We start from the raw sequence: 56706 nt of genomic DNA, 5'->3' as shown, positions 1-56706 counted from the left end.
CGTCGTACGGGACGGGCCCGGCGGCGGTGTCGAGCTGCCGCGCGGCGGGACGCAGTCCGGTCACCCCGAGACCGAGCCGCAGCTCGACGGAGAGCGCCTCGAAGTCGATGTCGAAGGCCGAACTCTCCGCCGTGCCCAGCAGGACCGCCTTGGAGAGCGGGGGCCGGTCGTAGGGCGGGTGCGGTTCGGCGCCGATCAGCGTGACCGGGCCGCCGTACCCCTTCTCGCGCAGGGCCACGGCGGTCTGCACCCCCGCCATCCCGGCGCCGACGACGACCACATGCGGCTGTTCCGTCTGTCTCTGCTGCTCGCTCACCCGGTCACCTTAAACAGCTGACGAGCCGTCAGGAGGGCTGGTCCTTCGCGCTGCCGGGTCCGTGCCCGCGAACGGGCCGCGCCGGATGCTCTCTTACCGCGCGGAGGGCCGGGCGTTAGGCTGGCCGACGACACTACCTCGCGGGAGTCCGGACGCACCGGGCTGAGAGGGAGGCTGAGGCGGCCTCCGACCGTACGAACCTGATCCGGGTCATGCCGGCGAAGGGAGGGGCTGGACGCCCATGCAGTCGTCTCATGAGGAATCCGGTACGAGCGGTTCCGACGTCCTCGTCATCGGGGGCGGGATCATCGGCCTGGTCACGGCCTGGCGGGCGGCGCAGCGCGGGCTGCGTACCGCCGTCGCCGACCCCGATCCCGGCGGCGGGGCCGCGCGGGTCGCGGCGGGCATGCTCGCCGCCGTCACCGAACTCCACCACGGCGAGCAGCTGCTGCTCGGTCTCAACCTCGCCTCCGCCGAGCGCTGGCCCGGCTTCGCCGCCGAGCTGGAGGCGGCGAGCGGCCAGGACACCGGCTACCGCGCCTGCGGCACCCTGGCCGTCGCGCTCGACGCCGACGACCGCGCCCAGCTGCGCGAGCTCCACACCCTCCAGCGCCGCTCGGGACTCACCTCCGAGTGGCTCACCGGCCGCGAGTGCCGGCGCCTTGAGCCGATGCTCGCGCCGGGCGTGCGCGGCGGGCTGCGGGTGGACGGCGACCACCAGACCGATCCCCGCCGGCTGGCCGCGGCCCTGCTGACGGCCTGCGAACGGGCCGGAGTGGTCTTCCACCGCGCCTGGGCCGACCGGCTCACCGTCGTACGGGACCGGGCCACCGGCGCCGTCCTGAGCGACGGCCGCGCGCCGGCCGCGGACCAGGTGGTGCTGGCGGCCGGCAGCCTCAGCGGCCGGCTCGCCGGGGTACCGGACGCCGTGCTGCCGCCGGTGCGGCCGGTCAAGGGCCAGGTCCTGCGGCTGACGGTGCCCCGTGCGTACGCGCCGTTCCTGTCCCGGACGGTACGGGCCGTGGTGCGCGGCAGCCAGGTGTATCTGGTGCCCCGCGAGAACGGCGAGCTGGTCGTCGGCGCCACCAGCGAGGAGCTCGGCTGGGACACCACGGTCACCGCCGGCGGGGTGTACGAGCTGCTGCGGGACGCGCACGAACTGGTCCCGGGCATCACCGAACTGCCCCTCACCGAGACCCGCGCCGGGCTGCGCCCCGGAACGCCGGACAACGCGCCCCTGCTCGGGCCCACGGCGCTGCCGGGTCTGCATCTGGCCACCGGCCACCACCGCAACGGGGTGCTGCTCACGCCCGTCACCGGCGACGTGATGGCCGCCGTGCTGACCACCGGCGAGCTTCCGGAAGAGGCCCGCCCCTTCACCCCCGCGCGCTTCGCCCCCGCCGCGTCCGTACGTCAGGAGCAGCCCGCATGACCCGTACGCACCCCGACGTCGTGCGCATCTCCGTAAACGGCGAGCCGCGCGAGCTGGCGGCGGCCACGACACTCGACATCCTCGTCGCGGCCCTCACCCCCGCCCCCTCGGGCGTCGCCGCGGCCGTCAACGAGACGGTGATCCCCCGTACCCGCTGGTCCCGCACCCTGCTCGGGGACGGCGACCGGGTGGAAGTCCTGACCGCGGTCCAGGGAGGCTGAGCACCCATGGCCGACGACCGGCTCACCATCGGCTCCAGCTCGTTCGGCTCCCGGCTGATCATGGGGACGGGCGGGGCGCCCAGCCTCGACGTCCTGGAACGGTCCCTGATCGCCTCGGGCACCGAACTCACCACGGTCGCCATGCGGCGCCTGGACCCGACGGTCCAGGGCTCCGTCCTGTCCGTGCTCGGCTCCCTGGGCATCCGGGCCCTGCCCAACACCGCCGGATGCTTCACCGCCGGCGAGGCGGTCCTCACCGCCCGTCTCGCGCGCGAGGCGCTCGGCACGGACTGGATCAAGCTGGAGGTGGTCGCGGACGAGCGCACGCTGCTGCCCGACCCGATCGAGCTGCTCGACGCCGCCGAGACCCTGGTCGACGACGGCTTCACGGTCCTGCCGTACACCAACGACGACCCGGTGCTCGCCAGGAAGCTGGAGGACGTGGGCTGCGCCGCGATCATGCCGCTGGGCTCGCCGATCGGCTCCGGCCTGGGCATCCGCAATCCGCACAACTTCCAGCTGATCGTGGAGCACGCGCGCGTGCCGGTGATCCTGGACGCGGGGGCGGGCACCGCCTCGGACGCGGCGCTCGCCATGGAGCTGGGGTGCGCGGCGGTGATGCTCGCCTCGGCGGTGACGCGCGCGCAGGAGCCGGTGCTGATGGCCGAGGCGATGCGGCACGGGGTGGCGGCGGGCCGGCTGGCGTACCGGGCGGGCCGCATCCCGCGCCGCCACTTCGCGACGGCGTCGTCCCCCACCGAGGGGGTGGCGACGCTGGACCCGGAGCGGCCCGCGTTCGCCTGACCCACGCGCCCCCGCACAGCACCGCCACGCCCCGGGAAGCGTCACAGGTCGGCTGCAGTAGCGTGCCCGGTTCGAACCGGGGCTTCGGGAGTGTCCGTGCCGGCTCGTAGACTCATCTGCGTGGATACGACCCTTCAGGACCCCATCGTCGGGCAGGTGCTCGACGGCCGCTACCGCGTCGATGCGCGCATCGCCGTCGGCGGCATGGCCACGGTCTACCGGGCCGTCGACACCCGGCTGGACCGGGTGCTGGCCCTGAAGGTGATGCACCCCGCGCTGGCCGCCGACGTCACCTTCGTGGAGCGCTTCATCCGCGAGGCTAAATCGGTGGCCCGGCTGTCGCATCCCAATGTGGTCGCGGTCTTCGACCAGGGCGCGCAGGGCGCGTACGTCTACCTGGCGATGGAGTACGTCGCGGGCTGCACGCTGCGTGATGTCCTGCGCGAGCGTGGCGCTCTGCAGCCGCGGGCGGCTCTGGACATCCTGGAGCCCGTGCTCGCCGCGCTGGGCGCCGCCCACCGCGCGGGGTTCGTCCACCGGGACATGAAGCCCGAGAATGTGCTGATAGGGGACGACGGACGGGTCAAGGTCGCCGACTTCGGGCTCGTACGGGCCGTGGGCGATGTCACCAACACCAGCGGGACCGTCCTCGGCACGGTCTCGTATCTCGCACCGGAGCAGATCGAGTACGGCACGTCCGACACCCGGGTCGATGTGTACGCCTGCGGGGTCGTGCTCCACGAAATGCTGACCGGCGCCAAGGCGCACGGAGGCGACACCCCCGCCCAGGTCCTCTACCGCCATCTCAACGAGGACGTTCCCGCGCCGTCGGCCGCCGTTCCCGGCCTCGCCGTCGCGCTGGACGAGCTGGTCGCGACGGCCACCGCGCGCAACCCCGACATCCGTCCCGACGACGCGGTGGCACTGCTCGCCCTCACCCGTGAGGTCCGCGCGGCGCTCAGTGACGCGCAGCTGGACGCCGTACCGCCGCAGGCGAAAGCCGAGGACGGTGCGGACAGCCGTACGACAGTGATCCCGCGCGCCCTCCCCGCCGAGGGGCCGGCGGACCGGGGGCGGGACGAGTCGCCGGTCCACCGCACCAGCCGGCTGGAGATGGCGCCTCCGGACCGGCCGAGCGGTCCGCCGCGCGCGACGGACCACCGAAGGGCCGTCCCTCGCCGGGGCATGGTCGCCATGATCGTCGCCGTGCTGCTGGTCCTCGGGGTGGGGACGGGCGTCTGGTACATCAATTCCGGCCAGTTCACCCGCGTCCCCTCGCTGCTCGGCCAGAGCCAGCGGGAGGCCGAGAAGCGCCTCGACGACGCGGGCCTCGACGCGAAGGTCAGCAAGGATTTCAGTGACACCTTCCAGCGCGGCACGGTCATGCGCAGCGATCCCGAGCCACGGGCGCGCGTCCGCGGCGGCGGTCCTGTGACCATCGTCATCTCGCGCGGCCCGGAGATCGTCCAGGTCCCGGACCTGGCGGGCACATCCCTCACCGAGGCCAGACGGTTGCTGAAGAAGGCCGGTCTGGCCGGCGGGGCCGTCAGCAGGTCCTTCGACGACGACATCGAACAGGGCGCCGTGATCAGCTCGGATCCGGCGGCCGGGGCCGACGCACGGCCCGACTCGGGGGTCGCGCTCGTGGTGAGCAAGGGCAGCCCCGTCGATGTCGAGGACATGACGGGCGAGAGCGTCGATGACGCCACCGCCGCGCTCGAAGACGCGGGGCTCAAGGTCAAGATCGCTTCCGAGCGGGTGAACTCGCCGGTGGAGGCGGGCTCCGTCGCCAAGCAGTCGGTGGCCGAGGGCTCCCAGCTGGCCCGTGGCGACACGGTCACCCTGACGGTGTCCAAGGGCCCGCGGATGATCTCCGTCCCCGATGTCACGGGGCAGACGATCGGCGAGGCCAGGAACCGGCTGGAAAAGGCGGGCTTCGCGGTCGAGGTCGACCGCAGCTTCCCCTTCCTGAACGACACGGTGGCCGAGCAGTCCGTCGAGGGCGGCGCCGCCGCCCCCGAGGGCAGCACGATCACCATCAAGACCAAGGGACTCTAGGAGCTATGCGCAACCCTGTCGGCGGCCATGTACCCGTGGCCGGCGGCCTCGCCACGACCGGCCTCGCCTACGCCCGTGAGCTGGGCGCCGAGACCGTCCAGGTCTTCGTCGCCAATCCGCGTGGCTGGGCGACGCCGACCGGGAATCCGGCGCAGGACGAACAGTTCCGCGCGGAGTGCGCGGCCGGCGGGATCCCGGTGTATGTGCACGCCCCGTATCTGATCAACTTCGGCTCGCACACCGAGGCGACGGCGGAGAAGTCGGTGGATTCCCTGCGGCACAGTCTGCGCCGGGGCCGGGAGATCGGCGCGCGGGGCGTGGTCGTGCACACCGGCTCGGCAACCGGCGGCCGCCCCCGCGAGGTGGCGCTCGCCCAGGTACGGGAGCGGATGCTGCCGCTCCTCGACGAGCTGACCCATGACGACGACCCGTTCCTGCTGCTGGAGTCGACCGCGGGGCAGGGCTTCTCGCTCTGCTCCAGGACCTGGGACTTCGGCCCGTACTTCGAGGCGCTCGACTCCCACCCCAAGCTGGGCATCTGCCTGGACACCTGCCACATCTTCGCGGCCGGGCACGATCTCACCGGACCGCACGGCATGCGGCAGACGCTGGATCTGCTGGTGGACACGGTCGGCGAGGGCCGGCTCAAACTGATCCACGCCAATGACTCCAAGGACGTGGCGGGCGCGCACAAGGACCGTCACGAGAACATCGGCGCGGGAGAGATAGGCGAGGAGCCGTTCCGTGAGCTGTTCAGGCATCCGGCGACCGAGAACGTCCCCCTGGTGATCGAGACCCCGGGCGGCAAGGAGGGGCACGCGGCGGACGTGGAGCGGCTGAAGAAGCTGCGCGACGGCTGACCGCCGGGTCCTGTTGCCGGGAGGAGCGTCAGAACTCGGGGCCGTCCCCAGGGAGCTCCTGGTAGGAGTAGCGCTGCTCGGTCCACGGGTCGCCGACGTTGTGGTAGCCGCGCTCCTCCCAGAAGCCGCGGCGGTCGGCGGTCATGTACTCCACGCCCCGGACCCACTTGGGCCCCTTCCACGCGTACAGCTGCGGGACAACGAGCCGTACCGGAAAGCCGTGCTCGGCGGTGAGCAGCTCACCGTCCTTGTGGGTGGCGAAAATCGTACGGTCCGAGACGAAGTCGGCGAGCCGCAGATTGGAGCTGAAGCCGTACTCGGCCCAGACCATCACATGCGTGACACCGGGTGCGGGCGGCGCGAGGCCGAGGACCGTACGGGCGGGCACGCCGCCCCATTCGGCACCCACCATGCTGAACTTCGTCACGCAGTGGAGATCGGCGACGACCGTGGAGAACGGGAGCGCCGAGAACTCCTCGTGGTTCCAGCAGTGCTTGTCACCGTCCGCGGTGGCGCCGAAGACACGGAATTCCCAGCGGTCCGGCTTGAACTTGGGTACGGGTCCGTAATGAGTGACCGGCCAGCCGCGCTGCAGGCGCTGCCCCGGTGGTAGCTCGGACAGTTCCGGCTCTTGATATTCCCGGCTCTCCGGCTGACCCATGCCTTCCATGGTGACAGACCAGGAGGGGTGGTCCTGACCAGGTATGAACTAATTCAGGCAAGCCATACTAAGCATGCACTTACTGGACGGTCTCTGATCACGGTGCGAGGATGCGCGCATTCCGCCTCCCGTCACGCCTGGAAGGAGCCTCAGCGATGCAGGGCGACCCCGAGGTCCTCGAATTCCTCAATGAGCAGCTGACCGCCGAACTGACCGCGATCAATCAGTACTTTCTGCACGCGAAGATGCAGGAGAACTTCGGCTGGACGAAGCTCGCCAAATACACCCGGGCCGAGTCGTTCGACGAGATGAAGCACGCCGAGCTGCTCACGGACCGGATTCTCTTCCTGGACGGCCTGCCGAACTACCAGCGGCTCTTCCATGTACGGGTCGGCCAGACCGTCACCGAGATGTTCCAGGCCGACCGAGAGGTCGAGGTGGAGGCGATCGATCGCCTCAAGCGCGGGATCGAGGTCATGCGGGCCAAGGGCGACCACACGTCCAAGGGCATCTTCGAATCGATCCTGGCGGACGAGGAGCACCACATCGACTATCTCGACACCCAGCTGGAGCTGGTGGCGAAGCTCGGCGAGCCGCTCTACATCGCCCAGCTGATCGAGCAGCCGGACAGCTAGGCCGGACAGACGGCCAGGTTTCACAGACAGCCGGGCCGAACAGGCAGCCAGGCAGGACAGGCAGCCCGGACAGGACCTAAGCGGCTTCGCCCAGGCCGAGCCGGGTCGCCGGGGTCCGGTCCGGATCCGGCGCCGCCGCGAGGGCGGGCCCGCGCTGGTCGAGCAGCTCACGGCGCGGGCAGGCGCCCCGCCCGAGGATCGACTGGATCTGGCGTACGCACGAGCCGCAGTCGGTGCCGGCCTTGCTGGCCGACGCGATCTGGCGAGGGGTGCACGCACCCGCTGCCGCGTGTTCCTTGACCTGCGTCTCGGTGATACCGAAGCACGAGCAGACGTACACGCGGTTCACCTCCCGGCGGGGTCGTTGGTTCAGGCCGCTCCGACCGCGTCGGTGAGGCAAACCTAACCTTACCCGCCGTCCGGGAGGCGCAAAAGCCCGGGAAAGGACAATGGGGCGCGGATCACATGGATCCGCGCCCCGTCGTCGTCCGCCGGGGAACCGGCTCCTACTGGTCGCGGTACATCTCGGCGACCAGGAACGCCAGGTCAAGCGACTGGCTGCGGTTGAGCCGCGGGTCGCAGGCCGTCTCGTAGCGCTGGTGCAGATCGTCGACGAAGATCTCGTCGCCGCCGCCCACGCACTCGGTGACATCGTCGCCGGTCAGCTCGACATGGATACCGCCCGGGTGGGTGCCGAGGCCCTTGTGGACCTCGAAGAAGCCCTTGACCTCGTCGAGCACGTCGTCGAAGCGGCGGGTCTTGTGGCCGGAGGCCGCCTCGAAGGTGTTGCCGTGCATCGGGTCCGTCACCCAGGCCACCGTGGCACCGGAGGCCGTGACCTTCTCGACCAGCTCGGGAAGCTTGTCCCTGACCTTGTCGGCGCCCATCCGGACGATGAAGGTCAGCCGGCCGGGCTCACGGTCGGGGTCCAGCCGGTCGATGTAGGACAGCGCCTCGTCGACCGTCGTCGTCGGGCCGAGCTTGATGCCGATCGGGTTGTTGATCTGCGAGGCGAACTCGATGTGCGCGCCGTCCAGCTGACGGGTGCGCTCACCGATCCAGACCATGTGGCCGGAGACGTCGTACAGCTTGCCGGTACGGGAGTCGACCCGGGTCAGCGCCGACTCGTAGGCCAGCAGCAGCGCCTCGTGCGAGGAGTAGAACTCGACCGTGCGGAACTCCGCCGGGTCGGTTCCCGCGGCCTTCATGAAGTTCAGCGCGTTGTCGATCTCGCGCGCGAGCTGCTCGTAGCGCTGCCCGGACGGGGACGACTTCACGAAGTCCTGGTTCCAGGCGTGTACTTGGCGCAGATCGGCGTAGCCGCCCGTGGTGAAGGCGCGGACCAGATTGAGCGTCGCGGCGGACGCGTGGTACATCCGCTTGAGCCGCTCGGGGTCCGGGATCCGGTCCTTCTCCTTGAAGGCGAAGCCGTTGACCGAGTCGCCCCGGTACGTCGGCAGGGTCACGCCGTCGCGGGTCTCGGTCCCCTTGGAGCGCGGCTTCGAGTACTGCCCGGCGATCCGGCCGACCTTCACGACGGGCACGGAGGCCGCGTAGGTGAGGACGGCGCCCATCTGGAGGAGGGTCTTGAGCTTGTTGCGGATGTGGTCCGCGGAGACGCCGTCGAAGGCCTCGGCGCAGTCGCCGCCCTGCAGGAGGAACGCCTCGCCCTTGGCGACGGCCGCCATCCGGGCGCGCAGCTGATCGCACTCGCCCGCGAACACGAGCGGCGGATACGACTCCAGCTCGGCCACGACCTCACGCAGGGCTGCCTGGTCCGGATACTCCGGCTGCTGGGCAGCGGGAAGATCGTGCCAGGACGGCACAGGGGTCGCGGGGTTCTGAGCGTTCACTGTCACGCGCTCCAGATTACGTGGTCGCGGGCCGTGCCATCGGCAACTCTCACAGTGTGGAACGCGGCGACCTCGCGCGGTGTGGAACGCGGCGACCTCGCGGCGGGTGCGCTATCGTGCGCCTCATGTTCGCGCATTCGAATCAGACCTGGTGGTGGACCGCTCGTCCGGCGGCCCACTGATTCACGCGCGCACCACGAATCGCCAAGGCCGCCCGAGGGGCGGCCTTCCGTGTTTTCCGGGTTCGGGGTTCGGACCGGGAAGCGGGCCGTTCCTCCCACCCGGAAGGAACACCGCAGATGTCCCACGCCCCTGACCTGTCTCTTAATGCTCTGATCGGCAGACTCCTGGACGACGGCTGCCCGCCGTTCGCACTGCTGCGTCGGCGCACGCCCGGCCGGGACCACGACACCGTGGAGCTGCTGATCGGATCCGTGCACGAGGCGGACCGGCTCGCCGACCTGCCCGACGGAGCCAGGACCTCGCTCGCCCTGGTGCCGTTCCGGCAGATCCGGGAGCGCGGTTTCGACGTACGGGACGACGGGACGCCGCTCTCCGTGCTGGTCGCGGACGAGACGTACGAACTGCCGCTCGGCGAGCTGCTCCACGCCCTGCCCGGCCACGAGGTGCGGGTCGAGGACGGGGCCTTCGACATCGACGACGAGCGGTACGCGGAGATCGTGCGGCGGGTCATCGAGGACGAGATCGGCCGGGGCGAGGGCGCGAACTTCGTCATCCGGCGGACCTTCGAGGGCCGCGTCCCCGGCTTCGGCAGGGCCGACGCGCTCGCGCTCTTCCGGCGGCTGCTGGCCGGCGAGCGCGGCGCGTACTGGACCTTCGTCGTGCACACCGGGGAGCGCACCCTCGTCGGGGCCAGCCCCGAGGTGCATGTCCGGATGAGCGGCGGGACCGTCGTGATGAACCCGATCAGCGGGACCTTCCGCTACCCGCCCGAGGGGCCGAGCCCGGAGGGGCTGCTCGCTTTCCTGGGCGACCGCAAGGAGACCGAGGAGCTCTCCATGGTCGTCGACGAGGAGCTGAAGATGATGTGCACCGTCGGTGACCGCGGCGGGGTGGTGATCGGCCCCCGGCTCAAGGAGATGGCGCATCTCGCGCACACCGAGTACGAGCTGCGCGGCCGCTCCTCACTGGATGTGCGCGAGGTGCTCAAGGAGACGATGTTCGCGGCGACGGTCACCGGCTCTCCCGTGCAGAACGCCTGCCGCGTCATCGAACGCCATGAGGCCGGCGGGCGCGGCTACTACGCGGGCGCGCTCGCGCTCATCGGGCGGGACGCCGGCGGGGCGCAGACCCTCGACTCCCCCATTCTGATCCGTACCGCCGACATCGACCGCGACGGCGGGCTGCGGGTGCCGGTCGGAGCCACGCTCGTACGCCACTCGGACCCGGCGGGCGAGGTCGCCGAGACCCATGCCAAGGCGGCGGGGGTGCTGGCGGCGCTGGGGGTACGTCCCGGGCGGCCGCGCGAGGAGTCCGTACGGCCCCGGCTCGCCGACGACCCGAGGGTGCGGGCCGCGCTGGACGCCAGGCGCGCGGACCTCTCGCCGTTCTGGCTGAAGATGCGGACCGGTCCCGCGACCCTCACCGGGCACGCGCTGGTCGTCGACGGCGAGGACACCTTCACCGCGATGCTCGCCCATGTGCTGCGGTCCTCGGGGCTGGAGGTGACGGTACGGCGCTACGACGAGCCGGGGCTGCGCGGCGCGGTTCTCGCGCACGAGGGTCCTGTGGTGCTGGGGCCGGGCCCCGGCGACCCGGCGGACGCCGCCGACCCCAAGATGCGACTGCTGCGCGCGCTCGCCGCCGAGCTGATCCGCGGCCGGCGTCACGGTCTGCTGGGTGTCTGTCTCGGCCATGAGCTGATCGCGGCGGAACTGGGCCTGGAGACCGTACGCAAGCAGGTCCCGTACCAGGGCGCGCAGACCACGATCAGTCTCTTCGGACGGGAGGAGACGGTCGGCTTCTACAACAGCTTCACCGCGCGCTGCGACGACGCGGCGGCGTCGGAACTGGCGGCGCGCGGGGTGGAGGTGAGCCGCGACGGGGAGAGCGGGGAGGTGCACGCGGTGCGGGGGCCGGGGTTCGCGTCGGTGCAGTTCCACCCGGAGTCGGTGCTGACGCTGAACGGTCCGGAGATCGTGGCGGACCTGCTGGCGGCCGCGGTGCGCCTGCCGGCGGGGTGAGTGGTGGTGCGGGTGCCGGGGGTTCCGGAGGTGTGTGTCCGGACTGCATGATTTACGGCGCGTGCGGGTGCGTTGCCGGGTGCGGCTTGGTGTGCGCCACAAATCACGCTCTACGTCCGGACACACACCTCCTGCACCCCCGACCCCCTCCCGCCGGTGGCCCACCAGCCCGCTCGGCCCCGCCTGGGGGGAAGTGGGGACGCGCGCGCCCGTGGTACGGAGGGCCGCTGCCTCCGTGTAACGACCGCCCGCCTCCACGACCGCCGGCGAGTGAGCCGAAGGGCGCGCCGCTGTCGAAAGGGAGAACGCGCACAGGTTCGTGAGGAACGAGCGAACCGAGCCCTAAAAACATCAGCCGAAGAAGACGCCTGCTTCTTGGTACAGCTCCGGCTGGACCGTTTTTAGCTGGGCCGTCGCCTCGGAGATCGGTACGCGCACGATGTCCGTGCCGCGCAGGGCGACCATCTTGCCGTAGTCCCCGTCGCGGACCGCCTCGATCGCGTGGAGTCCGAAGCGGGTGGCCAGCCATCGGTCGAAGGCGCTCGGGGTGCCGCCCCGTTGCACATGGCCGAGCACGGTGGTCCTGGCCTCCTTGCCCGTACGCCTCTCGATCTCCTTGGCCAGCCACTCGCCGACGCCCGACAGCCGGACGTGTCCGAAGGAGTCCAGCGTGCCGTCCTTGAGGACGACGTCGCCGTCCTTGGGCATCGCGCCCTCCGCGACGACGACGATCGGGGCGTACGACGCCTTGAAGCGCGAGGTCACCCAGGCACAGACCTGGTCGACGTCGAAGCGCTGCTCGGGGATCAGGATGACGTTGGCGCCGCCGGCCAGGCCGGAGTGCAGGGCGATCCAGCCCGCGTGACGCCCCATCACCTCGCAGACCAGGACGCGCATATGGGATTCGGCGGTGGTGTGCAGCCGGTCGATCGCCTCCGTGGCGATCCCGACCGCGGTGTCGAAGCCGAAGGTGTAGTCGGTCGCGGAGAGGTCGTTGTCGATGGTCTTGGGGACTCCGACGCAGGGGATGCCGTACTCGGCCGAAAGCCGGCCGGCCACGCCGAGGGTGTCCTCGCCGCCGATCACGATGAGCGCGTCGACGCTGTGCGCGGCGAGGGTCTCCTTGATCCGGCGGACGCCGTCCTCCACCTTGAGGGGATTGGTGCGTGAGGAACCGAGGATGGTGCCGCCGCGCGGCAGGATGCCGCGCACCGCGGGGATGTCGAGCCGCACGGTGTCGCCGTCCAGCGGTCCGCGCCAGCCGTCCCGGAATCCGATGAAGGTGTAGCCGTACTCCTGAACGCCCTTGCGGACGATGGCGCGGATGACCGCGTTGAGCCCTGGGCAGTCGCCGCCCCCGGTCAGTACTCCGACTCGCATGGAAAACACTTCCCTTCGCCGCCGGTGGGGTACCCGCGCCACGAAAAAGTGACTCAGGTCACTCCGGCATGGTGCGCAGGAGGAATTGCGTTGCACCAGAGGGCGGTTGGAGGTGGTTCCGGGACGGAGGACGGCCGGCTACGCCTCAGGCGTCGTCGAGACCGCGCTCGATGGCGTAGCGCACCAGCTCGACGCGGTTGTGCAGTTGCAGCTTGCCGAGGGTGTTCTGCACGTGGTTCTGCACGGTGCGGTGCGAGATGACCAGGCGCTCGGCGATCTGCTTGTACGAGAGCCCCTTGGCGACCAGCCGCAGCACCTCGGTCTCCCGCTCGGTCAGCTGCGGGGCCTTGGGCTCGTCGGAGGCGGCGGGCGCCGGTTCCGAGGCCAGCCTGCGGTACTCCCCGAGCACCAGGCCCGCGAGGCCGGGAGTGAAGACCGGATCGCCGAGGGCGGTGCGGCGCACGGCGTCGATCAGCTCTTCCGTACTGGCCGACTTGAGCAGATAACCGGTGGCGCCCGACTTCACCGCCTCCAGGACATCGGCATGCTCCCCGCTGGCGGAGAGCACCAGGACGCGCAGTCCGGGATGGGAGCCGACGAGCTCCTTGCAGACCTGAACCCCGGGCATACCGGGCAGATTGAGGTCGAGCACGAGCACCCGCGGTGTGGTGGCCTTCGCGCGCCGCACCGCCTGCGGACCATCCCCGGCGGTCGCGACCACCTCGAAACCGGCCGCGTCCAGATCACGGGCGACGGCGTCCCGCCACATCGGGTGGTCGTCCACCACCATCACCCTGACCGGCTGTCCCGTCTCCGCCGCGCCCCGCTCGCTCATCGCTCCGCCTTCCCCCGTCCCCGTGGAACCTTCAATTCGACCTCGGTGCCCTGTCCCGGCACCGAGATCAGCTCGGCCGTGCCGCCCAAGTCCCTGAGCCGGCCGCGGATCGAGAGGGCGACGCCGAGGCGCCCCTCCCCCTCCGCCTGGGCGAGCCGTCCTTCCGGAATGCCCGGACCGTCGTCTCTGACCGTCACGATCACTTCGTCCGGCCAGTCCTCGACCAGGATCCAGGCGCGGGCGTCGGTACCCGCGTGTCTGCTGACATTGTCCAGGGCGGCACTGACAGCCGCCGCCAACTCCCTGGCCGCCGCGGGTTCCAGCAGCACCGGGGCGCCGGGCTCGGCGAAGGTGACCTTCGAGCCGGTGTACGGCGCGAGCAGCGAGCGCAGGTCGCACGGCGCCGGGTCCTCGTACGGCTCGGCGGCGCGGACCGACGAGCCGTACGCGGCGTCCTCCGAGGCGCGGGTGGTGGGCACCAGTCCGCTGGAGACCAGGGTCCGCAGGGCGATCTCCTGCTCCCCCGCCATCCGGCCGAGCTCCTCGGCCTCGCCGCCCAGGGCCGTACCGCGCCGCTGCACCATCGCCAGCACCTGGAGCACGCTGTCATGGATGTCACGGGCCAGCCGCTCGCGCTCCCGGGTCGCGGCCTCGATCTCCAGGGCGCGGGCCAGGGTGCGTTCGGAGGCGCGGGCGACCTCGACGACGTAACCGATGGCGATGGAGGCGACCCAGACGAGCAGCACATTGTGGAGCGTGTCCCGGCTGGGGTGGGCGCGCTCGATGAGATTGGCGACCGCGACGAAGGACGAGGCCACGCAGGCCCAGCGCCAGCCGCCCTTGATCGCGAAGGCGAGGACCGAGCCCGCGGTCCATATCGACGGCAGGGTGGGGCCGTCGATCTGCTGGGCCTGCGCGTCGGCCAGCGGTGTGAGCAGGATGCCGGTGAGGGCGACGGTGAGATCGGCGGCGAGGAAGCGCTTGGTGCAGCTCGCGGCGTTCGCCACTTTGGGGAGCGTGGCGAGGGTCCAGACGGCGAGGAACGCGAGGAACGCGGCGGCGACCCAAGGGCGTTCGAACCTCTGGCGCTCGAAGACGAACAACAGGACGGCGTAGACCATCGTCAGTGGCCGGTAGGCGCTCAGCGCCCGCCACAACGGCTGCTCCACCGACATACTCGGCCCCCCACCTCTTTTTTTAGGGCTCGGTTCGCCTCCGGGGCGCTTTAAGCCCCTGTCGACAGTCGACCGTGCTCGGCCCCTCGTACCTCGGGGCCTGTGCGCGCTCTCCTTTTCGACAGCGGCGCGCCCCTTCGGCTCACTCGCCCCTTTTTTGACGGCTCGGTTCGCCTCCGGGGCGCTTTAAGCCCCTGTCGACGGTCGATCGTGCTCGGCCCCTCGTACCTCGGGGCCTGTGCGCGTTCTCCCTTTCGACAGCGGCGCGCCCCTTCGGCTCACTCGCCCGTCGTCGTCCCTGCTGCCTTTGCCGCGTCGGCCAGTTGGCGCTTGGCCGCCGTTGCGTAGATGTCCACGTACTCCTGGCCGGACAGCTTCATGATCTCGTACATGACCTCGTCGGTCACCGACCGGAGGATGAAGCGTTCGCCCTCCATGCCCTGGTAGCGGCTGAAGTCCAGCGGCTTGCCGATCCTGATCCCCGGGCGCATCAGCTTGGGGACCACCTTGCCGGGCGGCTGGATCTTCTCCGTGTCGATCATGGCGACCGGGATGACCGGCGCTCCGGAGGCGAGGGCCACGCGTGCCAGGCCGCCCGGCTTGCCCCGGTAGAGGCGGCCGTCTGGTGAGCGGGTGCCCTCGGGGTAGATACCGAAGAGTTCACCGTTCTCCAGGACCTTTATCCCGCTCTGGATCGCCGCCTCGCCCGCGCCGCGTGCGCCGGAGCGGTCCACCGGCAGCTGTCCGACGCCCTTGAAGAAGGCCGCGGTCAACTTGCCCTTCACCCCGGGTGAGGTGAAGTACTCGGCCTTGGCGATGAAGGTGACCTTGCGGTCGAGCACGGCCGGGAGGAAGAACGAGTCGGAGAACGACAGATGGTTGCTCGCCAGGATCGCCGGCCCCTCGGCGGGAATGTTCTCGATGCCCTCCACCCAGGGCCTGAAGGCAAGCTTCAAGGACCCCCCGATGGAGAACTTCATTGCGCCGTAGATCAACTCGAATGCCTCCTGTGTGCTGTCCGACAGACCTTAACGCGTGGGCGGCTCGCGCTGTCCTGCATGGGGGGCCTGACGGATCTGGTCGGTGTCGGTCCGGTCGCGTACGGTGAAGTACATATTCCGAGCCTCACGAACAGGAGACCCTGGTGCCGGTCCTTCCTGGAGCCGAGCCGTACCGCCACGAGGGCGGCGAGGTCGGCGTCCTTCTCTGTCACGGATTCACCGGCTCTCCGCAGTCGCTGCGCCCCTGGGCCGAGTATCTGGCCGAGCGCGGGCTGACCGTGTCCCTGCCGCTGCTCCCCGGTCACGGGACGCGCTGGCAGGACATGCAGCTCACCGGCTGGCAGGACTGGTACGCGGAAGTGGACCGGGAGCTGCGGGAGCTGCTGGAGAAGTGCGGCCAGGTCTTCGTGCTCGGGCTCTCGATGGGCGGGGCGCTGGCGCTGCGGCTCGCCGAGAAGCACGGGACGGCGGTCAGCGGGGTCGTCGTGGTGAACCCGGGAATGAAGGTGCACGGCCTGGCGGCGTACGCCCTTCCCGTCGTCCGCCATCTGATCCCGTCGACCGGCGGACTGACGAACGACATCGCCAAGGAGGGCAGCGAGGAGCTCGGTTACGACCGGGTGCCGCTGCACGCCGCTCACTCCCTGCGTCAGTTCTTCCGGCTGGTGGACGCGGCGCTGCCCCAGGTCACCCAGCCGTTGCTGCTGCTGCACAGCCCGCAGGACCATGTGGTGCCGCCGGCCGACTCGGCCCGGATCCTGGGCCGGGTCTCGTCGCGGGATGTCCGGGAAGTCCTGCTGGAACAGAGCTACCACGTGGCGACGTTGGACCATGACGCGGAGCGGATTTTCGAGGAGAGTCACGCGTTCATCGGCCGCCTCGCTCCGAGTGTCGGGAAGAAGGGGAGCACGACCGGTGGCTGAGCATGACGCGGACCGCGAGCCGCAGCCGATCGACGAGGACGCCGCCTGGGCGGCGATCGTCGCCGCGTACGGGGACGAGCCGGCGGACCCGCCGGGCGCCAAGCCGTTCAAGTCGGTGGACGATCTGGCCCTGCTGGAGAGCGAACGGAACAAGACGGAGCCCGACCAGGACCCGGCGGGCCCGGAGACGGACTCCGAGGAGACGAAGCCCGCGCTGGGCGGCTCGGTCGTCTTCGCGCCGGGTGTCCGGGGTCCGCGCGACTACGAGGTGCCCGAGGAGCGGGAGGAGGACTTCGACGACGGCGACGAGGGGCATTTCGTCCCGCCGGAGCCGCCGCCGCTGCCGGAGTCCGATGTGACCTCCCGGTTCGCCTGGCTCGCGGTGATCGGCGGCCCGGTGCTGATGCTGGTCGCCGTCCTGCTGCGGTGGGACATGACGTGGTGGCTGACCACGGTCTGTATCGGCGGCTTCCTGGGCGGCTTCGCCACCCTGGTGGCGCGGATGCAGCACGGCGACGAGGAGGACGACGACCCGGGCCGCGGCGCGGTCGTCTGAGGCTCAGGACGCGGGGACACGGAGGGCGGCCAGCACCGGAAGGTGATCCGTGGCCGCCCTCAGGTCGTCCTCGCTGAGGCCCGGCAGTCCCCGCGGCACCCCGCAGCCGAGGACCTCGACTCCCTCGGTGGCGAAGATCGCGTCAATGCGCTGCTGCGGGTTCCCGGGCGTCGAGGTGTACTCGCCGCCCCACGGCCGGGCCGCCCAGCAGTCCTGGAGCTCCCCCGCCAGCCGCCGGAAACTGCGGCCGGTGGGACGGTCGTTGAGGTCACCGGCCGCGATGGCGTGCGGTACGTCCATGGCTTTCAGTCGGTCGAGCACCATGCCCGCCTGCGCGTACCGCTCGTCGCTCCGCAGGCTCAGATGACAGCTGAGCAGTCCGATCCTGGCCCGCCCGATCCGTACCACCGCCGTCGCGAAGCCGCGCCGGTGCAGGCCGGGGGTGAGCGGCAGCAGGATGTCCTCGGTCCGCTCGACGGTGGTGCGCAGCGAGCAGAGCAGCAGCGGACCGGACGCGGTGGCGCCGCCGCTGAGCACTACGAGGCCGGTGCGGGCGGCCAGCCGGGCCGCGTGCTTGCGCCAGCGGAAGAACCGCGGTGCCTCCTGGACGAAGACCAGATCGGGCGCGCAGGCCAGGATCACCCGGGCCAGCGCCGCACGGTCGTCGCGCATCGAGCGGATGTTGTAACTGAGCACCCGGATCACGGCCGAACCGTCCGGCTCGGTACGGGAGTCGGGCAGCGGGGTCATCGCCATGCCCACAAGATAGCGGGCGGCACACGGCCCGAGCGATGGCACCGGCACCGGACATGGCTGTGCCCGCCGTACCCCCACGCGGGGTCCGGCGGGCACAGTCGTGGTGAATCAGCCCTGCCTGGCCAGGTCCGCCGCTCCCACCAGCCCTGCCTCGCCGCCCAGTTGGGCCGCCAGAACCTGGGCGTGCGGGCGCCACTCGCCGCCGATCAGCCAGCGTCTGAAGGACTTGCGGATCGGGTCGAGGACCAGCTCGCCCTCGTCCGAGACGCCGCCGCCGACGATGAACGCGGACGGGTCGAAGAGCGAGGCCAGGTCGGCGAGACCGGCCCCCGCCCAACGGGCCAGCTCGCGGAACGAGTCGATGGCCACCGGGTCGCCGGCGCGGGCCGCCGCGCTGATGTGCCGGCCCTCGATGCCGTCCGGGGTGCCGTCGCCGAGACCGAGCAGGACCCCGGCGTTCTCCGGTGTGGCGTTGGCGCGTTGGCGCGCGTACCGGACGAGGGCACGCCCGGACGCGTACTGCTCCCAGCAGCCCTGGCTGCCGCAGCCGCACAGCAGACCGTCGGGAACGACCCGGATGTGCCCGAACTCGGCGGCCACACCGAAGCGTCCGCGGCGCAGCTTGTTGCCGATGATGATGCCGCCGCCGAGCCCCGTGCCGAGCGTGATGCAGATGACGTCTTCGTGGCCCTGCCCGGCCCCGAACCTGTACTCGCCCCAGGCGGCGGCGTTGGCGTCGTTCTCCACGACGACCGGCAGGCCGACCCGCTGCTCGACCTTGTCCTTGAGCGGTTCGTGCCGCCAGTTGATGTTCGGCGCGAAGAGGACGGTGGCGCGCTTGTCGTCGACGTAGCCGGCGGCGCCGATGCCGACGGCCTCGATCTGATGCCCTTCGCCGGCGCCGGCGACCGCGGCGCAGATCGCGTCCACGATGCCTTCGGCGGTCGGCGGGGTGGGTACCTTGTGCGTCTCCAGGATGGTGCCCTCTTCGTCGACCACGCCGGCCGCGATCTTCGTGCCGCCGATGTCGACGCCGATGGTGAGTCCCATGTGTCCCTCAGTTTTCGGTCGAGCCCCGCTAGGGCCAACCGTACCCGAGGGCGGGCGCGCGGCTGTCAGTCCAGGTCGATGTGACCGCCCGGACCAGGTCCTTCGTCCCTGGGGTCCGTGGGGTCTTCCGACTTCTTCGTCTCGTGTGCGGCGTCCGGTCCCGCCGACGGCGCGGTCGTGGACGGCGGGGCCGCGGAGTCCTGGGTCCAGCGGTTCTCCTGGCCCTCGACGGCGGAGCGGTACGCGGCGAGCAGTTCGTTCCCCGCGGCCGCGAGATGGTCGAAGACTCCGGGGTTGCGCTCGATCACGGGCTCGACGGCGGCCTTGGCCTGGCTGATGAACTGCTGTACGGCGCCCTGGGTGGCCATGCCGAACAGCGGGCCCTGCAGTGAGGAGACCTTGTCGGCGACGGCGTCGACCAGCTTGCGCAGTTCCTCGGAGGCGGACGCGGGCGGCCGGCCGTAGGCGGCACGGCGGCGGGCCTGTTCCGCTTCGAGGTCTTCCGCGCATGCCGTGGCCCAGGCGTCCGAGTCGGCGGCGGGGCGCTCGGTGGCTTCGCTCATGGGGTTCTCCTGCGCGTCAGGGACCGGTCCTTCCGCCATGGACAGCGGAAGGGTTCGTACCGTCGACGGTACCCGAACGGCCGCGAGTCGTTCAGGAGGTACGCGGCCACAGACCGGGGTCGGGGGTGAATCTGACCCGGAGCACGCCGTCCGTGAGGGCGGCCCCGGTGACGGTGCAGCGGCGCAGCGCGGACGGCAGCGGAACGATCCGGCGGAACGGGCCGACGGTGAGCAGGAGTTCGTCGTCCCGGCGCGTCAGGGACAGTTCGCTCTTGACCGCGCCGGGCAGCGGGAGGCACCAGACGAGCAGATCGTCCTCGGCGATCCGGTCCTCGACCCACCAGGGGTCGCCGGCGGGGCCCGGGGCGGCGTCGTCCGGTCCGGCGGCGAGTCCGGTGTCGAGCAGCGTGAGGTCGTCGGGACCGTGCGGGTCGCGGCCCAGATGCCCCACCTCGCGGAGCGCGGCCTCGGGCACCGCCCGCTCGTACCACTCGTCCAGGCACTTCCGCTGCTGGGCGACGAGTGTCGCGAGCCAATGGCCGGCCTCGTCGCGGGGCAGTATCCGGTTCGCCACGAGCGCGTCGGCCCGCAGGCCGTACAGGGCGAGGCCGGTACGGGCGGTGCGCACGGCCTCCGCCGCGGCGGGCCCCGGCTCGGCGACCAGCCGCACCGTAGTCGTCCGGTCCTCGATCAGCGACTGGACCTCGGCCAGCTCGGCGTCCCGGCGCGCGGCGGTGTCGTACAGCCACTGCGACGGCATCGGCACGCCGGCGAGCTGGGCCATCAGCGGGCGCAGGGCGCGCGCGGCCTGCCGCTCCTGGGGCAGCAGCCGGCGCAGATAGCGGCGCAGCTGCTCGGGCAGGGCGAGTACGGCCAGGGCGTCCCGTACCGGCGGCAGGTCGACGACCAGCACGTCCCAGTCGCCGTCCGCGGCCCGGCGCAGCGCGTGGAGCAGGGCGAACTGCTCACTGCCCGGCAGCTCGGTGAGTTCCTCGCCGGTCAGCGGGCGGGCGCCGAGGAGATCGAGTCCGGCGGCCGCCCGCTCCTGGAGGGCGAGAAGTTCCGTACGGAAGTGCTCGCCGGAGTCGATGCGCGCGGCCCACAGGCCGTCCCGCACCTCGGTGGGGTCCGCGCTCACCGGTGCGCCGAGGAGATCACCGAGGGCGTCGGCGGAGAGCAGCAGGGCGCGCCTGCCGCGCCGGGCCTCGGCCAGGGCGGTCGCCGCGGCGATGGTGGTACGGCCGGCGCCGCCGGGTCCGGTGACGAGAACCGTACGCATCGGGGTCAGACTCCGGGGGCGGATTCGACGCGCTTCTTCAGGCCCGCCAGGGCGCGGTCGATGATGACCTTCTCGGCCTTGCGCTTGATCATGCCGAGCATCGGGATCTTGACGTCGACGGTCAGCCGGTAGGTGACCTCGGTGCGGTCGCCGCCGGCGACGGGCGCGAGGAGGTACGAGCCGTCCAGGGCGCGCAGCATCTGCGACTTGACGAGCGTCCAGCTGACCTCGTCGTCCCCGGTCCAGGTGTACGCGAGGGTGTGGTCGTCCTTGATCGCTCCGGCGTCCAGCACCAGCCTGACCTGCTCGGCGCGGCCCTTGTCGTCGGTGGCGAGCACCTCGGCCTCTTTCACCTCGCCGGTCCACTCGGGATAGCGGCCGAAGTCGGCGATCACGCCCATGACGTCGGCGGGTGCCGCCTCGATCGTGATGCTCGAACTGGTGTGTTCCGCCATCGCCGTGCTCCTCCAGATGGGGTCTCTCCTCCGCGAAGCGAGGGGAAGGCCGGTCAGGGGTGTGTGGTGGGTCCGGGTATGTGGTGTGCAGGCTATCGCGTGCGCACCGCTCACCATTCCAGGGTCCACGGCCGTCCGGTCGCGGCGAAATGACCGACGTTCACGCACTCCGTCGCGCCCACGCGCATCCGGCCGGCCAGCGGCTGATGGACATGGCCGAAGAGCGCGTAGCGGGGCTTCGTACGGCGGATGGCGTCCAGCAGGGCGCGGCTGCCGCGCTCGAAGCGGCGGGCGACGGTGTCGTACGTCAGCTCGGGCACATCGGGCGGAATGTGCGAGCACAGCACATCGACGGGACCGAGCGCCTCGACCTTGGCTGCGTACTCCTCGTCGGAGATCTCGTACGGGGTGCGCATCGGGGTGCGCAGTCCACCGCCGACGAAGCCGAAGACGCGGCCGCCCAGCTCGACACGCTCACCGTCGAGCACGGTGACACCCGGTCCCGCGTACTCCGCCCAGAGGTCCGGGATGTCGACATTGCCGTAGGTGGCGTACGTCGGGGTGGGCAGCGCCGCGAACAGCTCGGCGTACTGGCGCCGTACCGCCCCTTCGATGGCGGCGGCCGGGTCGACGCTCAGGCCGGCCCACAGCGCGCGGCCGAAGTCCCGTGCCTCGTCGAAGCGGCGGGCGGTGCGCAGCTCCACGAGCCGGTCGGCGTTCTCGACGCCGAAGAGATCGGGGAAGATCCCGCGCGAGTGGTCCGCGTAGTCGAGGAAGAGGACGAGGTCGCCGAGGCAGATGAGAGCGTCGGCGCCCTCTCCCGCCCTCGCGAGGCCCTGCGTGTTCCCATGGACATCGCTGATCACGTTGACTCGCACACCAGGCATGACGATCACCCTAGGGTGCCGTTCCCCTTACTCGGTAGAGGGCGCCGGACCTGCGGTTACTTCCCTGGTGTCAGAGGTGTGGACTACTGTGCGCGAAGTACCGACGAAAAGTACCGGTGGGTAACGTCCGGGCAGTCCGGTCGCGCTCCACGGAGCACCTGCCCGATCTTGGACCGCAACCGGCGCATCACACAGAGCCGTGGCGCCGGCGCCCGATGAGGAGCAGCAGTCTTGCGCGAGTTCAGCCTTCCGGCCCTGTACGAGGTCCCCTCGGACGGCAACCTGACGGATCTCATCCGCCGCAATGCCGCTCAGCATCCCGATGTCGCGGTGCTGGCCCGCAAGGTGGCCGGCGCCTGGGCCGATGTCACCGCCACCCAGTTCCTCGCCGAGGTGCGGGCCGCGGCCAAGGGCCTGATCGCGGCGGGCATCCAGCCCGGCGACCGGGTCGCGCTGATGTCCCGTACCCGCTTCGAATGGGTGCAGCTCGACTTCGCGATCTGGAGCGCCGGCGCGGTCACCGTACCGGTCTACGAGACCAGCTCGGCCGAGCAGGTGCAGTGGATCCTCGGCGACTCGGGCGCGGTCGCCGTCATCGTGGAGAGCGAGGAGCACGCCGCCTCGGTCGAGTCGGTACGGCCCGGGCTGCCCGGCCTGCGCGACATCTGGCAGATCGACAAGGGCGGCGTCGAGCAGCTGACCTCGGCCGGTGCGGAGATCACCGACGCGGTGGTCGACGAGCGCGCCGCGACGGCGAGGGCCGACGACCCGGCGACGATCGTCTACACGTCGGGGACCACCGGCCGCCCCAAGGGCTGTGTGCTGACGCACCGCAGCTTCTTCGCGGAGTGCGGCAACGCGGTGGAGCGCCTCAAGCCCCTCTTCCGTACCGGCGAGTGCTCCGTCCTGCTCTTCCTCCCCGCCGCGCATGTCTTCGGGCGGCTCGTCGAGGTCGCGGCCGTGATGGCGCCGATCAAGCTCGGCTGCGTGCCGGACATCAAGAACCTCACCGAGGAACTGGCCAGCTTCCGGCCGACGCTGATCCTCGGCGTACCGCGCGTCTTCGAGAAGGTCTACAACTCCGCCCGCGCCAAGGCACAGGCCGACGGCAAGGGCAGGATCTTCGACAAGGCCGCGCACACGGCCATCGCGTACAGCCGCGCGCTGTCCACCCCCCAGGGTCCGTCGCTCGGCCTCAGGATCCGCCACAAGGTCTTCGACAAGCTCGTCTACGGCAAGCTGCGCGCGGTACTCGGCGGGCGCGGCGAGTACGCCATCTCCGGCGGCGCCCCGCTCGGCGAGCGACTCGGCCACTTCTACCGCGGCATCGGCTTCACGGTGCTGGAGGGGTACGGCCTCACCGAGTCCTGCGCGGCCACCGCCTTCAACCCGTGGGACCGGCAGAAGATCGGCACGGTCGGGCAGCCGCTGCCCGGTTCGGTCGTACGGATCGCCGACGACGGCGAGGTGCTGCTCCACGGCGAGCACCTGTTCACGGGCTACTGGAACAACGAGAGCGCGACTGCCGAGGCGCTGGCCGACGGCTGGTTCCACACCGGTGACATCGGCACGCTCGACGAGGACGGGTATCTCGCGATCACCGGCCGCAAGAAGGAGATCCTGGTGACCGCGGGCGGCAAGAACGTCGCCCCCGCGGTGATCGAGGACCGCATCAGGGCGCATGCGCTGGTCGCGGAGTGCATGGTGGTCGGCGACGGACGGCCCTTCGTGGGCGCGCTGATCACCCTCGACGAGGAGTTCCTCGGCCGCTGGGCCCGGGACCACGGCAAGCCGTCCGGGTCGACGGCGGCGACGCTGCGCCTGGACCTGGAACTGCTGGCCGAGGTGCAGCGCGCGGTGGACGAGGGCAATGCCGCGGTGTCGAAGGCGGAGTCGGTACGGAAGTTCCGCGTCCTGACGGCGCAGTTCACGGAGGACGCGGGACACATCACGCCGTCGCTGAAGCTCAAGCGAAACGTGGTGGCGAAGGACTTCGCGGACGAGATCGAAGCGATCTATCAGCCTTGACGTTTCGCCGTCCGGCGGTTGGCCGGGTGCGGCTTGTCTTGGGCGGGGGCCGGTGTTCGGGTGCGGGTTGTCGCCGGGTGCCGGGTAGGGGTGGTGTCCTGGACTGCATGATTTACGGCGCGTGCGGACCGGAAGTCACGTGACAGGTTGTCGAGCGCCACAAATCACGCTCTACGTCCTGGACACCACCCCTACCCGTCCCCCTCCACCACCCGCACAGACCCCCCGGGGCCCCAGGCCCACGAGCCGCTTGGCGCGGGCCCACCGGCGGGAGGGGGTCGGGGGTGCAGGAGGTGCGTGTCCGGACGTAAAGCGTGATTTGTGGCGCACGATCAGCCGTCACCCGACAACGCACCCGCACGGCGCCGTAAATCATGCAGTCCGGACACGGACCTCCGGAACCCCCGGCACCCGCACCCGACGAACGGCCCCGCACCCCCGCTGCCACGCCCCCCGCCGGAGGCGCCCCGCGTTACAGCAACGTCGCGAGCCTGTTCGACAGGTCGTCCCAGCGCCACTGCGACTCGACCCATTCCCGCCCCCGCTCCCCCATCCGGCGCCGCAGCTCCGGGTCCTGGAGCAGCGTGACGATCCGGTCCGCCGACTCCGCCGCCGCGGCCAACGGCGGGCCGCCGTGCACCACCCAGCCCGTCTCGCCGTCGAGCACGGCGTCCGGCGCGCCTCCCGAGTCGCCCGCGACCACCGGGAGCCCCGTCGCCGAGGCCTCCAGGTAGACGATGCCCAGGCCCTCGACGTCCAGGCCGCCGCGGCGGGTGCGGCAGGGCATCGCGAAGACGTCGCCCGCGCCGTAGTGGGCGGGCAGCTCCGCCCAGGGGACCGCGCCGGTGAAGCGCACGGCGTCGGCGACGCCCGTCTCCCGCGCCAGCTTGCGCAGCTCCGGCTCGTACGGTCCGCCGCCCACGATCAGCAGCACGGCATCCGGCACGCGCGCCAGGATCGCGGGCAGGGCGAGGATCAGGGTGTCCTGGCCCTTGCGCGGCACCAGCCGGGACACACAGACCACGACGGGCCGCCCCGTGAGCCCGAGCCGCTCCCGGACCGCCGCTCCGCCCGAGCCGGGGTGGAAGGTCTTCTCGTCGACGCCGGGCGGCAGGCGCACCATGCGGGCGGCGGCCTCTGTAGTGAGCGCGGCGGCGATGCGGGAGCGGGTGTACTCACCGAGATAGGTGATCGTGTCGGTGGACTCGCCGATGCGCCGCAGCAGTTGCCGGGAGGCGGGCAGCTGTGCCCAGCCGGCCTCGTGGCCGTGCGTGGTGGCGACGAGGCGCCGGGCGCCCGCCCTGCGCAGCGCGGGCGCCATCAGACCGAGCGGGGCCGCCGCGCCGAACCAGACCGACTCACAGCCGTGTTCGCGCAGCAGCCGGGTCGCCCTCCGGGTGACGCGCGGGGTGGGCAGCAGCATCGTCGTACGGTCGCGTACGACGGTGAAGGGCTGCTCGGCGTCGAAGGCGGCGGTCGCCTCCGCGCCTTCGCGGCCGCGCTTCCAGGTGGAGGCGTAGACGACGAGCCGCTCGGGGTCCAGCCGGAGCGCGATGTTGTGCAGGAACGCCTGGATGCCGCCGGGCCTGGGCGGAAAGTCGTTGGTCACGATCAATGTCTTGTGCATCGCCGCAGACAGTACCCAACGGCCCTGCCTCATCGCCCGCGCACAGCCCCGCCCGGCATCATGACTTCCGCAATCACGTACGAATCGGACGAGGTGGTCATGGCGGGCGCGCGCGGCACACGCTTCCCGGCCCTGGTGTGGGCCCTCACCAGGGCCGCCCTGCTGCTCTGTGTCTTCAAGGTGGTCACGCTGCCGGGGCCCGACGTCACCTCCGACGTCTCGGTGATCTACCAGGGCTGGTACGAGATCCTGAAGACCGGCACCTTCCCGCTGGACGACGTGACCTGGCAGTATCCGCCCGCCGCGGCGCTCGCGATCGGCTCCCCCGCGGTGCTGCCGTTCCTGGACTACGCCTCGGCCTTCTTCGTGCTGGCGTTCCTCTGCGACGCGCTGGTCTTCGGGCTGCTGCTGCGCGCGGGCGGCCGGGCGGGCCGGTCGCCGCGGGGGGCGTGGGTGTGGCTGGCGGGGGTGCCGCTGCTCGGTCCGACGTCGTACGCCCGGTACGACCTGATGGTGACGGCTGTGGCCGTGGTCGCGCTGCTCGCCGGGGCCCGGCGGCCGCGGCTGATGGGCGCACTCGCCGGGTTCGGCGCGCTGCTGAAGGTGTGGCCGGTGCTGCTGCTGGTGGGCACCCCGCGCGACCGGGCCACCCGCGGGTCGTGGGCCGCCGCGGCCGTCACCGCCGTCGGGCTGCTCGCGCTGGGCTCCGCCGTGATGCCGGGCGCGCTGGCCTTCCTCACCTTCCAGCGCGACCGGGGCACCGAGATCGAGTCGCTGGGCGGTCTCGTCTTCCAGGTGGCGAGGCGCTTCGGCTGGGACGGGGAGGTGCTGCTCAACTACGGTTCCGTGGAGTTCCTCGGACCGTATGTGGAACTGGTCAGCAGGGCGGCGCTGGGGCTGTCCGTGCTCGCTCTCTGCTGGCTGCTGGTGTGGCGGCTCAGGGCGCGCGAGTTCACCGCGAGCACGCCGTGCGACGCGGCGTTCGCCGCGGTTCTGCTGTTCACCACCACGAGCCGGGTGATCAGCCCTCAGTACATGCTGTGGCTGGTCGGTCTGGCGGCCGCCTGTCTGGCGCTGCGGGCGAGCCGGATGGGGGTGCCCGCGCTGCTGGTCCTGGCCGCCACCGCGGTGACGCTGGTCGAGTTCCCGATTCTGTTCTCGCATGTGGTGCTCGGCGGGCCCGTGGGCATCCTGCTGCTGGCCGTACGCAACGGGCTGCTGGTCGCCGCGACGCTGATCGCCTGCCGCCGGCTGTGGCGGCGGACCGTCCCCGGCCCCCGGGAACGCCGGCCGGCCGGCGGGGCGGCCGTCAGCCCAGCCGCTCCCGCAGATAGCCGCGCCAGCGCGCCGTGAAGTCTTCCGGCGTCGTGGACAGGACATCGTGCATCGCCTTCTCCACCGCGCCGTCGCGGCGGCCGTGCGCGCCCACGGCGCGGTAGAAGTCGGTCAGCCGCTTCTCGCCCCAGCGCTCGGCGATCAGCTCGCAGGCCAGCCAGCCGCTCTCGTACGAGCGTGCCAGCCGGCCGGCGTCGCCGCCGAAGGCGAAGTCCTCGTCGGACGGCAGGGTGGCGGGCGCTTCGCCGAGGCGGACGGCGCGTTGCAGTTCGGGGGCGATCTGCTCGGCGGTCCGGTCCGTGCCGCGGTACGCGACCCGGTCCGCGAAGCCCTCCGAGAGCCAGACCGGGGTGGCCGCCGAGGTGGCGGCGCGGGTCGCCACGTGGGTGGTCTCGTGGGTGAGGACGATCCGCTGTCCGAAGTCGCCGAGGGCGCCGTACGCGTCCGGGTTCACGATGACCCGGTCGGCGGGTGACGCGCCCGAGTGTCCGGTCTCTCCGGTGGTGACCGCCGCGATGCCCCGGTAGCCGGCCGCGGGCGCCCCCAGCAGCCGCGCCATGGATTCCACGGATCCGGGCACCAGCACGACCACCCGCTGGGACCAGCGGCCCGGCCAGGCGCCGTCGACGGCGGGTACGGCCAGGTCCGCGGCGGCGGCGATCCCGCGCAGCCGCTCCTCGCGCTGCCCGACGCCGAGGACGAGGCTGTGGCCGCCGCGTACGGCCCGTACGTCGCCCTGCTGCCAGAGCTGCTGGGCGCCGCCCTTGCCCGGCCGGTCCGCCGTCACGTACCAGCGTCCTTCGCGCTCGCCCAGCTCCAGGGTGCGGGGCGTCGACACCGGCGCGCTGTCGTAGCCGTCGAGCCGGTAGCGCAGCTCGGCCTGGGCGGTGGCCCGGTGGCCGGTGTGCCGGACCGCGGTGAGCCGGTACTCCCAGGAGCTGAACGGCATCTCGGCGAGGTTCTCGAACTCCCCGCGCCCGGTGGCGCGCAGCGTCCCCGCCGAGGGGTCGAGGACGGCCAGGTACGCGCGCTCGTCCCGGTCCAGGACGGCCGCCGCCCAGCGGTCCAGGGTCAGCTGGATCTCCGCGGTGGCGGCGTCGGGGGGCTCGGCGGGGACCGTACAACCCGCCGCGAGCAGCAGAGCGGCGAGCCACAGCACGGCGGGGCGCCGGCGCGCGCCGCCGTGCCGTCCCCTCGCGGTATGCCCCTGACCTGCCACCCGGCCGATCGTACGGGGTGTCCCGCCGCCGGATCAGACGCGCGTGACCGAGGAGACGGGCATCATGCCGACCGGGTCGTAGCGCACCGCGGCGCCGGGATACGGCGCGTGGATCACCTGGCCGTTGCCCGCGTACATCCCGATATGGCTCGCGTCGTCGCGGTACGTCACGAGGTCGCCGGGCCGCGCCTGGGACAGCGGGATCTGCCGGCCGGCGTACCGCTGTGCCTGGGAGGTGCGCGGCAGTCCGACGCCCGCCTGGGCGTACGCCCACTGGGTGAGCCCCGAACAGTCGAAGCGCGAGGGCCCGTTGGCGCCCCACACGTAGGGCAGGCCCACGGCCCGCTGGGCCGCCAGCATCGCGGCCGCGGCCCGCGCCGAGGACGGCAGGCCGCCGGGCAGGCCGCCGACGAGCGCAGTCAGCTCGTAGCGGCCCGAGCGGGAGGCCCGGTCGAAGGAGCCGCGCTCGTCGGCGGGCAGGGTCTTCAGCAGCCGCCGCGCCTCGGCCAGTCTGCCTTCGACGGCGCGCTTGTGGCGGGCGACGGCGGCCCTGCTGCGCTCCAGCTCGGTGAGACCGTGCGCGGCTTCCGAGCGTTCCTGTCCCAGCGTCCGCCGCGCCTGCTGGAGTTCGCGCAGGACACCGGCCTGGCGTTCGCTCACCCGCTCCAGGACCGAGGCCTTGTCGAGATAGCTGTCGGGGTCGGAGGAGAGCAGCAGGGCGAGGGCCGGATCGATGCCGCCGGAGCGGTACTGCGAGCCCGCGACCGAACCGAGCGCTCCGCGCATCCGGTTGATACGTTCCTGGCCCCGCGCGGCCCTGTCCTGGGCCTGGCCGATCAGCGTCCGCAGCCGGCCCGCCCGCTCGCCCGCCTTGTTGTACTGCTCGGTGGCCTTCTCGGCCTGTTCGTACAGCCGGTCGACCTTGGCCCGGACGGCCGCGGGCGTCTGCTGCGGGTCGGCGCCCGCCGGGGCGGCGCCGAGCACCACCGCCGTGGCCGCCGCGGTGGACACGGCCAGCGCCGCGCTGCCGCGGGCAGCGAAGCCCAGGCCGGACTGTGAGGAGCGGCGATGGGACACCACAGGTAGCCGCACTCCCTTCCGCTGTACGCACTCACGCCGCTCCTGCCGCCCGACGGGCGGACCGATGGCCGGAGCTACGCGGAGCAGACAGTAACCGCGCGACCACGGTACGGCCAACGACCGCCCCGCGCACACAAAGTGACGCCCCGCCGTGGACCACAGGTCATCGGCGGGGCGCGGGGTGAGCGGCCGTTACCGGAATTCGCCCGAATGGGCGGTGCCGGCGGCGTGCGGTGGGCCGTGCGTCAGATGCGCACACCGAACTGGAACGGCATGTTGTTGATCGACTCGTAGCGCACGCTGGCACCCGGCTTGGGCGCGTGCAGCACCTGGCCGTTGCCGGCGTAGAAGCCGACGTGGTGGAGGTCGCCGTAGAAGAGAACCAGGTCGCCCTGCTGGAGCTGGCTCATCCCTATCCGGGTACCGGCGTTGGCCTGGGACTCGGACGTACGGGGTATGGAGACGCCGGCCTGGGCGTACGCCCAGGAGGTCAGCCCGGAGCAGTCGAAGGAGCCGGGGCCGCTGGCGCCGTAGACGTACGGCGTGCCGATCTTGCCCTGGGCGGCGGCGAACGCGGCGGAGGCACGCTGCGAGGCGGGCACCGAGTTGCCGAGGTCCGCGCGGGAGGTGGCGCGGCTGGCGCGCGACTCCTCGTCGACGAGCGCGGCGCGCTCCTGCGCGGTGAGCGTGTTGAGCAGCTTCTGCGCGGCGGCGAGCTTGCCCTTGACCTCGTTCTTCTTCGCGCCGAGTTCCTTGCGGGTGTCCGCGAGGTCCTTGACCTTCTCCTGGGCTTCCTTGCGCTGCTGCGCGAGGGACCGCTGCTTCGACTGGATCTGCTGGAGCGCCTCGGCCTGCTTGGCGGTGACCTGGTCGAGCGTGGACGCCTTGGCCAGGTAGGTGTCCGGGTCGGAGGAGAGGAAGAGCTGCACGGCGGGGTCGATGCCGCCGGTGCGGTACTGGGCGCTGGCCATCGAACCGAGGCCGTCGCGCAGGTCGTTGAGCTCGTCCTGGCCGCGGGCGACCTTGTCCTGGAGGGCGTCGACCTGCTTCTCGAGCTTGCCCTGCGCCTCCTTGGCCCCGTTGTACTTCTCGGTGGCCTTCTCCGCGTCCTCGTAGAGCTTGTCGACCTTCTCCTTGACGTCGCTCTTGCTCGGCTTCGGGTCGGCGTGAGCGGCCTGGGACGTCAGAGCAACGGCAGCGGCGGCAGTGGCGGTGAGCACGGTCACACGGGCGCGGCTCGGCTGCTTGGGACGACGGTGGGACGCCACGAAGGCGAGCTCCTTCTTCCTCTGCCGCCTACCGGGCCCTGGGGACGAAAGCCCCGGCTTCATGCGTCCGACTCCCCCGCGAACTGGGCTGAACTGCACGAAATCGGCGGTACCTTCGCTGTCACCCCGGATGGGCGATCAACCGCGCGAAGGTTCGAAGCCTGACCTTAGTGACCTACTTGTGATCAGTTCAAATCCTCACGAGGAAAATCTCAGTCAGTAAGCGCATAATTTACAGACATCACACGGGCAGTGATGGACATTTGACACTGCGCTCCCACATCGGACGGTCAATTCCGGCATTGGCCGCATGAGTTGCCTAGACGCGCGAAAGCCGCTTCAGCAACAAAGCGGACGCGACCGGTCTCGCCCCGGCCTTCGCCACTCCGTCCGCGACCTCCCGGTCGGTGGAGACCACCACCAGCGGCCGGCCGGGCGGCTCCGCCCGGACGAGCTGGCGGATCAGCTCGTCCGCGGTCACCCCCGCCTTGGAGAACAGCACCCGCACCCCGCGCGGCGGGGCCAGCAGCACCGGCGCCGCCAGCTCGGCGCCGTCGAAGACACAGGTCATCTCGGCGCCCGTCTGCGCCGCGAGCATGGCGAGGCCGCCCAGCAGCCGCAGCCGCTGCTTCTCCAGCGGCATCGTGGGATAGCCGGTCTTGGTGACGTTGTAGCCGTCCACGATCAGATGGGCCTGCGGCAGCGCCAGCAGCTGGTCGAGCAGCGCCGGATCGGTCTCGGAGAGAGCGCGGGCCGCCACGTCCTTGGGAGACATACGGCCCGGCTCGACCGCGTCGACCGTGTCGGCGGGACGGACGGCGGCGGGCGGCAGCGCCAGCTCGCGCCGCAGCCCCTGGGCGGACTCCAGCACCGTGTCCAGCAGCAGCCGCAGCCGCATGTCCTCGACCGAGCGGCCCTCACGGGCGGCCCTGCGGCTCGCCTCGACCGCCGACTCCGCCTCGCCGAGCCGCGCCTTGATCCGGCGCGTCTCGCTCTCGGCGGCCGACACCTGCGCGGCGGCCTCGGCCCTGACCGCCTCGGCCTCCGTGTGCGTACGGCGCAGGGCGGCCTCGCCCCGCTTCACATCGCTCTGGGCGCTGCGCAGCTTGCGGTGGAGCGATTCGGCCTCCTTGCGGGCCGCCTCCAGCTCCGTACGCAGCCGCTCGGTCTCGCTCTTCGTCTGAGCCCGGGCGGCGGCCAGTTCCTCGCGCAGCCGCTCCAGCTCGCGCCTGGCCTCCTCGTCGGCGCGCTCGGCGTGGGCCCGCTGGGCCTCCTCGCCCGCGGCCGCCACCAACTTCACCCATCCGGGGGGACGCAGGATGTACGCGGCCGCCGCCACGTCGACCGGGTCGGCCGCCGCGGGCGGCGATCCCGACTCCAGAGCCGCGGCCAGCTCGGGCTGGGACTGGCTGATCCGCTCCCCGATCCGCTGCCGGAACAGCGGGTCGCTCTCCAGCGCCGCGGCCATCGCGTTGCCCGCGAACTTGGCACGCCTGTTCGGCGTGAACCGGGCGTACTGCCGCAACTGCGCGGGGAGTTCGGTGACGGTCAGACCGCCGAAGGCGTCGGAAACGAGCCCGACGACCCGGCGCCGTACCCCGTCCGGGAGCGGGCGGTCGAGCGCCTCCGCGGCGTCACCGCCGGCCGCACCGGCCGGCTCAGCACCGCTCGCGGGCTGCTCCACGATCCGTCACCCCACTACCCCTTTCGGGCGGCTCCCTCAGGAGCCGGCGCCCGGCCTGTCCACCAGTTCGATCTGGTCCACCGCGTTGCACCAACGACACCGCACCGACTCGATGGTCTCACTGACCACCTCGCGTTCCTCGACCTTCGGTTCCCCGGCCAGGTCCAGATGGACGTACTCCACGGCCTTCGACGAACGTGTCACGTCGAAGCGCGTGAGATTGCCGCACAGGGTGCAGCGCCACCGGGTGGTCGCCGTCGGCTGGGGAACCGTCGTCATATTGCCGTCCTCTTTCGTCGTCCCTCGTGCGGTGCGCCGTCGAACGGCGGAGGTATGACACGCAACCCTACGGCCTGGCGGGCCCCCGGGGAGCGGCGAGGCACTCTGTACCGTTCGGTGCCGGTACGCCATGCTCTGTCAGTGATCAATTGGCGGACGGTGGCCGGCGGACCGGTGGTGACCTATGGGCTGATCGGCCTCTGCTGTCTGGCCTTCCTGGTCAGTCCGCTGTCGGGCTTCCATCCGGTGTACGGGAACGGGGACGCCCTCCTCGCCGCGCAGAGCGCGTATTTCGAACGGTGGGGTGTCATCCCGGCCGAGCTGACGGGCAACTCCCCGCATGCCCTGCTCACCCCGCTGACCGCGCTCTTCGTGCACGGCAACTGGCTGCATCTGCTGGGGAACCTGCTCTTCCTGTACGTCTTCGGGGCGATGGTCGAGCGGCGGATGGGCCGGGCGTGGTTCCTGCTCTTCTATCTCGGCGTCGGCTATCTCGCGCTGTTCGTGTTCGCGGCGGTCAACGCCACCTCCGAGCAGACCCTCGTGGGGGCCTCTGGCGCGATCTCGGGGGTGCTCGGCGCCTTCCTCTTCCTCTTCCCCACGGCGCGTGTCACCAGCCTCTTCCCGTTTCTCTTCTTCCTGCCGCTGCGCTTCCCCGCCTGGATCGTGCTGATCTTCTGGTTCGTGCTGCAGTGGCTGGCGGCGCGGAACGCGGGGGCGGGCCCGGGAGTCGCCTATCTCGCGCATCTGGTGGGCTTCGCCGCGGGCTTCCTCTACGCCTGGGTGCGCTACTGGCGTACCGATAGAGTGGGAGACCAAACCGCGGCCACCGAGGGAGAACGCCAACCGTGATCACCGCGATCGTGCTCATCAAGACCAGCGTGGACCGGATCCCCGAGATCGCGGAGTCGATCGCCGCGCTGGACAGCGTCAGCGAGGTCTTCTCGGTCACCGGCACGTACGACCTGATCGCCATGGTGCGCGTCCCCAAGCACGACGATCTGGCGGATGTGATCCCCGGCCGGATCAGTAAGATCGCGGGCGTCGAGGCCACCGACACGCATGTGGCGTTCCGTACGTACTCCCAGCACGACCTGGAAGCGGCCTTCGCCATCGGACTCGACGGGTAGGGCCGCCGCTCAGGACGCGTTGCGGTACGGAGCTCAGGCGGCGGCGCCGTCCCGGTCAGGGACGCAGCGGCCCTCCTCGGTGCGGTAGCTCCACCGGGCGCCGTCCCGCACCAGCTCCTTCACCGCTCCGACGAACCGGTCCAGGTGCTCGTCCGGCGTTCCCGCGCCGAAGCTGACCCGGATCGCGTTGAGCGAGCGCTCGCCCGGCTCGGCCTCCGGGGCGCCGCACTCCCCCGGGTCCTGCGGGTCGCTGCCCAGCAGGGTCCGCACCAGCGGGTGGGCGCAGAAGAGTCCGTCCCGTACCCCGATGCCGTACTCCGCGGACAGCGCGGCGGCGAAGTGCGAGCTGTTCCAGCCCTCGACCACGAACGACAGGACGCCGACCCGCGGCGCGTCGTCGCCGAAGAGCGAGAGCACCCTGACCTCGGGCACCTCGGCCAGGCCCGCGCGCACCCGGGTGATGAGCCGCTGCTCGCGCTCGACCAGCGTGTCGAAGCCGGCGTCGGTGAGTGCCTGGCAGGCGGAGGCGATGGCGTACACCCCGATGACATTGGGCGAGCCGGCCTCGTGCCGGGCGGCGGTGGTGTGCCAGGCGACCTCCACCGCCCCGTCGGTACGGCGGGTCACCGTGCGGCTGGCGCCACCACCGGCGAGATACGGCTCCGCGTCCTGGAGCCAGTCGGCGCGGCCGGCGAGCACTCCGGAGCCGAACGGCGCGTACAGCTTGTGCCCGGAGAAGGCCACCCAGTCGACGTCAAGACCGGCGATGTCCACCGGGTGGTGCGGGGCGAGCTGGGCGGCGTCGAGGACGATACGGGCGCCGTGGGCGTGCGCGGCGGCGGCCAGCTCCCGCACTGGCCACAGCTCACCGGTGACGTTGGAGGCGCCGGTGACACACACCAGCGCCGGCGTACGGGAGTCCCGGCCCGCGAGCGCGAGCTCCAGGGCGGCGACGGCCTCTCCCGGCGTACGGGGAGCGTCCAGGCAGGTCACCCGGGCGCCGCGCCAGGGCAGCAGCGCGGCGTGGTGCTCGGTCTCGAAGACGAACACCTCGCAGCCGTCGGGGATGACGGCCGCCAGCAGATTCAGCGAGTCGGTGGTCGAGCGGGTGAAGACGACCTGGTCGCCGGGGCGGCAGCCGAGGAACTCGGCGACCGTACGGCGGCTGCTCTCGAACAGGTCGGTGGAGAGCTGCGAGAGATAGCCGGCGCCGCGGTGCACGCTGCCGTAGTACGGGGCGTAGGCGGCCACGTCGTCCCAGACCCGCTGGAGGGCGGGGGCGCTGGCCGCGTAGTCGAGCGCGGCGTAGGTGACTTCGCCGCCGGTGACGAGCGGGACGGTGACGTCGCGTCCGAGCACCTCCAGCGGCGCGGCGCAGGCGGGGTCGTCGGCGGACGGGGTCGTCGTGGCGGCGGCGTTCGGGTATGCGGACATGGCGGTATCTCCCGGCAGGACAAGTCGGAACGGCTTCAAGGACCCGCCCGGCGGCACAGCGGTGCCACGGCAGAAGCGGGGATTGCCTCGACACACGGAGATCACCGTGCGGAGGTGTGTTGAAGAAAGGGCGGGAAGGCCCTATCGCATTCGCTTGCTCACGAGACTGCTCCCTTGAGGACCAGGACCCCAGGTGGCAGGGGTCCGCGCTTGCCGCAGACCTCTCTGCCTACGGCCTGGTCTTCACCCGGGGCACCCCGCCACGGACGGAGGGTTGCCGGACAGCGAGCCGGGGCCTTAATCGCTGTCACTCATGACCTTGGGCGAAATTATGGCACAGCGCCCCTGACCCCCCAAGCCGGCGTCCGCGATACGGGACACGGGGGTGGGTGGCCGCGCCCGGCGACACGCGCCGCACCCGGCCACCCACGCGACTCCCGCCCCCGCCGGGGGCGGTCCGTCAGGCGTTGCTGACCGCGACCCAGCGCTCCAGCGCCTGCCGCGCCGCGCCCGAGTCGATGGACTCGGCCGCCCGCACGATCCCCGCCGCCAGCTGGAGGTCCAGCGAGTCCCCCGTCGGGTCCAGCGCCACCAGCGCCGCCGCCGAGTTCAGCAGCACCGCGTCCCGTACGGCTCCGGTCTCGCCGGCCAGCAGCCGGCGCGCGACCTCCGCGTTGTACGACGCGTCCGCACCGCGCAGCGCCTCGACCGGCACCAGCTCCAGGCCCACGTTCCGCGGGTCGAAGGCCTCCTCGGTCACCTTTCCGTCCCGTACCACCCACACCCGGGAGGTGGCCGTGGTGGTCAGCTCGTCGAGTCCGTCGTCGCCGCGGAAGACCAGCGACGAGTTGCCCCGGTCGGCGAGCACGCCGGCCACGATCGGCGCCATCCGCAGGTCCGCCACGCCGACGGCCTGGGCCCTGACCCTGGCCGGGTTGGTGAGCGGACCGAGGACATTGAAGGTGGTCTGCGCGCCCAGCTCCTTGCGGGCCTTGGCCGCGTAGCGCAGGGCGGGGTGGAACTTCACCGCGAAGCAGAAGGTGATCCCCGCTTCCTCGGCGACCTCGACGACCCGTTGCGGCGTCAGCTCCAGATTGACGCCCAGCTTCTCCAGTACGTCCGAGGCGCCGCTCGCCGACGAGGCGGCGCGGTTGCCGTGCTTGACGACCTTGGCGCCGGTGCCGGCCACGACGATCGCCGACATGGTGGAGATATTGACGGTCTTCGCGAGATCGCCGCCGGTGCCGACGATGTCGACCGTACGCCCGGGCACCTCAATGGTGTTGGCGTGCGCGTACATGGCGCGTACCAGACCGGAGACCTCCTCGACGGTCTCCCCCTTCGCCCGCAGCGCGACCGCGAATCCGGCGATCTGCGCGTCGGTGGCCTCGCCGCTCATGATGCGGTCCATGGCCCACGCCGTGTCGTCCGTGCTCAGGTTCTCGCCGCGCAGCAGGGGGTTCAGTACGCCCGGCCAGGTGCGGGCCGCCACGGTGTCGCCTCCGACGGGGGTAACAGCGCTCATGCTCGCTCCTGGATGTCTGGGGCCGGTGCGCGGCCCTGTGCGGCCTGCGGCAAGCCTATCGGCGTCCACCCGCCGGTAAGACCGGGTGCCCGAACTACGGACAGCGCCGTGTCACGCCGAGGGCCCCGGCCGGTTCCCTCGCGGGAGACCGGGCCGGGGCCCTCGGTGGTGGCGACCTCTGGAGGCCGGCGGGGATCAGTGGTGGCCGTGGCCGCTGGTGATCTCCTTGTACTCCTCGGCGGTGGGCTTGGGGATCTGGTTCCCCTCGCCGTAGTAGCTCTTGCTGAGCTTCGCCCTGAGCTTCTCGGCGGGCGACACCTTGCGCTCGACACCGTTCTCGTCGACCGTGGCGCCGATCTCGGCCGGCCGGTACTGCTCGTGCGCGGTGAGCTTGTGCAGATCACTCTGGTCGAGCGGCGTGTGGACCTCGACGAACTCGCCGTGCGGCAGCCGCTTGATGATGCCGGACTCGCGTCCGTGCAGCACCTTCTCGGCGTCGCGCCGCTGCAGACCCATACAGATCCGCTTGGTGACGACGAAGGCGATGACCGGTGCGACGAAGAAGGCGATCCGGACGAACCAGGTGATCGCGTTGATCGACAGATGGAAGTGCGTCGCCCAGAGGTCGTTCCCGCCGCCGACCAGCAGGACGAAGTACCACGTCAGCCAGGCCACGCCGAACGCCGTGCGGGTCGGCACGTTGCGCGGGCGGTCCAGGATGTGGTGCTCACGCTTGTCGCCGGTGACCCAGGACTCGATGAACGGATAGACCGCGATGGCGACCAGCACCAACGGGAAGATCATCAGCGGGATGAAGACACCCAGGACGAGGGTGTGGCCCCAGGCGTTGATCTCCCAGCCCGGCATGAACCGGATGAGTCCCTCGGAGAAGCCCATGTACCAGTCGGGCTGGGCGCCGGTGGAGACCTGGTCGGGACGGTACGGGCCGATCGACCAGATCGGGTTGATCGTGGCGATGGCGGCGACGATCGAGATGATGCCGAAGACCAGGAAGAAGAAGCCTCCGGCCTTCGCCATGTACACCGGCAGCAGCGGCATGCCCACGACGTTGCTGTTCGTACGTCCGGGGCCCGCGAACTGCGTGTGCTTGTGGTAGAAGACCAGGATCAGATGGGCCACCACGAGGCCGAGCATGATGCCCGGCAGCAGCAGGATGTGGATCGAGTAGAACCTCGCCACGAAGTCGCCGCCCGGGAACTCCCCGCCGAACAGGAACATCGACAGGTACGTGCCCACGATCGGCATGGACAGGACCGCGCCCTGCATGAAGCGGACACCGGTGCCGGAGAGCAGGTCGTCGGGGAGCGAGTAGCCGGTGAACCCGGTGAACATGCCCAGGACGAGCAGCAGGAAGCCGAACACCCAGTTGATCTCGCGGGGCTTGCGGAACGCGCCGGTGAAGAACACGCGCATCATGTGCACGAGCATCGCCGCGACGAAGATCAGCGCCGCCCAGTGGTGGATCTGCCGGATCAGCAGACCGCCGCGGACGTCGAAGCTGATGTCCAGCGTCGAGGCGAACGCCTCGGACATCCGCACACCCTGCAGCGGGACGTAACCGCCGTGGTAGACCACCTCGTTCATCGACGGGTGGAAGAACAGCGTCAGGTACACACCCGTGAGGATGATGATGATGAAGCTGTACAGGGAGATCTCGCCCAGCATGAAGGACCAGTGGTCCGGGAAGATCTTCCGCATGTTGGCCTTGGCCAGGCCGTAGATCCCCAGCCGGCCGTCCGCCCAGTCGGCGACCCGCTCACCTGCGGGCGCCTTGCGGTTCTTGTCGTCCGTAGCGGTACTCATCCGCGCTCCCAGAAGGCAGGGCCGACGGGCTCGGCGAAGTCGCCGAGCGCCTCGAGGTTGCCCTCAGCGTTCACGCCGATGCGCAGCTGCGGGAGGGCGTGACCGGCCGGGCCGAAGATGACGCGGGCGCCGTCGGCGAGGTCGAAGGTGGACTGGTGGCACGGGCAGAGGACGTGGTGCGTCTGCTGCTCGTACAGGCTGATCGGGCAGCCGACGTGGGTGCAGATCTTCGAGTACGCCACGATCCCCTGGTGGGACCATGCGAGCTCGCGCTTGTCCTTGATCTCGTCCGGCTGAATCCGGACGATCATCAGGGCCGCCTTGGCGATCTCTACCTGGAACTCCTCGCTGTCCTCGTGCAGGCCCTCGGGCATGGCGAAGGTCAGCGAACCCACGACGATGTCCTCGGGGCGCAGCGGCAGGTTGGTGTTCATGTTGATGAGCTGCTTGCCCTTCGCCCACAGCGTGGAGCGGAGCTTCTTCTCGGGCAGCGGCCCCAGGTCGCGCAGCAGCATCACACCGGAGAGCGGCACCAGCGCGAGCGCGCCGAACATCGTGTTGCGGATCAGCTTGCGCCGGCCGAAGCCGGACTCCGCGGCACCCGCCGCGAAGTCCTCCAGGACCTTCGCCTTGACCTCGGGCGGGGCCTCGATCGGATGACGCTCGGCGGCGGTCTCCACGTCGGACATCAGCGTGCGGGCCCAGTGGACCGCGCCCGCGCCGATGCCGAAGAGCGCGATGCCCAGCGTCATACCCAGCGAGAAGTGCAGGATGCTGATGTGACCGAGGGGCCAGATGTACAGGCTCTTGTCGACCGGGAACGCCACGAACGAGGCGATGAAGGCGACGGTCGCGAGCATCGACAGCAGGAACAGGGAGGCGACCGCGCGTTCCGACCGCTTGGCCGCCCGCTCGTCGATGTCCTGGACCCGGGGCCGGTGCGCCGGCAGTCCGGGGTCCGCGAACGGGTCGTCCGCCCGTTCCACCGCGCTGTGCGCGGCTCCCTGCTCGCTCGGCAGGGTCTCTTCTGGAATCTCTTGGCTACTCATGACTTCTTGGCCTTAGCGGTGTGGGCCGCGACCCAGATGGCAATTGCGATCAAAGCACCCAGCCCGAAGATCCAGGCGAACAGGCCTTCGCTGACGGGGCCGAGGCCGCCCAGCTTGAGACCACCGGGGCTCTCGGTCTCGTCTCCGTTCACCGCCTGGACGTACGCGATGATGTCCTTCTTCTGCTGCTCCGGCATCGTGGAGTCGGGGAAGGAAGGCATGTTCTGCGGGCCGGTCTGCATGGCCTCGTACATGTGCTTCGGATCCACGCCTGCGAGGTTCGGTGCGCTCTTGCCATGGGTCAGAGCGCCACCTTCGCCGGTGAAGTTGTGGCACTGGGTGCAGTTGGTACGGAACAGGTCGCCGCCCTTGGCGATGTCGGCGCCGTCGGGGCTGTACTGCTTCGCGGTCGGCACGATCGGGCCGGCGCCGAGGGACGCGACGTACGCGGCGAGCTGGTCGATCTCCTTCTGCGAGTAGATGACCTTCTTCTTCGGCACCTGCGGGCCGGGCTGCTGGGCCGGCATACGGCCGGTGCCGACCTGGAAGTCCACGGCGGCTGAGCCGACGCCGACCAGGCTCGGGCCGTCAGAGGAACCCTGACCGCCGGCTCCGTGGCAGCTGGCGCAGCCGACGGAGTAGAGCTTCTTGCCCTCCTCGATGGCGAGGGACTGGGCGGTCTCGTCAGCCTGCGCCTTGCTCGCGGGCGCGAACGCGGCGTAGAGCCCCCCGGTGGCCGCCAGCGCGAGGAGTAGGACGACGACCGCCGCCAGCGGATGGCGTCGTCGTGCGGAGAGCTTTTTCACGGATTACCCCGGTGTCAGGATCTTCAGCGTCGATGCTTCTGGACTGTGTGCGCTTCGGGCGCGGTGCCCGGCTACTTGATCAAGTAGATCGTGGCGAAAAGGCCGATCCAGACGACATCGACGAAGTGCCAGTAATAGGACACGACGATGGCGGCGGTTGCCTGCTCGTGGGTGAATCTCTTGGCCGCGTACGTCCTGCCCAGAACGAACAGGAACGCGATCAGACCCCCTGTCACGTGCAGACCGTGGAAGCCGGTGGTCAGATAGAACACGGAGCCGTACGGGTCCGAGGACAGCGAGAGGCCGTCCTCCTTGACCAGTTCCGTGTACTCGAAGATCTGACCGCCGATAAAGATCGCACCCATCACGAACGTGATCACGAACCACGAGCGGAGCTTCTTCACGTCACCGCGCTCGGCGGCGAAGACGCCGAGCTGGCAGGTGAGGGAGGAGAGCACCAGGATGGTGGTGTTCGTCGCCGAGAACGGGATGTTCAGGTGCGACGCCATCTCCTTCCAGTACGTCGCTCCCATCACCGATCGCAGGGTGAAGTACATCGCGAAGAGGGCCGCGAAGAACATCAGCTCGGAACTCAGCCAAATGATCGTTCCGACGCTGGTGAGGTTCGGCCGATTGACCGACGGGTGCGCGTGCCCGGTTTCTACTGTCGTTGCTGTCGCCACGACCGACATTATGTCGGTCGCTTATCCCGCCCTCACTCCGGGGGGTGGTGTTCGGTGTGTCCACGGGGTGTGCCCAGCGCGAACGGCCCGGCGAAGGGTCGCGCTCACCCGTGCTGACATGCTGTCCGACGGAGTAGCATCCGCGCAGCGGTTCATGGCAATGGAGCCCTGAAGCCCTCGCAGACACTGATGTCACGGAGGAACAATGCAGCCGACCGCCACGGTGCTGGTCTACAGCGACGACTCGAACACCCGCGAGCAGGTGCGTCTGGCGGCGGGACGCCGTCCGGCGGGCGACGTACCACCGGTCGAGTTCCTGGAGTGCGCGACGCTGCCCGCGGTCCTCAAGCACCTGGACCGGGGCGGTATCGACGTCTGTGTGCTGGACGGCGAGACGGTCCCCGCGGGCGGTATGGGCGTCTGCCGGCAGATCAAGGACGAGATCTTCAACTGCCCGCCCGTGCTGCTGCTGATCGGCCGCCCGCAGGACGCCTGGCTGGCCACCTGGAGCCGTGCGGACGCCGCGGTGACCCTTCCGGTCGAGCCGGTCGGTTTCGCGGACGCCCTGGCCGCGCTGCTGCGCGGCAGGCTCTCCGTGGAAGCCTGACCGCCGGACGACCTCTGAGAAGGTGCCCCCTCCCGGCCGGGAGAGGGCACCCTGCGGCTGTCCGTGCGGCTGTCAGACCTGGGGGCGCAGACGCGCCGCGTCGTTGGGGCTGCTGCCCTCCCTGGTCCCGGCCTGCAGGACGCTGCCGTCGCGCCAGTCGCTCCAGTCGATGTTCCAGTCGCCGTAACCGTTGCCGAACTCCTCCATGTAGTCGCCCGCGCTGTTGACGACCTGGACGAGGTCGCCCTCCTGGACGGTCTCGTAGAACCAGGCGGCGTTGCCCGTGGACATGCCGACGCAGCCGTGGCTGACGTTCGCCGAGCCCTGCGAGCCGACGGACCAGGGCGCGGCGTGCACGTACTCACCGCTCCAGGTGACGCGGGTCGCCCAGTAGACGGGCAGGTCGTAGTTCTCGCCGCCCCCGATGCCGACGGTCGCGCCGCGCATCCGTACGAAGTACTCCTTGCCCAGCACGACCTTGATGCCGTTGCGGGTGGAGAAGCCGGGCTTGCCCGTGGTCACCGGGATGTTGTTGATCTCTTCTCCGTTGCGGAAGACCGTCATGTAGTGCGCCGAGGCGTCGACGATGGCCTCGATCCGGTCCCCGGTGCTCATCTTCATCGGCTTGGTGGCGTCGCCGTAGAGCTGTTTGCTGACCTTCACACCCTGGAGGTTGCTGGTCGCGGTGACGGTCCCGTTCGCGGGCCAGTAGTCCTTGGGGCGGTAGTGCAGCTCCGTGTCGTCCACCCAGTGCCAGGCGCCGCCCTCCACTGAGGGGCTGGAGCGGACCGTCAGAGCGCGTTCCACGACGGACCTGGCCGCCTTGCTCTTGACCGGCTCGCTGAGTGTGGCGGTGACGGGCTGTCCTACGCCGTACTCACCGGAATCCGGGCCGAATTCGACCTCCAGTTTCTTCTTGGCGGGGATGGTGTCGAAGGTGAGTGTCCTGGCGCCGGGAGCGCCGTTCTTGTTCTCCGTGGCGACCCTGACGGTGTAACGGGTGCCGGCCGCCAGCGGCGCCGTGGAGTGCCAGCGCATGCCGTCGGCGGCGAGTTCGCCCGCCAGGTAGTGGCCTGTCGTGTCGACGGCGGTGACGTCGGTGATCCGGCCTTCGCCCGCCTTGGCGGTGACTTCGAGAGGCTTGTCCGGGTCCGCCTTGGTTCTGCCCACAGGCGTACTGAAGGCGATCTTTCCGGTCGCGTCGGACGGCTTCACGGAGAGCGGGTGGCTCTCGCTGCCGCCACCGCACGCGGTCGCGCTCGCCCCGAGGGACACGACCAGCAAGGTGCAGCTGAGAACGGTGCGAAAGCGTGGCTTGTGCGTCATAACCACACGGTATGAACTTTCGCCTCTCCTGGCGCGATGAGTGAGGCAAACGGGGGGCGCGGCGCAGAAACGGGAACAAACCGGGCGGTGGAGCGGAAGCGGATTCCGGCACGGAAGAGGGGCCCGGACTCTCCCTGCTGGGAGACTCCGGGCCCCTCGGAACCGCTCTGCGTCCTACTGGTTCTGGTTCTCACCGCGGTAGAACTCGAAGACCCAGCCCCACAGGCCGATCAGGATCAGCGGCGCCGAGAAGTACAGCAGCCACCAGCCGATCGCGATACCGAGGAAGCCGAGCGCGCCACCGATGGCGAGCGAGAACGGCTGCCAGCTGTGCGGGGCGAAGAACCCCACCTCGCCGGCCTCGTCCGCGACATCGGCCTCCTTGTTGTCCTGTGCCAGGGCGTCCACCCGGCGGGCCGTGAAGGCCAGATAGAAGCCGATCATGACGCTCAGGCCGAAGGCCAGGAAGAGCGCCGTCGTACCGGCCGGCTCCTTCGACCACACGCCGTACACGATGGCGACGATCAGGACGAAGGCGCTCAGCCACAGGAAGAGCTTGCCTTGGATCTTCACTTCCCGGCCTCCTTGCCACCGGCGAGGGCGCCGGCACCGTGGCCGGCGTTCTCGAGCTGGTCGAGAGCGGCGATCTCAGGGTGGTGCAGATCGAACGCCGGGGATTCGGAACGGATCCGCGGCAGGGTGAGGAAGTTATGCCGCGGCGGCGGGCAGGACGTCGCCCATTCGAGTGAACGGCCATAGCCCCACGGGTCGTCGACCTCGACCTTCTTGCCGTACTTGGCGGTCTTCCAGACGTTGTAGAAGAACGGCAGGATCGACAGACCGAGTACGAACGAGCTGATCGTGGAGATGGTGTTCAGCGCGGTGAATCCGTCGGAGGCGAGATAGTCCGCGTAACGGCGCGGCATGCCCTCGGCACCCAGCCAGTGCTGGACCAGGAACGTGCCGTGGAAGCCGATGAACAGCGTCCAGAACGTGATCTTGCCGAGCCGCTCGTCCAGCATCTTGCCGGTGAACTTCGGCCACCAGAAATGGAATCCGGCGAACATCGCGAACACCACGGTGCCGAAGACGACGTAGTGGAAGTGCGCGACGACGAAGTACGAGTCGGAGACGTGGAAGTCCATCGGCGGCGAGGCCAGGATGACGCCGGTCAGACCACCGAAGAGGAAGGTGACCAGGAAGCCGATCGTCCAGAGCATCGGTGTCTCGAAGGACAGTGAGCCCTTCCACATGGTGCCGACCCAGTTGAAGAACTTCACCCCGGTCGGTACCGCGATCAGGAAGGTCATGAAGGAGAAGAACGGCAGTAGGACGCCGCCGGTCACATACATGTGGTGCGCCCACACCGTCACCGAAAGACCCGCGATGGAGATGGTCGCCGCCACCAGGCCGATGTAACCGAACATCGGCTTGCGGCTGAAGACCGGGATCACTTCGGAGACGATCCCGAAGAAGGGCAGGGCGATGATGTACACCTCTGGATGGCCGAAGAACCAGAAGAGGTGCTGCCACAGCAAGGAGCCGCCATTGGCGGCGTCGAAGATGTGCGCACCGAATTTCCGGTCCGCCTCCAGGGCGAACAGCGCGGCGGCCAGCACGGGGAAGGCCAGCAGGACCAGCACACCGGTCAGCAGCACGTTCCACGTGAAGATCGGCATCCGGAACATCGTCATGCCGGGGGCGCGCATGCAGATGATCGTGGTGATGAAGTTGACCGAGCCGAGGATCGTGCCGAAGCCGGAGAAGGCCAGACCCATGATCCACATATCGGCGCCGACACCCGGCGAACGGACCGCGTCCGACAGCGGGGCGTAGGCGAACCAGCCGAAGTCGGCCGCACCCTGCGGGGTGAGGAAGCCGGCCACCGCGATGATCGAGCCGAAGAGGTACAGCCAGTACGCGAACATGTTCAGCCGCGGGAACGCCACATCGGGCGCGCCGATCTGCAGCGGCATGATCCAGTTCGCGAATCCGGCGAACAGCGGCGTCGCGAACATCAGCAGCATGATCGTGCCGTGCATCGTGAACGCCTGGTTGAACTGCTCGTTCGACATGATCTGCGTGCCGGGACGGGCCAGCTCGGCGCGCATGAAGAGCGCCATCAGACCGCCGATGCAGAAGAACGCGAACGACGTGACCAGGTACATCGTGCCGATCGTCTTGTGGTCCGTGGTGGTCAGCCACTTCACGACGACATTGCCCGGCTCCTTGCGCCGTACCGGCAGCTCACTCTCGTACGAGTCGTCAGCTGCTGCGGCGGCACCCTGGGGTTCGTTGAGGATGCTCACAGTTTGTTCGTCTCCGCATTCCTGGCCGGATCCGTCTGCGCGATGCCCGACGGGATGTAGCCGTTCTGGCCCTTCTTGGCCAGCTCTTCCAGGTGCTGCTGGTAGCGCTCCGGGGAGACCACCTTGACGTTGAAGAGCATCCGCGAGTGGTCGACGCCGCAGAGCTCGGCGCACTTGCCCAGGAAGGTCCCCTCCTGGTTCGGGGTCACCTCGAAGGAGTTGGTGTGACCCGGGATGACGTCCTGCTTCATCAGGAACGGCACCACCCAGAAGGAGTGGATGACGTCACGAGAGGTCAGGATGAACCGGACCTTCTCTCCCTTGGGCAGCCACAGGGTCGGCCCCGGGTTGCCCGTCTGCGGGTTCCGCTGGCCCGGGACACCGGCGTCGTAGACGCCTTCGGCACCCTTGGGGAATTCCTTCGTGAACCGGTTGGGGATGGCGTTGAGCTCAGGAGAGAGCTTGTTGCCCGTAGCGGCGTCGCCGTCCACGTTCTCGATGTAGTTGAAGCCCCAGCTCCACTGGTAGCCGACCACGTTCACGGTGTGGGTCGGCTTGGCGGAGAGGGTGAGGAGCTTCGACTCATCACGTGCGGTGAAGTAGAAGAGCACCGAGACGATGATGAGCGGGACCACGGTGTACAGCGCCTCGATGGGCATGTTGTACCGGGTCTGCGGAGGTACCTCCACCTTGGTGCGGCTGCGCCGGTGGAAGATGACGCTCCACAGGATCAGACCCCATACCAGCACGCCCGTGACGAGCGCTGCCGCCCACGAGCCCTGCCAGAGGGAGAGGATCCGAGGGGCCTCTTCCGTCACCGGGGTAGGCATACCAAGGCGGGGGAAATCCTTGTATGTGCAACCGGTGGCGGTCGCCAGGATCAGGCCCGCAGTCAGCACCTGCGGCAGCTTCCGCCGCATCGGGCGCCGCGACGAGCGGTCGGAGCCGTTGGGACTCACGTAGCGCCTTCCCGAGAGTCTCGCCCGCGCGGCCGGCTGCGGCCGTCTCGGTCGGTCGCCGGCCCTGACGCGGGCAGGGGTTTGGATGTTTATGCGGACCAAACCCTACTGGACGCTATTTGGGGTCGCGCGGGGAGGGTGCCCAACGCGCCGCCCGACTCCCCGAAGGGGTGGAGCACGCCCTTCCGCAAGCGCCTCCCACGCCTCCGACCAGCCACTTCCGGGGGACTTCTGACGCACGCTCCGGGTGGCCGGGGTTAGCGTGGCAGGGTGCCCTACTTCGACGCCGCCTCCTCCGCTCCCCTGCATCCGGTCGCCTGCCAGGCCCTCCAGGCATCCCTGGACGAGGGCTGGGCGGACCCCGCGCGGCTCTATCAGGAGGGCCGGCGGGCCGCGCTCCTGCTGGACGCGGCGCGCGAGGCCGCCGCGGAGGCGGTCGGCTGCCGCCCCGACGAATTGGTTTTCACTCCTTCGGGGACGCACGCGGTGCATTCCGGCATGTCCGGCGCCCTGGCGGGGCGGCGGCGGGCCGGCCGGCGGGTGGTGGTGTCGGCGGTGGAGCACTCCTCGGTGCTCCACGCGGCCTCCGCCCATGAGGCGGCGACCGGCGGCGCGGTGACCGAGGTGCCGGTGGACCGGTACGGGGCGGTGTCGCCGGACACGTACGCCGAGGCGCTGCGCGAGGACACCGGGCTGGCCTGTCTGCAGTCCGCCAATCACGAGGTGGGGACGGAGCAGCCGGTGGCCGAGGTGGCCGAGGCCTGCCGGAGCCGGGGCGTCCCGCTGCTGGTGGACGCGGCGCAGTCGCTGGGGTGGGGGCCGGTGGAGGGCGCCTGGTCGCTGCTGACCGCGAGCGCGCACAAGTGGGGCGGGCCCGCGGGGGCCGGGCTTCTCGTCGTACGCAAGGGTGTCAGGTTCGCGCCTCAAGGTCCCGCCGACGAGCGGGAGTCGGGGCGGGTACCGGGCTTCCAGAACATTCCGGCGATCCTGGCCGCGGTGGCTTCCCTGCGGGCGGTACGCGCGGAGGCGGCGGACGAGGCCCTGCGGCTGCGCGCGCTGGTCGACCGGATCAGGAGCCGGGTGCCCGAGCTGGTCCCCGATGTCGAGGTGGTGGGCGATCCGCAGCGGCGGCTCCCCCATCTCGTCACCTTCTCCTGTCTCTATGTCGACGGGGAGGCGCTGCTGCACGAGCTGGACCGGGCGGACTTCTCCGTCTCCTCCGGTTCCTCCTGTACGAGCAGCACCCTGACCCCGAGTCATGTGCTGCGGGCGATGGGTGTGCTGTCGGAGGGCAATGTCCGGGTCTCGCTCCCCCGGGGGACGCCGGAGGCGGACGTGGACCGGTTCCTGGAGGTGCTGCCGGCGGTGGTGTCCGGCGTACGCGAGCGGTACGGCGCCCCGGTCTCCGCCGCCGGCTCCGGCGGGACTCCGTCGCTCGTGGTGGACGCGCTCGGCCGGCGCTGTCCGATCCCGGTGATCGAGCTGGCCAAGGTCATCGGCGAGGTGCCGGTGGGCGGGACGGTCACGGTCCTCGCGGACGACGAGGCGGCCCGGCTGGACATTCCCGCGTGGTGCCAGATGCGCGGCCAGGAGTATGTGGGTGAGCAGCCGGCGGACCACGGTGCCGCCTATGTGGTCCGCCGGGTGTCCTAGAAGCTACGGGTCCTAGGAGGGCCTACGGGCAGCCGGTCAGCTCAGGTGGGACTGGACCTCGGCCGCCGCGTCATGGCCGTACGCCTTGGTGAAGCGCTCCATGAAGTGCGCCCGCGACAGCGTGTACTCCTGGGTGCCCACGGTCTCGATGACGAGGGTGGCGAGCATGCAGCCGACCTGGGCCGCGCGCTCCAGGCTGACGCCCCAGGAGAGACCGGAGAGGAATCCGGCGCGGAAGGCGTCGCCGACACCGGTCGGGTCGGCCTTGGCCTCTTCCTCCGGGCAGCCGACCTCGATCGGGTCCTCGCCGACGCGCTCGATACGGACGCCCCGCTTGCCGAGGGTCGTCACGCGGTGGCCGACCCTGGAGAGGATCTCGGCGTCGGTCCAGCCGGTCTTCGACTCGATGAGCCCCTTCTCGTACTCGTTGGAGAAGAGATAGGTGGCGCCGTCGAGGAGGGTGCGGATCTCGTCGCCGTTCATCCGGGCGATCTGCTGCGAGAAGTCGGCGGCGAAGGGGATCGCGCGGGTACGGCACTCCTCGGTGTGGCGGAGCATCGCCTCGGGGTCGTCCGCGCCGATCAGCACCAGGTCGAGACCGCCGACGCGGTCGGCGACCTTCTTCAGCTCGATCAGGCGGGCCTCGCTCATCGCGCCCGTGTAGAAGGAGCCGATCTGGTTGTGATCGGCGTCCGTGGTGCAGACGAACCGGGCCGTGTGCAGGACCTCGGAGATCCGGACCGAGGCGGTGTCGACACCGTGGCGGTCGAGCCACGCGCGGTACTCGTCGAAGTCCGAGCCGGCCGCACCGACCAGAACGGGACGGGCGCCCAGCTGGCCCATGCCGAAGCAGATGTTCGCCCCGACACCACCCCTGCGCACGTCGAGGTTGTCGACCAGGAAGGAAAGAGAGACCGTGTGAAGCTGCTCGGCGACCAGCTGGTCGGCGAAGCGGCCGGGAAAGGTCATCAGATGGTCGGTGGCGATGGAGCCGGTGACTGCGATTCGCACGGCGGGAACGCTCCTGATGAGGAGGACGGTTGACAGTTCACGCTACCGGGTCGACGGCGCGGTTCCTCCTCAGCTCCAACTATCCACGAGTGGATCTTGAACCACACCGCCCGCTCGGACGCGGGGCCGGCTCACGCGCCCCGGGGGGAACCGCGGGCTCCCCTTCTCCGTCCCACCGGTGTCCCCGTCCAGGGACACGGAACAGGGCAGGGACGGCATGGGACGACACGCAGTCGAAGGAGCGAAGCGGTGACCAGCATGAAGCGGCCTCACGAGAGCACAGCCGGCTCCGAAAGCGGTGATCGCCCACGCCGACGGCGCTCCCCGCTCGCCATCGCCACGGTGGCGGCGGCGGTACTGATCGCCGGGGGCGGTGGCGCGTACGTCGCCACGAGCGCCTCCGGCGGCAGCGGCGCGGACGGCGGGAGCGGTACGCCGGGAGGCGGCGGGAATCCGCCGCTGCTCACACTCGACGGTCCGCCGGGGGGATCCGGCCCCTCGGCGCCGCCCGGCATCGCGCCCGGCGAGCCCGATCCGCACGGGGTCACCTACCGCGCCACGAGCGCGCTGCCGGACGGTCCTGACACGGCCCGTGTCTACGGTACGAACGATGAGGTCGTCTCGGCCGAGGTGGCCCGGCTGGCACAGGCGCTCGGGGTGGCGGGCACCCCGCGGTCGGACGGCACGACCTGGAAGGTCGGTTCGGAGAAGGACGGCTCAGGACCGCTGCTCCGGGTCACCCGGCAGGCGCCGGGCACCTGGACCTTCGCGCGCTTCGGTCCTTCGCCGGGCGGCGACAACTGCCTCAAGGGCAAGCCCTGTCCCGGCGGCGGCGCCAACGGGGCCGGGAGCGACGCCGGGAGCACCGGCTTCGCGCCCGGCGGCGAGGGCCCGGCCGTGGGCGAGGCGGCGGCGAAGAAGGCGGCCGCTCCCGTACTGAAGGCCCTGGGCCAGGGTGACGCGGAGCTCGACGCCGGCCAACTGCTGGGCGCGGTCCGGGTGGTCAACGCGGACCCGGTGGTCGGCGGGCTGCCCACGTACGGCTGGTCGACCGGGATCCAGGTCGGCGCGGACGGCCAGGTGGTCGGGGGCATCGGACAGCTGAAGGCTCCTGAGCAGGGCCACGCGTATCCGGTCATCAGCGCGGACGAGGCGCTGAAGGAGCTGAACAAGCAGGGCAACGGCGGCCCGCCCCGGATCGGCGGCTGCGCGACGGCGATGCCGCTGGACGGCGAGAAGCCCGCGGCTCCGTGCGGGCCGGAGAGCGGGGCCGCGGCGAAGCCGATCGAGATCGAGAAGGCCGTCTTCGGGCTCGCGCTGCTCCCCGTGGACGGGCGGGGGACGCTCGTACCGTCCTGGCTGTTCGAGGTGGCGCCCGGCGGCGGCGCCATGCCGTACACGGTCACGCAGCCGGCGGTGACCCCGGAATTCCTGAAGCAGCCCGCGCCGCCGCGGCAGGAGGCACCCGGCGGTCCCGCGTCCGCCGCACCCGGCACGTCCGCCGGTGTCACGTCGTACAGCTCGGCCGGACGGGCCCTGACGCTGCGCTTCGTGGGCGGCGTGTGCAGCGAGTACGCGGCGCAGGCGGACGAGGGCGGTACGGCCGTGAAGGTGAAGGTGAAGGAGTCCAAGCCCGAGCCGGGCACGATGTGCGTGGCCATGGCCAAGGAACAGACCGTGACAGTGACGCTGGACAAGCCGCTGGGCGGCCGCCAGGTGGTGGACGGGGTGTCGGGCGAGCGGGTGCCCGTCAGTTAGAACGACCCCGTCTAGAACGACCCCGTCGGTCGGAGCACCTCGCGAAAACACGGAAGGCGGCGGTCCCCCTCGGGGGCCGCCGCCTTCCGGCTGAGCTCTGTCCTGGGCTCTGTCCTAGCTGAAGGAGTCGCCGCAGGCGCAGGAGCCCGACGCGTTCGGGTTGTCGATCGTGAAGCCCTGCTTCTCGATGGTGTCGACGAAGTCGATGGAGGCACCGCCCAGATACGGGGCGCTCATGCGGTCAGTGACGACCTTGACGCCGCCGAAGTCCTTGACGACATCGCCGTCGAGCGAACGCTCGTCGAAGAACAGCTGGTAACGCAGGCCGGAGCAGCCGCCGGGCTGAACAGCCACGCGCAGCGCGAGGTCTTCCCGGCCTTCCTGGTCCAGCAGGGCCTTGACCTTGCCCGCGGCGGCGTCGGACAGGAGGATGCCGTCGCTCACGGTGGTGGTCTCGTCCGATACGGACATCTGCTTCTCTCCCGGGTTGTACGGACTGCTTGCCGACAGTGCAACCTGTGTGGCCGCGGATTCATTCCGGGGCCTGGCGCGTGTCTTTCCCTTCTTCATGCTCGCACACCGGGTCGCGGAAGGGCACCGGACAGCCGCCCGGGAATGCGTCACATCGACGCTATCGCCATCGTCAACGTGACGTGAAGGGGTTATGATAGATAACGTCAATTAGACGAAAAGGCTCGTCTGCAGAGAAGAAAGGGTGCGTGACGTGACCACCGCCCAACCCCGTCAGGATCTCGCTGTCCAGCCGACGCCCCTGGCCCTGCTGCTGCTCGGCCGCGAGGCCGACCCGCGCAGCGAGCGCGGCGTGGAGTGTCCAGGCGATCTGCCCTCCCCGTCCGACCCGGACCTGGTGGAGCGCGCCCGCGCGGCCAAGGAGAAGCTCGGGGACAAGGTGTTCGTCCTCGGCCACCACTACCAGCGCGACGAGGTCATCCAGTTCGCGGATGTCACCGGGGACTCCTTCAAGCTGGCCAAGGACGCGGCGGCGCGGCCCGAGGCGGAGTACATCGTCTTCTGCGGCGTCCACTTCATGGCCGAGTCGGCGGACATTCTGACCGCCGACGACCAGAAGGTCGTCCTGCCCGACCTGGCGGCCGGCTGCTCCATGGCCGACATGGCCACGGCCGAGCAGGTCGCGGAGTGCTGGGACGTGCTGACCGAGGCCGGCATAGCCGAGCAGGTCGTGCCCGTCTCGTACATGAACTCCTCCGCCGACATCAAGTCCTTCACCGGCAAACACGGCGGCACGATCTGCACGTCCTCGAACGCCGAGCGGGCGCTGAACTGGGCCTTCGAGCAGGGCGAGAAGGTGCTCTTCCTGCCCGACCAGCACCTGGGCCGCAATACCGCGGTACGGGACCTGGGGATGTCGCTCGACGACTGCGTCCTCTACAACCCGCACAAGCCGAACGGCGGTCTGACCGCGCAGGAGCTGCGGGACGCGAAGATGATCCTGTGGCGCGGCCACTGCTCCGTGCACGGGCGCTTCTCGCTGGACTCCGTACAGGACGTGCGGGAGCGGATCCCGGGCGTGAACGTGCTGGTGCACCCGGAGTGCAAGCACGAGGTCGTGGCCGCGGCGGACTACGTCGGCTCGACGGAATACATCATCAAGGCGCTGGAAGAGGCCCCGGCCGGTTCGAAGTGGGCGATCGGCACCGAGCTGAATCTCGTACAGCGGCTGGCGAACCGTTTCGCCGACAAGGAGATCGTCTTCCTCGACAAGACGGTCTGCTTCTGCTCCACGATGAACCGCATCGACCTGCCGCATCTGGTGTGGACGCTGGAGTCGCTGGCCGAGGGCAACGAGGTCAACCGCATCCAGGTCGACAAGGAGACGGCGGACTTCGCCCAGCTGGCGCTGGAACGGATGCTGGCGCTTCCCTAGCACGCAGGTGGTCAGGGGCGCCCCGCGTTGATTGCGGGGCGCCCCTGACGTCGTCTACCGTTCCCTCACGAAAGTCACCGCCCAGGCGTTCTCGAGCACGGCCGCTGCCGCGCTCCGCCTCGGAAGCCGGTTCCCGGAGCGGCCTCACGCTCCACGCGATCCCCTGTGTTCCCGGTCGTTTCCCGTCCCTCTCCCGTACCGGACACCAGAGGTCGCCTCGCCATGCCCCGCCCCCGGCTCACCGCCGCGCTCGTACTGCTCTGTTTCGTCGGTCCGCTGTCGACCGACATGTATCTGCCGGCCTTTCCGCGAATGGCCGCGGAGCTGCGTACGGACGCGTCCGGCGTGCAGCTCACACTCACCGCGTTCCTGGTCGGTATGACGCTCGGTCATCTCGTCTTCGGCCCGCTGTCGGACCGGTACGGACGGCGGGGGCCGCTGCTCGCGGGCGCGGCGGTGTGTGCCGCGGCCACCGCGCTGTGCGCCGTCGCCCCCGGCCTCGGCTCGCTGACCGCCCTGCGCTTCGTGGCCGGATTCAGCGGGGCGGCGGGCGTCGTGATCGGCCGGGCCGTGGTCTCGGACGTCGCCGAAGGGGCCGCGGCGGCGCGGTTGTTGGGGGTGCTGATGACCCTGGCAGGCACCGCGCCGGTCCTCGCCCCGCTCGCCGGCGGCGCCGTGATCGGGGTGACCGGGTGGCGGGGTGTCTTCTGGGTACTGGCCGGGGTCTCGCTGCTGGCCGTGGCGGCCGTGGCCGTCGCCGTACCGGAGAGCCTGCCGACGGCGCGGCGGCGCACGGGGGGCGGCGGGGAACTGCTCCTGACGATGCGGGAGGTCGCGGGCGACGGCGCGTACACCGGCTACACGCTCGCCTTCACCTTCGCCTTCGGCGCACTGTTCTGCTACCTCGCGGGGTCGCCGTTCCTGCTGCAGAACGTGCTGGGGCTGAGCGTCGGCGTCTCCTCGGTGGCGTTCTCCGGCGGCGCGGTGGTCGCGGCGCTGTCGAGCGCGACGGGGGCGCGGCTGGTGGGGCGGATCGCGCCGGAACGGCTGCTCAGGACGGGCCTGTACGCCATGCTCGCCGGCACGGCGGCGCTGCTCGCCGCGACGGTGGCGGGGGTACTGACGGCGGCGGTGTGCCTGCCCCTGGTGGCGGTGGTGTGCGCCGGGCTCGGTCTGGTGATCGCGAACGCGGCGTCCCTGGCCCTCGCGCGCGTCCCGGCCGCGGCGGGCACGGCCTCCGCCCTGCTCGGTACGGCGCAGAGCGGGCTGGGGGCGGTGGTGGCGCCGCTGGTGGGCCTCGGCGGGGCGGACACGGCGGTGCCGGTGTTCGCGGGGATGACGGTGTGCGGCGGGCTGGCGGTGCTGGCCGCACGCGCGGCGGGCCGGGCAGAGGGTTTTCCCCCTGCCCGGCCCGCCCCCCATCCGGGGTGAGCGCCCGGGAGATGTCAGGCGTTGGCCGGCTCGCGAGGCGACGGAGTGGGCTCCGTCGGCTCCTGCTTCGCCGACCGCTTCGTCGCCTTCTTCTTCGCGCGGCGCTCCTTACGGAGCTCCACCATCGCGTACAGCGCGGGCACCAGCAGCAGCGTCAGCAGCGTCGACGACAGCAGACCGCCGATCACCACCACCGCGAGCGGCTGCCCGATGAAGCCGCCCTCGCCGGTGACCCCCATCGCCATCGGCAGCAGCGCGAAGATCGTGGCCAGCGCCGTCATCAGGATCGGGCGGAGCCGGTGGCGGCCGCCCTCGATGACCGCGTCGACCACACTCAGGCCCTGTGCCCGGTACTGGTTGATCAGGTCGATCAGCACGATCGCGTTGGTCACCACGATGCCGATCAGCATCAGCATGCCGATCATCGCCGGGATGCCCAGCGGCGTACCGGTCAGGATCAGCAGACCGATCGCGCCCGTCGCCGCGAACGGGATGGAGACGAGCAGGATCAGCGGCTGGACCAGGGACCGGAAGGTCGCCACCAGCAGCATGAACACGATCGCGATGGCCGCCAGCATGGCCAGCCCCAGCTGCATGAAGGCGTCGTCCTGGTCCGCGGAGACACCGCCGATGGACGCGGTCGCGCCCTCGGGGAGATCCAGGGCGTCGATCTTCGACTGGAGCGCCGTGCTGACCGCGCCGGTGTTGTCACCGATGGGCCTGGCGGTGATGGTCGCCGCCCGCGCGCCGTCGATCCGGGTCATCGAAACCGGTCCGGGAACGAGCTTCACGTCGGCGATCCGGCCCAGCTTCACCGGCCCGAGCGACAGGTTCTTCAGCTCGGCGATCGTGGTGGCCGGCTTGGCCGAGGTGATGACGACATCGCGCTCGGTGTCGTCGAGGATCGCCGTACCGGCCGGGGTGCCGCGTACGGCCTGGGCGACGGCCATGCCGAGCGTGGCGTCGTTGAAGCCGGCCTCGGCTGCCTTGGAGTTGGCCTTGACCGAGATACGCGGGATGCTCTGCGCCAGGTCGCTCTGGACGTCGGCGACGTCGTCGAGACCGGCGACCGCGTCCTGGACCTGCTCCGCGGCCTTGTTGAGGGTGTCCGCCTCGGAGGCCTTCACCACGACGCTCAGGTCCTGGCCGCCGAAGCCGCCACCGCCGCTGATCGTCGTCTCCCCGATGCCGTCGAGAGCGGCGAGCTCCTTCTCGATACGGTCCTGGGTCTTCTCGTACGTCGCCGCGTCCTTCAGGGTCACCTGGTACGACGCCTGGTTGGCACCCGTACCACCGCCGAAGGCCGCCATGAAGCCGGAGGAGCCGACGGTGACCTGGTAGCCCTTGACCTCGTCCAGGCCGGTGAGGACCTTTTCGACCTTCTTCGCCGCGGCGTCCGCCGACTCCAGGCTGGTGCCCGGGGGCAGTTCCTGGCTGATGGACAGGACTTCCTGCTCGCCCTGGTCGAAGAAGTTGGTCTTGAGCAGCGGGGCCATGCCGAACGTGCCCAGCAGGACGACGATCGCGATGGCCACGCTGGTCATCCTGCGCCGGGTCGCGAAGCGCAGCACCGGAACGTACAGCCGCTGGAGCCGGCTGCGGGCCTCCTTCTCCTCCGCCTGGCGGCGTGCTTCCTCGGGGTCGATCCCGGCCACGGACTTCGGCGGCTTGAGGAACCAGTACGAGAGGACGGGGACCACGGTCAGCGAGACCAGGAGGGAGGCGAGCAGGGCCGCCGTCACGGTGAGCGAGAACGAGCCGAAGAGCTGACCGACCATGCCGCCCACGAGGCCGATCGGCAGGAACACCGCGACCGTGGTGAGGGTGGAGGCCGTGACCGCGCCCGCGACCTCCTTGACCGCGGTGAGGATCGCGGTCTCGCGGTCCTCGCCGTAGCCCAGATGGCGCTTGATGTTCTCCAGGACGACGATCGAGTCGTCGACGACCCGGCCGATCGCGATGGTCAGCGCGCCGAGGGTGAGCATGTTGAGCGAGAGGTCACGCGTCCAGAGCACGATCAGCGCGAGGACGATGGAGAGCGGGATGGAGACCGCGGTGACCACGGTGGAGCGGATCGAGGCCAGGAAGACCAGGATCACGAGCACCGCGAAGAGCAGGCCGAGCGCGCCCTCGGTGGTCAGACCGGAGATCGACTTGGAGACCTCGGGGCCCTGGTCGCTGACGACGGTGAGGGCCGCGCCGGAGCCGAGGTCCTTGCGCAGGCCGGACAGCTTGTCGTTGACCGCGTCCGAGATGGCGACGGCGCTGCCGTCCTTGTCCATGGTGACGCTGATCGCGAGGCTGGGCTTGCCGTCCGTACGGGTCAGGGACGTCGCGGTGGACGGCTTCTGCTCGACGTCGGCGATCTCACCGAGGCGTACCGGCTCGGGCGTCCCCGCGGAGCCTCCGGGGCCGCCCGCCTGGGGCGTGACCCGCAGGTCCTTGATCTGGTCGATCGAGGTGAAGCCGCCGCCGACCTGCACCGTACGGCTCTTGCCGTCCTCGGTGAAGGAGCCCGCGGGGACGGTCGCGCCGCCCGCCTTGAGGGCCTCGGAGAGCGCCATGGTGTTCAGGCCCGCCGCGGCGAGCTTCTTGTCGTCGGGGGTGACGGAGATCTGGAGATCCCGTACGCCGTCGACCCTGACCTGACCGACGCCGTCGATGTCCTGGAGGGACGGCACGACGGTGCGGTCCAGCTGGTCGGAGAGCGCCTGCTGGTCCTTGTCGGAGGTGACGGCGAGGACGACGGTCGGGATGTCGTCCGTCGAGCCGGCCACGACCTGCGGGTCGACATCAGCGGGCAGCTGGGACCGGGCGCGGTTCACGGCCTGCTGGACATCGGCGACGAGCTGCTTGGTCTGGCCGTCCCCG

At 70.6% G+C, this 56706-nt stretch carries 52 protein-coding genes and 2 riboswitches (2 of these 54 only partly in view); of the genes, 19 read left to right on the top strand and 33 right to left on the bottom strand.

Features of this window, described 5'->3' with window-relative positions; genetic code table 11:
- Window positions 1-316: the 5' portion of an NAD(P)/FAD-dependent oxidoreductase gene (locus ACFVWW_RS26515; protein WP_386877846.1), read on the bottom strand. Its footprint begins 905 nt before the window's first position; the window shows 316 of its 1221 coding nt (coding positions 1-316); it begins with the start codon at window positions 314-316; the stop codon falls past the left edge of the window.
- Between the two features lie 130 nt (window positions 317-446).
- Window positions 447-560: riboswitch (TPP riboswitch) on the top strand.
- Here ACFVWW_RS26515 and thiO point away from each other — a divergent pair.
- From thiO to ACFVWW_RS26490, 5 genes are all read left to right on the top strand, one after another.
- Entirely contained in the window at window positions 558-1748 is a 1191-nt protein-coding gene (gene thiO, locus ACFVWW_RS26510) for a glycine oxidase ThiO (RefSeq protein ID WP_384192549.1), read from the top strand. Its footprint overlaps the riboswitch before it by 3 nt.
- Entirely contained in the window at window positions 1745-1969 is a 225-nt protein-coding gene (thiS, locus tag ACFVWW_RS26505) for a sulfur carrier protein ThiS (protein ID WP_384334119.1), read from the top strand. Before thiO ends, thiS begins: the two co-directional genes overlap by 4 nt.
- A 6-nt stretch (window positions 1970-1975) precedes the next feature.
- Complete coding sequence (locus ACFVWW_RS26500) at window positions 1976-2773, top strand: thiazole synthase (RefSeq protein WP_386877847.1); 798 nt, start codon at window positions 1976-1978, stop codon at window positions 2771-2773.
- 120 nt (window positions 2774-2893) lie between these two features.
- Window positions 2894-4831: a Stk1 family PASTA domain-containing Ser/Thr kinase gene (pknB, locus tag ACFVWW_RS26495; RefSeq protein WP_386877848.1), complete on the top strand. Its 1938-nt coding sequence runs from the start codon at window positions 2894-2896 to the stop codon at window positions 4829-4831.
- 5 nt (window positions 4832-4836) lie between these two features.
- On the top strand, window positions 4837-5691 hold the full coding sequence (locus ACFVWW_RS26490) for a deoxyribonuclease IV (RefSeq protein WP_386877849.1): 855 nt from the start codon (window positions 4837-4839) through the stop codon (window positions 5689-5691).
- A 28-nt stretch (window positions 5692-5719) separates the two neighbouring features.
- Here ACFVWW_RS26490 and ACFVWW_RS26485 read toward each other — a convergent pair whose 3' ends face one another.
- Complete coding sequence (locus ACFVWW_RS26485) at window positions 5720-6352, bottom strand: sulfite oxidase-like oxidoreductase (RefSeq protein ID WP_386877850.1); 633 nt, start codon at window positions 6350-6352, stop codon at window positions 5720-5722.
- Window positions 6353-6507: 155 nt separating this feature from the next.
- On the opposite strand from ACFVWW_RS26485, the gene bfr reads away from it, so the two are divergent.
- Window positions 6508-6987: a bacterioferritin gene (gene bfr, locus ACFVWW_RS26480; protein WP_384192534.1), complete on the top strand. Its 480-nt coding sequence runs from the start codon at window positions 6508-6510 to the stop codon at window positions 6985-6987.
- 76 nt (window positions 6988-7063) lie between these two features.
- Here the strand turns inward: bfr and ACFVWW_RS26475 are convergent, their stop codons facing one another.
- Entirely contained in the window at window positions 7064-7336 is a 273-nt protein-coding gene (locus ACFVWW_RS26475) for a bacterioferritin-associated ferredoxin (RefSeq protein ID WP_384192531.1), read from the bottom strand.
- 157 nt (window positions 7337-7493) lie between these two features.
- A complete protein-coding gene (locus tag ACFVWW_RS26470) occupies window positions 7494-8846 on the bottom strand; it encodes a class II 3-deoxy-7-phosphoheptulonate synthase (RefSeq protein ID WP_384192528.1) in 1353 nt (450 codons plus the stop codon).
- A gap of 119 nt (window positions 8847-8965) precedes the next feature.
- On the opposite strand from ACFVWW_RS26470, the gene ACFVWW_RS26465 reads away from it, so the two are divergent.
- A complete protein-coding gene (locus ACFVWW_RS26465; protein ID WP_360166934.1) occupies window positions 8966-9022 on the top strand; it encodes a trp operon leader peptide in 57 nt (18 codons plus the stop codon).
- Window positions 9023-9139: 117 nt separating this feature from the next.
- Window positions 9140-11044: an anthranilate synthase family protein gene (locus tag ACFVWW_RS26460; RefSeq protein ID WP_386877851.1), complete on the top strand. Its 1905-nt coding sequence runs from the start codon at window positions 9140-9142 to the stop codon at window positions 11042-11044.
- Between the two features lie 351 nt (window positions 11045-11395).
- Here ACFVWW_RS26460 and ACFVWW_RS26455 read toward each other — a convergent pair whose 3' ends face one another.
- The 4 genes from ACFVWW_RS26455 to ACFVWW_RS26440 form a co-directional block, all read right to left on the bottom strand.
- Window positions 11396-12424, bottom strand: a complete 1029-nt coding sequence (locus ACFVWW_RS26455; RefSeq protein WP_384334131.1) for a 6-phosphofructokinase — start codon at window positions 12422-12424, stop codon at window positions 11396-11398.
- A 145-nt stretch (window positions 12425-12569) separates the two neighbouring features.
- Window positions 12570-13259: a response regulator gene (locus ACFVWW_RS26450; RefSeq protein ID WP_384192522.1), complete on the bottom strand. Its 690-nt coding sequence runs from the start codon at window positions 13257-13259 to the stop codon at window positions 12570-12572.
- Entirely contained in the window at window positions 13256-14434 is a 1179-nt protein-coding gene (gene macS / locus ACFVWW_RS26445) for a MacS family sensor histidine kinase (RefSeq protein WP_386877852.1), read from the bottom strand. The genes ACFVWW_RS26450 and macS overlap by 4 nt, the downstream gene beginning before the upstream one ends.
- Window positions 14435-14712: 278 nt before the next feature.
- The gene (locus ACFVWW_RS26440) at window positions 14713-15429 is read right to left on the bottom strand and encodes a lysophospholipid acyltransferase family protein (RefSeq protein WP_384181612.1); all 717 of its coding nucleotides are present in this window, start codon (window positions 15427-15429) and stop codon (window positions 14713-14715) included.
- A gap of 149 nt (window positions 15430-15578) precedes the next feature.
- Here ACFVWW_RS26440 and ACFVWW_RS26435 point away from each other — a divergent pair, with 149 nt between their 5' ends.
- Together ACFVWW_RS26435 and ACFVWW_RS26430 are read left to right on the top strand one after the other, a co-directional pair.
- On the top strand, window positions 15579-16358 hold the full coding sequence (locus ACFVWW_RS26435) for an alpha/beta hydrolase (RefSeq protein ID WP_384181614.1): 780 nt from the start codon (window positions 15579-15581) through the stop codon (window positions 16356-16358).
- Window positions 16351-16914: a hypothetical protein gene (locus ACFVWW_RS26430; protein WP_386877853.1), complete on the top strand. Its 564-nt coding sequence runs from the start codon at window positions 16351-16353 to the stop codon at window positions 16912-16914. Before ACFVWW_RS26435 ends, ACFVWW_RS26430 begins: the two co-directional genes overlap by 8 nt.
- A 3-nt stretch (window positions 16915-16917) precedes the next feature.
- On the opposite strand, the gene ACFVWW_RS26425 is transcribed toward ACFVWW_RS26430, so the two are convergent.
- From ACFVWW_RS26425 to ACFVWW_RS26400, 6 genes are all read right to left on the bottom strand, one after another.
- Window positions 16918-17670 carry an endonuclease/exonuclease/phosphatase family protein gene (locus ACFVWW_RS26425; RefSeq protein WP_384181618.1) on the bottom strand — a complete coding sequence of 251 codons (753 nt, stop codon included), beginning with the start codon at window positions 17668-17670 and terminating at the stop codon, window positions 16918-16920.
- Window positions 17671-17778: 108 nt separating this feature from the next.
- Window positions 17779-18720, bottom strand: coding sequence for an ROK family glucokinase (locus ACFVWW_RS26420; RefSeq protein WP_384181620.1), 942 nt, complete (start codon window positions 18718-18720; stop codon window positions 17779-17781).
- Window positions 18721-18785: 65 nt separating this feature from the next.
- Window positions 18786-19283, bottom strand: a complete 498-nt coding sequence (locus tag ACFVWW_RS26415) for a DUF5304 domain-containing protein (protein ID WP_386877854.1) — start codon at window positions 19281-19283, stop codon at window positions 18786-18788.
- 91 nt (window positions 19284-19374) lie between these two features.
- On the bottom strand, window positions 19375-20562 hold the full coding sequence (locus tag ACFVWW_RS26410; RefSeq protein WP_384334142.1) for an ArsA family ATPase: 1188 nt from the start codon (window positions 20560-20562) through the stop codon (window positions 19375-19377).
- Between the two features lie 5 nt (window positions 20563-20567).
- Window positions 20568-21017, bottom strand: coding sequence for an SRPBCC family protein (locus ACFVWW_RS26405; protein ID WP_384181626.1), 450 nt, complete (start codon window positions 21015-21017; stop codon window positions 20568-20570).
- A gap of 110 nt (window positions 21018-21127) precedes the next feature.
- Window positions 21128-21904, bottom strand: coding sequence for a metallophosphoesterase (locus ACFVWW_RS26400; protein ID WP_384181628.1), 777 nt, complete (start codon window positions 21902-21904; stop codon window positions 21128-21130).
- Window positions 21905-22135: 231 nt separating this feature from the next.
- Here ACFVWW_RS26400 and ACFVWW_RS26395 point away from each other — a divergent pair, with 231 nt between their 5' ends.
- Complete coding sequence (locus ACFVWW_RS26395) at window positions 22136-23932, top strand: AMP-dependent synthetase/ligase (protein ID WP_386877855.1); 1797 nt, start codon at window positions 22136-22138, stop codon at window positions 23930-23932.
- Window positions 23933-24404: 472 nt separating this feature from the next.
- Here the strand turns inward: ACFVWW_RS26395 and ACFVWW_RS26390 are convergent, their stop codons facing one another.
- Window positions 24405-25559, bottom strand: a complete 1155-nt coding sequence (locus ACFVWW_RS26390; protein ID WP_386877856.1) for a glycosyltransferase family 4 protein — start codon at window positions 25557-25559, stop codon at window positions 24405-24407.
- Window positions 25560-25658: 99 nt separating this feature from the next.
- Between ACFVWW_RS26390 and ACFVWW_RS26385 the strand changes: the two genes are divergently transcribed.
- A complete protein-coding gene (locus ACFVWW_RS26385; protein ID WP_386877928.1) occupies window positions 25659-26912 on the top strand; it encodes a glycosyltransferase 87 family protein in 1254 nt (417 codons plus the stop codon).
- On the opposite strand, the gene ACFVWW_RS26380 is transcribed toward ACFVWW_RS26385, so the two are convergent.
- From ACFVWW_RS26380 to ACFVWW_RS26360, 5 genes are all read right to left on the bottom strand, one after another.
- Window positions 26869-28113 carry a hypothetical protein gene (locus tag ACFVWW_RS26380; RefSeq protein ID WP_384181634.1) on the bottom strand — a complete coding sequence of 415 codons (1245 nt, stop codon included), beginning with the start codon at window positions 28111-28113 and terminating at the stop codon, window positions 26869-26871. The genes ACFVWW_RS26385 and ACFVWW_RS26380 overlap by 44 nt on opposite strands.
- Window positions 28114-28146: 33 nt before the next feature.
- Entirely contained in the window at window positions 28147-29193 is a 1047-nt protein-coding gene (locus ACFVWW_RS26375) for an NlpC/P60 family protein (RefSeq protein WP_386877857.1), read from the bottom strand.
- A gap of 245 nt (window positions 29194-29438) precedes the next feature.
- Window positions 29439-30461, bottom strand: a complete 1023-nt coding sequence (locus tag ACFVWW_RS26370; RefSeq protein WP_384181638.1) for an NlpC/P60 family protein — start codon at window positions 30459-30461, stop codon at window positions 29439-29441.
- A gap of 319 nt (window positions 30462-30780) precedes the next feature.
- Window positions 30781-32145, bottom strand: coding sequence for an NYN domain-containing protein (locus ACFVWW_RS26365; RefSeq protein ID WP_384181640.1), 1365 nt, complete (start codon window positions 32143-32145; stop codon window positions 30781-30783).
- Window positions 32146-32181: 36 nt separating this feature from the next.
- Complete coding sequence (locus tag ACFVWW_RS26360; RefSeq protein ID WP_384181642.1) at window positions 32182-32424, bottom strand: hypothetical protein; 243 nt, start codon at window positions 32422-32424, stop codon at window positions 32182-32184.
- Window positions 32425-32601: 177 nt separating this feature from the next.
- Here ACFVWW_RS26360 and ACFVWW_RS26355 point away from each other — a divergent pair, with 177 nt between their 5' ends.
- A complete protein-coding gene (locus ACFVWW_RS26355) occupies window positions 32602-33276 on the top strand; it encodes a rhomboid family intramembrane serine protease (protein WP_384181766.1) in 675 nt (224 codons plus the stop codon).
- Window positions 33273-33554 (top strand): Lrp/AsnC family transcriptional regulator, encoded by a 282-nt coding sequence (locus ACFVWW_RS26350; protein WP_384181644.1) that lies wholly within the window; start codon window positions 33273-33275, stop codon window positions 33552-33554. Before ACFVWW_RS26355 ends, ACFVWW_RS26350 begins: the two co-directional genes overlap by 4 nt.
- A 33-nt stretch (window positions 33555-33587) precedes the next feature.
- Here the strand turns inward: ACFVWW_RS26350 and ACFVWW_RS26345 are convergent, their stop codons facing one another.
- The 6 genes from ACFVWW_RS26345 to ACFVWW_RS26320 all read right to left on the bottom strand — a co-directional run bounded on the left by ACFVWW_RS26345 (window position 33588) and on the right by ACFVWW_RS26320 (window position 40884).
- Complete coding sequence (locus ACFVWW_RS26345; RefSeq protein WP_386877858.1) at window positions 33588-34988, bottom strand: aminotransferase class V-fold PLP-dependent enzyme; 1401 nt, start codon at window positions 34986-34988, stop codon at window positions 33588-33590.
- A 201-nt stretch (window positions 34989-35189) separates the two neighbouring features.
- A riboswitch (SAM riboswitch) is annotated at window positions 35190-35307 on the bottom strand.
- Window positions 35308-35448: 141 nt separating this feature from the next.
- Complete coding sequence (trpD, locus tag ACFVWW_RS26340) at window positions 35449-36513, bottom strand: anthranilate phosphoribosyltransferase (protein WP_386877859.1); 1065 nt, start codon at window positions 36511-36513, stop codon at window positions 35449-35451.
- Between the two features lie 195 nt (window positions 36514-36708).
- A complete protein-coding gene (locus ACFVWW_RS26335) occupies window positions 36709-38337 on the bottom strand; it encodes a cytochrome bc complex cytochrome b subunit (RefSeq protein WP_384181650.1) in 1629 nt (542 codons plus the stop codon).
- A complete protein-coding gene (locus ACFVWW_RS26330) occupies window positions 38334-39386 on the bottom strand; it encodes a Rieske 2Fe-2S domain-containing protein (RefSeq protein ID WP_386877860.1) in 1053 nt (350 codons plus the stop codon). Before ACFVWW_RS26330 ends, ACFVWW_RS26335 begins: the two co-directional genes overlap by 4 nt.
- On the bottom strand, window positions 39383-40192 hold the full coding sequence (locus tag ACFVWW_RS26325) for a c-type cytochrome (protein WP_384334166.1): 810 nt from the start codon (window positions 40190-40192) through the stop codon (window positions 39383-39385). The genes ACFVWW_RS26330 and ACFVWW_RS26325 overlap by 4 nt, the downstream gene beginning before the upstream one ends.
- 71 nt (window positions 40193-40263) lie before the next feature.
- A complete protein-coding gene (locus ACFVWW_RS26320; protein ID WP_384181656.1) occupies window positions 40264-40884 on the bottom strand; it encodes a heme-copper oxidase subunit III in 621 nt (206 codons plus the stop codon).
- A gap of 196 nt (window positions 40885-41080) precedes the next feature.
- Between ACFVWW_RS26320 and ACFVWW_RS26315 the strand changes: the two genes are divergently transcribed.
- The gene (locus ACFVWW_RS26315) at window positions 41081-41482 is read left to right on the top strand and encodes a hypothetical protein (RefSeq protein ID WP_384181658.1); all 402 of its coding nucleotides are present in this window, start codon (window positions 41081-41083) and stop codon (window positions 41480-41482) included.
- A gap of 72 nt (window positions 41483-41554) precedes the next feature.
- Here the strand turns inward: ACFVWW_RS26315 and ACFVWW_RS26310 are convergent, their stop codons facing one another.
- The 4 genes from ACFVWW_RS26310 to coxB all read right to left on the bottom strand — a co-directional run bounded on the left by ACFVWW_RS26310 (window position 41555) and on the right by coxB (window position 46076).
- Entirely contained in the window at window positions 41555-42808 is a 1254-nt protein-coding gene (locus ACFVWW_RS26310) for an Ig-like domain-containing protein (RefSeq protein ID WP_384181660.1), read from the bottom strand.
- A 174-nt stretch (window positions 42809-42982) separates the two neighbouring features.
- Window positions 42983-43381, bottom strand: a complete 399-nt coding sequence (locus tag ACFVWW_RS26305; RefSeq protein ID WP_384181662.1) for a cytochrome c oxidase subunit 4 — start codon at window positions 43379-43381, stop codon at window positions 42983-42985.
- Entirely contained in the window at window positions 43378-45117 is a 1740-nt protein-coding gene (ctaD, locus tag ACFVWW_RS26300) for a cytochrome c oxidase subunit I (RefSeq protein ID WP_384181664.1), read from the bottom strand. The genes ACFVWW_RS26305 and ctaD overlap by 4 nt, the downstream gene beginning before the upstream one ends.
- Window positions 45114-46076, bottom strand: coding sequence for a cytochrome c oxidase subunit II (coxB, locus tag ACFVWW_RS26295; RefSeq protein ID WP_384181666.1), 963 nt, complete (start codon window positions 46074-46076; stop codon window positions 45114-45116). Before coxB ends, ctaD begins: the two co-directional genes overlap by 4 nt.
- Before the next feature lie 270 nt (window positions 46077-46346).
- Here coxB and ACFVWW_RS26290 point away from each other — a divergent pair, with 270 nt between their 5' ends.
- The gene (locus ACFVWW_RS26290) at window positions 46347-47729 is read left to right on the top strand and encodes a cysteine desulfurase/sulfurtransferase TusA family protein (RefSeq protein WP_386877861.1); all 1383 of its coding nucleotides are present in this window, start codon (window positions 46347-46349) and stop codon (window positions 47727-47729) included.
- Window positions 47730-47765: 36 nt separating this feature from the next.
- Here ACFVWW_RS26290 and ACFVWW_RS26285 read toward each other — a convergent pair whose 3' ends face one another.
- Window positions 47766-48740 (bottom strand): carbohydrate kinase family protein, encoded by a 975-nt coding sequence (locus tag ACFVWW_RS26285; RefSeq protein ID WP_384181670.1) that lies wholly within the window; start codon window positions 48738-48740, stop codon window positions 47766-47768.
- 258 nt (window positions 48741-48998) lie between these two features.
- Between ACFVWW_RS26285 and ACFVWW_RS26280 the strand changes: the two genes are divergently transcribed.
- On the top strand, window positions 48999-50498 hold the full coding sequence (locus tag ACFVWW_RS26280; protein WP_386877929.1) for a hypothetical protein: 1500 nt from the start codon (window positions 48999-49001) through the stop codon (window positions 50496-50498).
- A 114-nt stretch (window positions 50499-50612) separates the two neighbouring features.
- Here the strand turns inward: ACFVWW_RS26280 and ACFVWW_RS26275 are convergent, their stop codons facing one another.
- Entirely contained in the window at window positions 50613-50969 is a 357-nt protein-coding gene (locus tag ACFVWW_RS26275; protein WP_384181672.1) for a HesB/IscA family protein, read from the bottom strand.
- Between the two features lie 253 nt (window positions 50970-51222).
- On the opposite strand from ACFVWW_RS26275, the gene nadA reads away from it, so the two are divergent.
- Window positions 51223-52404, top strand: coding sequence for a quinolinate synthase NadA (gene nadA, locus ACFVWW_RS26270; RefSeq protein WP_386877862.1), 1182 nt, complete (start codon window positions 51223-51225; stop codon window positions 52402-52404).
- A 222-nt stretch (window positions 52405-52626) separates the two neighbouring features.
- Window positions 52627-53835, top strand: coding sequence for a multidrug effflux MFS transporter (locus tag ACFVWW_RS26265; RefSeq protein ID WP_386877863.1), 1209 nt, complete (start codon window positions 52627-52629; stop codon window positions 53833-53835).
- Between the two features lie 14 nt (window positions 53836-53849).
- On the opposite strand, the gene ACFVWW_RS26260 is transcribed toward ACFVWW_RS26265, so the two are convergent.
- Window positions 53850-56706, bottom strand: partial view of an efflux RND transporter permease subunit gene (locus ACFVWW_RS26260; protein WP_384181678.1) — the 3' portion only. It continues 293 nt past the right edge of the window; 2857 of the gene's 3150 nt are visible here — the last part of the coding sequence; the start codon falls outside the window, past its right edge; it ends in the stop codon at window positions 53850-53852.

This window comes from Streptomyces sp. NPDC058198 (genome assembly GCF_042882605.1).
In the GTDB taxonomy this organism is placed as follows: Bacteria; Actinomycetota; Actinomycetes; order Streptomycetales; family Streptomycetaceae; genus Streptomyces.
Note: the sequence above shows the minus strand (reverse complement) of the source record. Positions and strands in the feature narration are given on the sequence as shown.

Excerpts from the sequence above, each read along its gene's own strand:
- ACFVWW_RS26500 (WP_386877847.1), top strand. The coding sequence starts at position 1,976 with ATGGCCGACGACCGGCTCACCATCGGCTCCAGCTCGTTCGGCTCCCGG.
- ACFVWW_RS26450 (WP_384192522.1), bottom strand. The coding sequence starts at position 13,259 with ATGAGCGAGCGGGGCGCGGCGGAGACGGGACAGCCGGTCAGGGTGATG.
- ACFVWW_RS26460 (WP_386877851.1), top strand. The coding sequence starts at position 9,140 with ATGTCCCACGCCCCTGACCTGTCTCTTAATGCTCTGATCGGCAGACTC.
- ACFVWW_RS26320 (WP_384181656.1), bottom strand. The coding sequence starts at position 40,884 with ATGTCGGTCGTGGCGACAGCAACGACAGTAGAAACCGGGCACGCGCAC.
- ACFVWW_RS26315 (WP_384181658.1), top strand. The coding sequence starts at position 41,081 with ATGCAGCCGACCGCCACGGTGCTGGTCTACAGCGACGACTCGAACACC.
- ACFVWW_RS26345 (WP_386877858.1), bottom strand. The coding sequence starts at position 34,988 with ATGTCCGCATACCCGAACGCCGCCGCCACGACGACCCCGTCCGCCGAC.
- thiS (WP_384334119.1), top strand. The coding sequence starts at position 1,745 with ATGACCCGTACGCACCCCGACGTCGTGCGCATCTCCGTAAACGGCGAG.
- ACFVWW_RS26335 (WP_384181650.1), bottom strand. The coding sequence starts at position 38,337 with ATGAGTACCGCTACGGACGACAAGAACCGCAAGGCGCCCGCAGGTGAG.
- ACFVWW_RS26485 (WP_386877850.1), bottom strand. The coding sequence starts at position 6,352 with ATGGGTCAGCCGGAGAGCCGGGAATATCAAGAGCCGGAACTGTCCGAG.
- ACFVWW_RS26280 (WP_386877929.1), top strand. The coding sequence starts at position 48,999 with ATGAAGCGGCCTCACGAGAGCACAGCCGGCTCCGAAAGCGGTGATCGC.
- ACFVWW_RS26490 (WP_386877849.1), top strand. The coding sequence starts at position 4,837 with ATGCGCAACCCTGTCGGCGGCCATGTACCCGTGGCCGGCGGCCTCGCC.
- ACFVWW_RS26310 (WP_384181660.1), bottom strand. The coding sequence starts at position 42,808 with ATGACGCACAAGCCACGCTTTCGCACCGTTCTCAGCTGCACCTTGCTG.
- ACFVWW_RS26360 (WP_384181642.1), bottom strand. The coding sequence starts at position 32,424 with ATGACGACGGTTCCCCAGCCGACGGCGACCACCCGGTGGCGCTGCACC.
- ACFVWW_RS26400 (WP_384181628.1), bottom strand. The coding sequence starts at position 21,904 with ATGCCTGGTGTGCGAGTCAACGTGATCAGCGATGTCCATGGGAACACG.
- ACFVWW_RS26265 (WP_386877863.1), top strand. The coding sequence starts at position 52,627 with ATGCCCCGCCCCCGGCTCACCGCCGCGCTCGTACTGCTCTGTTTCGTC.
- ACFVWW_RS26405 (WP_384181626.1), bottom strand. The coding sequence starts at position 21,017 with ATGGCGGAACACACCAGTTCGAGCATCACGATCGAGGCGGCACCCGCC.
- ACFVWW_RS26390 (WP_386877856.1), bottom strand. The coding sequence starts at position 25,559 with ATGCACAAGACATTGATCGTGACCAACGACTTTCCGCCCAGGCCCGGC.
- ACFVWW_RS26455 (WP_384334131.1), bottom strand. The coding sequence starts at position 12,424 with ATGCGAGTCGGAGTACTGACCGGGGGCGGCGACTGCCCAGGGCTCAAC.
- ACFVWW_RS26275 (WP_384181672.1), bottom strand. The coding sequence starts at position 50,969 with ATGTCCGTATCGGACGAGACCACCACCGTGAGCGACGGCATCCTCCTG.
- ACFVWW_RS26420 (WP_384181620.1), bottom strand. The coding sequence starts at position 18,720 with ATGGGACTCACCATCGGCGTCGACATCGGCGGCACGAAGATCGCGGCC.
- ACFVWW_RS26385 (WP_386877928.1), top strand. The coding sequence starts at position 25,659 with ATGGCGGGCGCGCGCGGCACACGCTTCCCGGCCCTGGTGTGGGCCCTC.
- ACFVWW_RS26410 (WP_384334142.1), bottom strand. The coding sequence starts at position 20,562 with ATGCGTACGGTTCTCGTCACCGGACCCGGCGGCGCCGGCCGTACCACC.
- ACFVWW_RS26415 (WP_386877854.1), bottom strand. The coding sequence starts at position 19,283 with ATGAGCGAAGCCACCGAGCGCCCCGCCGCCGACTCGGACGCCTGGGCC.
- trpD (WP_386877859.1), bottom strand. The coding sequence starts at position 36,513 with ATGAGCGCTGTTACCCCCGTCGGAGGCGACACCGTGGCGGCCCGCACC.
- bfr (WP_384192534.1), top strand. The coding sequence starts at position 6,508 with ATGCAGGGCGACCCCGAGGTCCTCGAATTCCTCAATGAGCAGCTGACC.
- macS (WP_386877852.1), bottom strand. The coding sequence starts at position 14,434 with ATGTCGGTGGAGCAGCCGTTGTGGCGGGCGCTGAGCGCCTACCGGCCA.
- ACFVWW_RS26425 (WP_384181618.1), bottom strand. The coding sequence starts at position 17,670 with ATGGCGATGACCCCGCTGCCCGACTCCCGTACCGAGCCGGACGGTTCG.
- ACFVWW_RS26330 (WP_386877860.1), bottom strand. The coding sequence starts at position 39,386 with ATGAGTAGCCAAGAGATTCCAGAAGAGACCCTGCCGAGCGAGCAGGGA.
- thiO (WP_384192549.1), top strand. The coding sequence starts at position 558 with ATGCAGTCGTCTCATGAGGAATCCGGTACGAGCGGTTCCGACGTCCTC.